Source organism: Azohydromonas caseinilytica (assembly GCF_012927045.1).
Lineage (GTDB): Bacteria > Pseudomonadota > Gammaproteobacteria > Burkholderiales > Burkholderiaceae_C > Azohydromonas > Azohydromonas caseinilytica.
Genome location: NZ_JABBFW010000008.1, coordinates 115,344 through 170,547, shown reverse-complemented (window position 1 = coordinate 170,547; position 55,204 = coordinate 115,344). Strand labels below are relative to the sequence as shown.

The window sequence follows — 55,204 nt, the reverse complement described above, 5'->3', positions numbered from 1 at the left end:
CCTCGGCGCGGCTGAACCTGACGCAGGCCTTCAACTCGCTGGGCACCACGCTGGCGCCCTTCTTCGGCTCGATGCTGATCCTGGCGGTGGCGGCCCGGCCGGTGGCGGACGCGGCCACCCTGAGCCCCGCGGAGCGCGCCGCCCAGGCGGCCGCGGAGGCCTCCGCCGTGCAGGGGCCGTACATCGGGCTGGCGGTAGTGCTGTTCCTGATCGCCGTGGTCATCGCGCTGTCGAGGCTGCCCGCCATCGAGGCGGCCGAGCAGCCCGCCGAGCTGCCGCCGGACACGGCGCAGGCCGTCTACCACACGCACGACAGCGTCTGGCAGTACCGGCACCTGGTGCTGGGCGCGCTGGGCATCTTCGTGTACGTGGGCGCCGAGGTGTCCATCGGCAGCTTCCTGGTGAACTTCATGGCCGATCCCGGCGTGGCCGGGCTGCCGGAGGAGACGGCGGCGAAGTACCTGTCGCTGTACTGGGGCGGCGCCATGGTGGGCCGCTTCATCGGCGCGGCGCTGCTCAAGAAGGTGCGGCCCGGCCACCTGCTGGCCTTCAACGCGCTGGTGGTGGTGGGGCTGCTGGTGCTGGCGATGCTGGTGTCCGGCAAGGCCGCGATGTGGGCGATGCTGGCCATCGGCCTGTTCAATTCCATCATGTTCCCGACCATCTTCAGCCTGGCCATCGAGGGGCTGGGCAAGCACACCGGCGAGGGCTCCGGCGTGGTGTGCATGGCCATCGTCGGCGGCGCGATCGTGCCGGTGATCATGGGCTTCTTCGCCGACCGCATCGGCCTGCTCCACGCCTTCTTCGTGCCGGCGCTGTGCTACCTGTACATCGCCTACTACGGGCTCAAGGGGCACTACGCGGACTTCGAGCCGGTGGCGGCGCGGCGCCAGGGATAGGGCCTGGCGGCCCCGCCGGCAGGCCACCGCGAGGGGAGCCGGCCTCCCGGCCGGCTTCCTCACGGCACGGGCCGGCTCAACGCACCCACACGTAGGCGTACATGCCGTCGCGGAAGTGCGGCAGCACGTTGCAGATCACGAGGTACGTGCCGCTCTTCGGGAAGCTCACCGACTCGACGCGGTTGACGGCGTTGGACGGGTTGACGCTGCCCTCGGGCGGCGCCGCCGGCGCGATGCCCAGGTAGAAGCGGCCGTTGGGGTCGTTGACGAACAGGCCGCTCGGGTCGGCCGGCACGATGTCCTCGTCCTTCTTGCCCGGGTTGTAGACCGTCACCTGGTGGAAACCGGCCACCACGAAGTTCACCACGCCCCCGCGCCGCAGCCTGATCCAGCGCGGCAGGATGTGGTGGTTGGCGCGATTGCCCGGCTGCGCCGTGTTGAGCCCGGCGCCGAAGGACACGGTCACGCTCACGGGCAGCGGCTCGCTGGCGCTGCTTTCTGCTTCTCCCTCATGGCCCTCGTGGGCCCAGGCCGATCGCGCGCCGGCACCGACGGCGGCGAGGAGCAGGAGACTGGAGAGCTCTCTGCGGTTCATGGCCTTCCTTTCAGCAGAAGTGCCCGGCAGCCCCAGGCCGGCGCCGGCGCTGGGCGCCGGCCTCGTCGCTTCTACTCCTCGGACTCGGGCCGCGAAACATGCGCCTTTCAGGCCGTCACGGCTGATGCATCTGCTGCGGGGATGTTCCTCATGCGTTTGCCAACACCGGGGGTCACGGCTCTCCTTCCGGCTGCCCGGCCCAGACCACGCTGTGGTCCACCGCGTACAGGCGGCAACCCTGGTGCGCCTTGCCGCAGGCTTCCAGCGCCATGGCCAGCGGGTCGGGGCCCAGTGCGGCGGCGCTCCAGGCGCCGTCCGGTGCAATCGCGAAGGCCTTGGGCCGGCGCATCGACAGGTACTTCAGGTAGCCCTGGCGGCCGGCCTGGTTGATGAAGGGAATGGCCGCCACGTCGTCGTGTGCCGCGAAGCCGCTGGCCGGCGGCGCCGGCGTGGGGCGCGACCACGCGACATGGTCGTCCACGGCGTAGACGAAGCAGTCGCGCGCGCGCAGCCGGCATTCCTTCAGGCCACGGCCCACGGGGTCGAAGCCGCCGTAGTAGGCGCCGGCGAAGCCGGAGCGCGAGAGGACGTACACGCGCGGCGCCGAACGGGCCAGGAACCTGCGGTAATGCTCCCGGCCCCGGTCGTCGAGGTAGGGCACGGCGTCCACGTCGTCGATGGCGGCGTAGCCCGAAGGCGGCGGAAAGTCCTGAGGCAGGTACTCGGGATGCACGATCCGGCCGGGCAGGCCGAGCTGGTGCAGAAAGGCGTCCAGCCGGGGCGCCCAGATCGGCAGCCCCTGGGGGAAGGCCAGCAGCTCGTGGGCGTCCTTCATGAAGGGGCCGAAGGCCACCAGCTCGGCCCGGCCGCCGGCAGCGGTGTAGCGCTCGTGCATGACCTGCGCGAGCGGCGGCCCAAAAAAGCTGTCGTTCTCGCCGTAGAACCAGATCGAGGGCACGCGGGTGGTGGCGCCGAAGCGCCCGGCCCCGCGCGGCAGCACGGCCGGGCTGTTCGGGCAGCTGGAGGCGTTCATGCCGCCGGCAAAGCTCACCAGCGCCTTGACGCGCGGGTCGCCCAGCGACCCGAAGGCCAGCGTGTTCCAGCCGCCGAAGCTCTGGCCGGCCATCACGGTGCGGCGGGCATCGACGGTGGGGTCCCGAGCCATGAAGTCGATGACGGCCTGGATATCGGCGGCATTGCCCAGGGCGACGCTCTCGTAGTTGCAGCCCGCCGGATGCAGCCGCCCCTCCGAGCCGGCGTAGCCGCGCAGCATGGGCAGCGCCACGGCGTAGCCGCGCGACAGGAAGTAGTAGGCGGCGAAGGTGTGGCGATGGCGCTCCATCCGCGCCGGCGGCTGCTTGCCCGAGGCGCCATGGTTGACCACGGCCAGCGGGAACGGCCCCGGCCCGTCGGGCTGCAGCACCGTCACCTGCAGCCGGATGTTGCGCTGGGCATCGACCGGCACCATTAGCACGCGCTCGTTCATCGAGGCCTCGGGCGCGGCGGTGGAGGCCTGGGCGCGGCCCGCGCCGGGGAGCAGCGCCAGCGTCCAGCACAGGGCCAGGGTGCCGAGCAGGCGATGTGTGATCTTCATGGCGCCGGATTCTTGTGCGGCGCCGGCCCGGGCTGGCGGCGCAGAGGGCGCGTGCACGGCCGCTATTTCACGGATCGGCCCGGGCCGCATGCGGGCAGGCGCCGCCTCGCGCCGCGGCTTAGGTGGGGCTTAAGCGGCCGGCATGGGGGTCAACGCCGCCGCGGCGGGTGCCGTTGCAGCCTCAAGTCCGGCGCATGAAGCCGGGCCAGCTCGATGACTCGGAGCGCATGCGAGTCGGGAAACAAGGATCGATCATGAGCACCACCACCAAGTCGCTGCTGGCAGCCACCCTGCTGTCCACCGTGGCCGCATTGAGCTTCGCCCAAACCCCGGCGACGCCCGCCACCCCGGCCACGCCCGCGGCGCCGGCCGCCGCCGCGTCGGCTGCGCCCGCAACCGGGCACAAGGCCGATGCCGGTGCGCAGAAGTCGGCCCACAAGTCCACGCACAAGACCGCCCACAAGAGCGAGCACAAGAAGACCCACGCGGCCAAGACGCATGCCTCGGCCGAGAAGGCCAGCGATACGGCTGCGAAGTCAACCGCGCAGTGAGGTAGACCCGGTCCCGGCTGCCGGCAGCCGGGACCTGGGCAAGTTGGAACGATGAGGCCGCAGCTTCCACCGCCGCGGCCGGAGCTCACACCGGCAACTCCGAGGTCTGCTTGACCTTCTGCATCGGGATGTCGGTCTTGACGCTCTGCACGCCGCGGATGCGGCTGAGGTGGTTGACCTGGAACTGGCGGTACTCGTCCAGGTCGGCCGCGACGATGCGCAGCAGGAAGTCGCAGTCCCCGGCCATCAGGTGGCACTCGACCACCTGGGGCAGCAACCGGACGGCCTCGGTGAAGTGATCGACCGTCTCGGCATCCTGGCCCTTGAGCCAGACGCGGGCGAACACCGTCAGGGGCTTGCCCACCTTGGCCGGATTGAGCACGGCCACGTAGCGCTCGATCACGCCCGCCTCCTCCAGCAGCCGCACCCGCCGCAGGCAGGGCGAGGGCGACAGGCCGACCTCCCGGGCCAGGTCCACGTTCTGCAGGCGGCCGTCGCGCTGCAGCGCCCGCAGGATGCGGCGGTCGAGGGCATCCAGCTCCATTGGCATCTCCGTTCAACGAGAACTTGTTTCGAGCAATTGTCTGCCAATATGAAAGCTTGGCCTGGCAACAACGGCACCAAATTTCACGCCGACCGGCACAAAATGCTGCAGTCTTATGAGCAGCATCACCGATTCCGCCGCCTTGGCCGCGGCTTCCTCCTCTCCTTCCTCCCCCACTTCTCCCACCGCCCGGCATGAGGCCTGGCGCGGCCTGCGCGCGTCGCTGCCGGTGATGCTGGGCTTCGTGCCCGTGGCGCTGGTGCTGGGCGCCCAGGCCGCACAGAAGGGCCTGGGCGCCGTCGAGGTGCCGCTGCTGACCGGGCTGAACTTCGCCGGCGGCTCGGAATTCACCGCCGTCCGGCTCTGGACCTCGCCACCGCATGTGCTGCTGATCGTGGCGATGTCCTTCCTGGTCAACAGCCGTCACATCCTGATGGGCGCGGCGCTGGCGCCCTACCTGCGCCACCTGCCGTGGCGGCGCGCCATGGCCGCGCTGTTCTTCATGTGCGACGAGAGCTGGGCCATGGCCCTGGCCGACGCGCAGCGCCGCGCCTCGCGGCGCATCAGCCTGGCCTACTACCTGGGCGCGTCGGCGGGGCTGTACGCCACCTGGGTGAGCTGCACGGCACTGGGCGCGGCGCTGGGCCCGGTCATCAGCGACGTGGAGCGCTACGGCTTCGACATGGCCTTCACCGCCGTGTTCCTGGTGCTGCTGCGCGGGATGTGGAAGGGGCTGCGTCCCTGCCGGCCCTGGCTGGTGAGCCTGGCGGTGGCGGCGCTGACCTACCGGCTCGTCCCCGGCGCCTGGTACGTCGCCGCCGGGGCGGTGGCGGGCCTGGTCGCCGCGGCCTGGTGGGCGCCCCGCTCATGATCGACGCCGCCACCCTCGCCACCATCGTGCTGATGGCCGCAAGTACGTACCTGACCCGGGTCGTCGGCTACCTGGCGCTGCGCAACCGGTGCCTCAGCCCGCGCATGCACTCCGTGCTGGAGAACGTGCCCGGGTGCGTGCTGGTTTCCGTGATCGCGCCGGCCTTCGTGTCGGACCGGCCCGCCGACCTGGCAGCGCTGGCCGTCACGCTGGCGGCGGCCACCCGGCTGCCGATCCTGCCGACCGTGCTCATCGGCATCGTTGCCACCGGCCTGCTGCGCCACCTGTCAAGCTTGTAAATATGAATGGCCTGACGACTTCCCACATCGACGTCCGCGACCGCTGGGTCGAGCATCCCCAGGGACGCCTCTTCACCCGCACCTGGGCTCCAGCGGACCCGCCCAACCCGGCACACCCGGCCAGCCCCATCGTCCTGTTCCACGACTCCCTGGGCTGCGTGGCGCTGTGGCGCGACTTCCCGGCGGCGCTGAGCGCGGCCACCGCGCGCCCCGTCATCGCCTACGACCGGCTGGGCTTCGGCCAATCCGACGCGCGCAGCGAGCGGCCCTCGCTGGACTTCGTGGCCGAGGAGACGGCCCGCTACTTCCCGGCGCTGCGCGAGCAGCTGGGGCTGCGCAAGTTCATCGCCCTGGGCCACAGCGTCGGCGGCGGCATGGCGATCCACGCCGCGGCCGAGTTCGCCGCGGACTGCGAGGCGCTGGTCACCATCGCGGCGCAGGTCTTCCCGGAGGACCGCACGCTCGAAGGCATCCGCGCGGCGCGGGACCAGTTCCAGGACCCGCAGCAGGTCGAGCGCCTGGCGAGGTACCACGGCGACAAGACCCGCTGGGTGCTGAACGCCTGGATCGAGAACTGGCTGCATCCGGGCTTCGCGTCCTGGTCGCTGGCCGAGGTGCTGCCGCGCGTCACTTGCCCCGTGCTGGCCATCCACGGCGAGCTCGACGAGTACGGTACGACCCGGCATCCCGAGCTGATCGGCACGCTCAACGGCGGTCCCGTGCGGGTCGAGATCCTGCCCGGCACGGGCCATGTGCCGCACCGGGAACGGCCCGAGACCGTGCTCGGGCTGGTGCGCGAGCTGGTCGCCGCCTGAGAACTGCGGCGGAGCCACCCGTCGGGCGCCCCCGCCGCGCGCGCCTCAGCGCCGCCCCGCCCCGGCCTTGGCCAGCACCTCGGCCTTCACCTCGCCGGTGGGCTGCGCGGTGTAGGCATAGCTGGCGCCGGGCACCCAGTAGCCGGCGTCCAGCAGGTTCACCGTGGCGTTGCTGCCGGTGCCCTTGAGCCTGGCCGCGGCCAGCAGCTCGCCCTCGTTGAGCACGGCACCGTTGAGCAGCGTGCCCGTCTCGAAGAAGTAGGTGGCGCAGTCCGCCGCGGAGTAGCCCACGGCCATGCACCTGGCCTGGTTGGAGACCGTGGAGGACACGCTGTCGCCGAAGGTCAGCTGCGCCGTCGTCTTCTTGTTGCCGTTCTGCGCGATTTCCAGCACGTTGTTCTCGACGTAGAGCTTGGAGGCCGTGCCGATGGTCCAGGCCACGGACCAGGCGTAGTCCGGCGCCGGCGCGCCGCTGCTGCCGGTGGGCTTGAGCGCGCCGCTGTAGTAGTTGTTGTAGACATGCACCTTGCCGAAGCGCACGCGCGGCTGGCGCTGCACGGTGTTCTCGTAGCGGTTGTGGTGCAGGGTCACGGCCAGCTTGTCGGGGCCGTAGCTCAGTTCGTTCTTGCCGTCGCTGTAGCGCCCGGCCGCGTCGGTGCCGCCGAGCAGGTGCGTCTTGTCGTGGTCCCTGAAATGGTTGTAGGAGAGCGTGACGTGGTTGCCGAACAGCGTCACGTCCACCAGGCCGTCGTGGTGCTGCACCTTCTGCTCGGCCACGTTGAAGGGCGCGGCCCAGGTCGGCACCGGCGGGTCCAGCTTGTCGTGGCGCTCGCCGTCGTCGAAGGTGTTGCCGTCGATCCAGACGTTGGTGGCATTGAGCACGGAGACCAGGTCGTACTCCGAATTCCAGCGCCCGCCCTTGCGGCTGGGGCACTGGTGCGGGCCCTGGTTGGTGGCGGCGTCAAAGGTGCGGCGGCACAGGCCGGTGCCGAACTCCGAGGCGCTGATGCTGAAGGAGTCCTTCGGGTCCCAGCCCGGGAACATGTCGTAGGCATCCGAGAAGTGGATGTTGCGGATGACGATGTTGCGCGCCTGGATGTTGTCGCTCACCAGCGTACGGCCCTGAGCGTCGGTGTCACCGCTGACCGTCACGTCGCCCAGGTGCAGGTTGCCGCCGACGAGGGCCGCGTCGCTGCCCAGGCCGATGATGGACGTGTTGGAGCCCACGCGCAGCACGATGCGCCGGGCCTGCTTCGAGGCGAAGCAGGCGCGCTGGCCTTCCAGCGTCAGCGCGCCGTCGGCCGCCTTCATCGGCAGCGCCGGCGGGCGGCCGTCGGACTCCAGCGACTGCCTGATCCACTGGTTCGGGTCGTAGGCGGCCTTGTAGGCGGCGTCGAACTCGGCATAGGTGGCGTAGGGCGTGACGGAGGCGCCGCACTGGCGCATGTAGTCCTCGGCCGTCATCGGCTCATGGTCGTCGTTGACGTTGAGATCGATGCGGCCCTGGATGTAGATGAGCTTCTTCTGGTGGTCGGGCTCCGCGGCCAGGGTGTCCTCCACCACGCGACCGTAGAGCGCGCGCACCAGCTGGGCGCGGTTCTTGACGACGTGGATGTGCGCCGTGGCGGCGCCCTCGCCGCCGGTGACCTGGAACGGGCCGCCGTCGGGCGACACGCTGGCCCAGCCGTCGGCGCCCAGCGACCCGAGCGCGCCGGACGGACGCAGCGTGGCGGCCTGCTCGCGCGCGGTGCCGTTCGCGGAGGCGGTAATTTCGTTGCCGCCCCCGCAGGCGGCCAGCAGCGCCGCGGCGCAGGACAGGGCAATGGTGGAGCGGACGGGCAGTGCGCGGCCCGCGGTCTTGAGCTTGATCATGGTGTGTAGGGCTGATGCGCTTCCCCGTTCGCCCTGAGCTTGTCGAAGGACTCAGCGCGAATGGAAAGCTTCGGGTTCGAAAGGAAATGGGATGCCGGCCCGCTCAGGGCGCCAGCACGGTGTTGCGGTGTTCGGCGAAGCGGTTGCCCTCGGCGCTCCAGGGGCGCCGGGAGGTGGAGGCGGTCCAGGGCGCCACGGGCTGGATGTGCGCGCCCAGGATGCTGTTGCGCACCAGCAGCTGGCCATTGGGCGAGACGCCGGGCACGTAGGGATTGGTAGTCGAGTTGACGCCCTCGTCCCAGGCGCGGCCGAGGTGGATGCTGCCGGGCAGCGTGCCCTCATCGGCGCTGAAGCTGCTGTGGATGAACAGCATCCCGTAGCGGTTGAGCGGCGAGGTGCTGGGCGCCAGCATGGCGGTGGACTGGCCCACCGGCAGACGGGTACTGAGGTAGCGGATCTCGCAGCGGTCGAACACGGCGGTGCCGCGCCCGAAGATGAAGTCCACGTCCCCTTCCACGTAGGACTTGCGGAAGTAGGCGCGCGACACCGTGGCGGTGTTGGCGGTCTTGACGTAGAGCGAGTCCTGGTGGCCCAGCACGCGCACGTTCTCGAACACGAGGCGGTCGCCCTGCGTCATCAGCGCCACCGCCTGCGCGCCGCTGCTGCCGTTGGCCCCGGCCGGGTAGCCCACGCCGTGCACCACGTTCTTCATGGCGTCGTTGGCGATGGTGACGTTCTTGGCGTGGAAGTCGTCGCTGTAGATCGCCACCGAGGCGCTGCCGCTGGTGCCGTAGGTGGCGGACGTCACGCTCGGGTTGCAGGGATTGGCCGGCGTGCCGACGGCCTTGGCCTCGCCGTTGTAGTGGCCGGCGACGACCACGACCTCGGCGGCGTCCCCGGCACCGTAGAGCGTGATGGGCGCCTTGCCGCTGGCGCAAACCACTTCGCGGTAGCTGCCGGGCTTGACCAGGATGTAGTGGCGCGAGCCGCTCTGCGTGGCGGCGGGCACGGCGTCGAGGGCGGCCTGCAGCGTGGTGTGCGTGCCGCTGCCGTCGGCCGCGACCACGAAGGTGGGCGTGAAGCGCTCCACCTCACCCACTTGCGGCGGCGTCCAGCCGTCCACCGTCAGGCTGCTGCCGTCAAGGCCCAGGCTGCCGGCCTGGGCCAGGTAGCGGCCCACGGTGTAGTGGGCGGCTTCCGCCAGGCTCAACTGCGGTCGCGTGGCCGTGCTGTCCACCACGCCTGCGGCAGCCGCGGTCTCGCGCACCGTCTCGGAGTTCTCGGAACCACCGCCGCAGGCGGCAAGCGCGCAGGCAGCGGCCACGGCCGCCGCCAGGGCGGGCCGGGGAAGGAAGTGCATTGGGGGGTCTCCTGTTCCAACGGGCGCGGTCCAGGCCATGCCGCCACGCTTCTTTCACTACGAGTTCAGACATCGTATGTCTTACAAGATCGTGAAGTATTGGTAAAAAACCTCAGTTTCAAAAGCTTCTCGGCTTCGCTAATGCTTCAGGCCACTGCGTCAGGGCGACGCATCACGGTTTCTCATCGCTTTCGGTATGACAACAAAACCAAGTTGTACGATCACATACCGAGCTGTCCCAGGCTCCTGACGGCTTGGAGCGCCGCGCATCTGAGAAACGACCGCGCCAGCCGGCTCGGGACCAAGGAGAGCCTTGGCACGGCCGGCTAACCTTGGCGCATCGCAACAGAAGGGCTCACTCCCATGCGCATCTGCATCTACGGCCTGGGCGCCATCGGCGGCCTGATCGCGGCGCGGCTGGCCGCCAGCGGCGCAACCGTCAGCGCGGTGGCGCGCGGCGCCACGCTGGAGGCGGTGCGCCGCGACGGGCTCGGGCTGGTCGAAGGCGAAAGCACCACGCGCGTACCGCTGGCCGCGGCCGGGCGGCCGGCCGAGCTGGGGCCTCAGGACCTGGTGGTGCTGGCGGTGAAGACCACCGGGCTGCCCACGGTGGCGCGCGAGATCGCCCCGCTGCTGGGCCCGGACACGGCGGTGCTCTCGGCCATGAACGGGGTGCCCTGGTGGTTCTGCCACGGCCTGGCGCCCAAGTTGGCCTCGCTGCGGCTGGACGCGGTGGACCCGGGCGGGGCGCTGTCGCAGGCCATCGTGCCCTCGCGCGTGATCGGCTGCGTCACGCATCTGTCGGCCGCGGTGGAGGCGCCGGCCACGGTGCGCCCGGTGGCGGGCAAGCGGCTGATCGTGGGCGAGCCCACCGGCGGCGCCGACACGCCGCGCGCCCGGGCCGCGATCCAGGCACTGAGCGACGCGGGCTTCGAGGTGCAGCCGGCCGCCTCCATCCAGCAGGAAATCTGGTTCAAGCTGTGGGGCAACATGACGGTCAACCCCATCTCCGCCCTCACCGGCGCGACGGGCGACCGCATCCTCGACGACGAGCTGGTGCGCGCCTTCATGTCGCGCTGCATGCGGGAGGCGGCGGCGCTGGGCGCGAAGCTGGGCCTGCCCATCGACGCCGACCCCGAGGCGCGCCACGCCGTCACGCGCCAGCTCGGCGCCTTCCGCACCTCGATGCTGCAGGACGTGGACGCCGGCCGCGCCGTGGAGCTGGACGCGCTGGTGGGCGCCGTGCTGCAGCTGGCGCGCCAGCTCGACGTGCCCACGCCCAACATCGACACCCTGTTCGGCCTGGCGCGGCTGCAGGCGCGGGTGCGCGGGCTGTATCCGAACTGAGGCCGGGCCCCGGCCTGCCCACACGCAGGTGACAAGCCCATGAAAGGTGCACGGCGCCACCACCGACTTCAGGGTTTCCCCCAGGATCTGTGGATAAGCCTGTGGGCAGCCTGCTGATAACGGCGCCAAGCCCCTGTCGGGCCTGGGTGTCGCTTTTTTTGCTCAAACAACGGGCAGCGCTGTCCGAAAGTGCACCAGGACAGTGCCCGGGACGCGGCGCCGGACCGGGTGCTGCGTCACTCCAGGCTGATGTTCTTGCGCTTGGCCAGTTCGCCGTAGATCTTCGACTTGGCGGCGGCCTGGCGGCCGATCTCGTCGGGCGACCAGCTCAGCGTCTCGAAGGCAAAGGTGTTGAAGCGGCCCTGCACGTCGGGCTCGGCTACGGCCTTGGCCACGTCGGCGTGGATCTTGTCGCGCACGGCGGCCGGCAGGCCCCGCGGCGCCACCAGCACGACGAAGGAGTTCACGTCCATGGCCGGGCCGCCGGCCTCCGCCATGGTCGGCACGTCGGGCAGCTGCGGGATGCGCTTGGGCGCCGCGATGGCGATGTAGCGCAGCTTGCCGGCCTTGAACGCGCCCTGGCTGGACGGCAGCGAGCCGAAGCTCCAGGACACGTCGCCCGCGCCCACCGAGGTGAAGAGCTGCGACACCTCGCGGTAGGGCACGTGCTGCATCTCGGTGCCGGTGCGCATCTGCAGCTCCTCGCCGCCCAGGTGGCCCGGGCTGCCCACGCCCCAGGAGCCGTAGCTGACCTTGCCCGGCGCCGCCTTGGCGGCGGCCACCACGTCGGCCACCGTCTTGAATTTCGAGTCCGCCGCCACGGCCAGCATGAAAGGCGTGCGGAACAGGATGGCGGCGGGCTCGAAGGTCTTGAGCGTCTCGAAGCCGCGCGACTTGTACAGGTGCGGCAGCGCGGCCAGGTGCTCGGAGTCGAGCTGCAGCAGCGTGTAGCCGTCGGCCGGCTTGGTCTTGACCGCGTCGATGGCGATGAAGCCGCCGCCGCCCGGGCGGTTCTCCACCAGCACGCGCTGGTTCCAGGTCTTGGACAGCTTCTCGCTCACCAGGCGCAGCACCGCGTCCGGGCCGCTGCCCGGAGCGAAGGCCGTGAAGATCGTCACCGGCTTGTTCGGGAAGGCGGCAGTTTGGGCCTGCGCCGTGCCGGCCAGCAGCGAGGCGGCGGCGGCAACCAGCAGCAGGTGGCGACGGCGAGCAGGGAAAGGAACTGTCATGGGGGTCTCCATCAGTGGAATGGCCGCCGGCGGGAATTCACCAATGCGGCTTTCGGTTGCACGCGGATAATCAGTGTGCTTACTTTCAGCATAGTTGATTCATTGACGTGGATCATTGCGGGTTTACGAGAAGCGATGCCATGAAGACCAACGACTTGCCCCTGCCCACGCTGGACGACCTGCCCGGCCATTTCATCCGTCGCCTGCAGCAGATCGCGGTGGCGCTGTTCATGGACGAGCTCAAGGACTGGAACCTTACGCCGGTGCAGTACGCCGCGCTCAACGCCGCGGCGCGCATGCCCGACATCGAGCAGGGCGCGCTGGCGCGGGCCATCGGTTTCGACACCTCCACCACCGGCGGCGTGGTGGATCGCCTGGAGCGCCAGGGCCTGCTGGTGCGCAATCCCTCGCCGCAGGACCGGCGCGTGCGGCTGCTCAGCACCACGGAAGCCGGCCGGGCCCTGCTGCGCGAGATCGGCCCGGGCGTGGAGCGGGTGCAGCAGCGCATCCTGGCTCCGCTGCCGCCGGAGGAGCGGCCGTTGTTCCTGCGCATGCTGCGCACGCTGGTGGAGGCCAACAACGAACTCAGCCGCGCGCCGCGCGGCACGCCCGAGGGCCGCTAGACGCGGCGCGGCTCCGCGTTGCGGGCGCACCGGCCCGCCATCGCGGGCTCCGGGTAAGTACCGATTTGATCCATCTTAATCAAACCTACACTAATCTTCAGTGTGCTGACTTTCAGCGTTCTTTGACAGGAGACAGGCATGGGCACGACGAACATGGAACTTCCGATCCTGGTGGCCGGCGGCGGCATCGGTGGCTTGGCGGCGGCGCTGGCGCTGGTGCGCCGGGGCTTCAAGGTCAAGGTGCTGGAGCAGGCTCCGGAGATCGGCGAGATCGGGGCGGGCATCCAGCTCGGCCCCAATGCGTTCCATGCCTTCGACGCGCTGGGCGTGGGCGAGAAGGCGCGCGGCCGCGCGGTCTACACCGACTACATGGTCATGCACGACGCCCTGGACGAGGTCCAGGTTGGCCAGATCCCCACCGGCGAGGCGTTCCGGCAGCGCTTCGGCAACCCCTACGCCGTGATCCACCGCGTGGACGTGCACCTGTCGCTGCTGGAAGGCGCGCAGGAAACCGGGCGGGTCGAGTTCCTGACCTCGACGCGCGTGGAGCGCATCGAGCAGGACGCCGAGGGCGTGACCGTCATCGACCAGAAGGGCAACGCGCACCGCGGCGTCGCGCTCATCGGCGCCGATGGCGTCAAGTCGGTGGCGCGCCAGCAGTACGTGGGCGACCCGGCGCGCGTCACCGGCCACGTGGTGTACCGCGCGGTGGTGGACAAGAAGGACTTCCCGAAGGATTTGCAGTGGAACGCCGCCAGCATCTGGGTCGGCCCCAACTGCCACCTGGTGCACTACCCGCTGCGCGGCGGCGAGCAGTACAACGTGGTGGTCACCTTCCACAGCCGCGAGCAGGAGGAGTGGGGCGTGCGCGAGGGCAGCAAGGAGGAGGTGCAGAGCTACTTCCAGGGCATCTGCCCCAAGGCGCGCCAGCTCATCGACCTGCCCAAGAGCTGGAAGCGCTGGGCCACCGCCGACCGCGAGCCCATCGGCCAGTGGACCCACGGCCGCGTCACGCTGCTGGGCGACGCCGCGCACCCGACCACGCAGTACATGGCGCAGGGCGCGTGCATGGCGATGGAGGACGCGGTGACGCTGGGCGAGGCGCTGCGCGTGCACGACAACGACCTCGACAAGGCCTTCGACCTGTACCAGCGCTCGCGCGTGGCGCGCACGGCCCGCATCGTGCTGTCCTCGCGCGAGATGGGGCGCATCTACCACGCCAAGGGCGTGGAGCGCCTGGTGCGCAACCAGCTGTGGAAGGGCCGCACGCCCGAGCGCTTCTACGACGCCATGGAATGGCTCTACGGCTGGAACGTGGGCAATTGCCTGGCGGACCAGCACTGAACACCGCACACAAGGAGAACGAGCGATGAACGAACTCGGCCGCCTCGAAGACCTGCCCGCCGACTACGTGCAGGCCTTGAGAGACCAGAACCTCGTGCCGCTGTGGCCGAGCCTGCGCGCGGTGCTGCCCCCGGGCAAGCCGCGCCCCAACACCCGGCCCACGCACTGGTCCTACCAGGCGCTGCGCCCGCTGCTGCTGCAGGCCGGCGAGCTCACGCCCATCGAGAAGGCCGAGCGCCGCGTGCTGGTGCTGGCCAACCCGGGCCACGGGCTGGAGAAGATGCAGGCCAGCGCCGCCATGTACCTGGGCATGCAGCTGCTGCTGCCCGGCGAGTGGGCGCCCTCGCACCGCCACACGCCCAACGCGGTGCGCATGGTGGTGGAAGGCGAAGGCGCCTGGACCACCGTGGACGGCGAGAAGTGCGTCATGCGCCGCGGCGACCTGATCCTCACGCCCACCGGGCTGTGGCACGAGCACGGCCATGACGGCAGCGAGCCCGTGGTCTGGCTCGACGTGCTGGACCTGCCGCTGGTCTATTACATGGAGGCCAGCTACCACATCGACGGCGCGCGCCAGGTGGTGAAGCAAGGCAACGGCGAGCGCGCCTGGACGCGCGGCGGCGTGGTGCCCATGCCGGTGTTCGAGCGCTCGGCCAAGGCCTACCCGATGCTGCGCTATCCCTGGACCGAGACGCGAAGCGCGCTGCAGGCGCTGGCCGCCGACCAGCCCGAGCTGGAGGCGGTGCAGGTGGGCTACGTGAACCCGGAGACCGGCGCCGCCGCCGAGAACATCCTGGGCTTCTACGCGCTGATGCTGCGCCCGGGCCAGACGCTGCGGCTGCCGGTGCGCTCGCCCGCTTGTGTGTTCCACCTCATCGAAGGCGCCGCCCAGGCGCGCATCGAGGGCGAGACCTTCAAGCTGGCCGAGGCCGACACCTGCTGCGCGCCGGGCTACAGCGAGGTCACCCTCGCCAATGCCTCGGCCACCGAGCCCGCCTTCCTCTTCATCGCCGACGAAACGCCGCTGCACCAGAAGCTGGGCGTGTTCGAGAACCGCGGCTGAAGCCGGCGCCTCACTCAAGCTCTCCACGGGCGCGCCGCGCGCCGGCCCGCTCGTTCCTCACCTTGGAAAGAACCGACATGACCCAAGCCAACTACCTCTGGACCCCGCCCGCCCTGCCCTCGCTGCCCGTGCGCGGCGAATCCGCGCGCCTGCCGGTGAACCGCCTGTTCTTCGTGGGCCGCAACTACCACGCGCATGCCGTCGAGATGGGCCGGCCGGTGGACAAGTCGGTCGAGCGCCCCTTCTACTTCACCAAGGCGCCGCAGACGCTGGTGGAGTCGGGCGCCACCATCGCCTACCCGCCCGAAACCAAGAACTTCCACTTCGAGATGGAGCTGGTGCTCGTCGTCGGCAAGCCGGGCTTCCGCGTGAAAGCCGAAGATGCGCACGAGATCATCTACGGCTACGCCTGCGGCCTGGACATGACCCGCCGCGACCTGCAGCTGGTGGCGCGCGACAAGGGCCGCCCCTGGGACCTGGGCAAGGACGTTGAGAACTCCTCGGTGTGCGGCGAGGTCGTGCCCATGCCCGGCGTGGTCATCGACAAGGGCGAGATCGCGCTGGCCGTCAACGGCCAGGTCAAGCAGGAGTCTGACGTGGACAAGCTGATCTGGAACATCCGCGAGCTCATTGCCGACCTCTCGCTCTTCTATCACCTGCAGCCCGGCGACCTGATCTACACCGGCACGCCCGAGGGCGTGGGCGCGGTGGTGCCCGGCGACCGCATCACCGGCCGCGTCGAGGGCGTGGGCGAGATCGCGCTGACCATCGGCGCGGCCGAGTGAGCCCGGGGTGGCCGAAGTCATGAAGCTCTACAGCTTCTTCCGCAGCGGCACCTCGCACCGGCTGCGCATCGCGCTCAACCTCAAGGGGCTGGACGCGGACTACGTGCCGGTGGACCTGCGCACCGAGGAGCACCTGCGGCCGGCCTTCAAGGCGCTGAACCCGCAGGGCTTGGTGCCGGCGCTGGAGCACGGCGGCCGGGTGCTGATCCAGTCGCCGGCCATCATCGAGTGGCTGGAGGAGACGCATCCCGAGCCGCCGCTGCTGCCGCGCGATCCGGACGAGTGCGCCCGCGTGCGCGCGCTGGCCGCGATCGTGGGCTGCGACATCCACCCCATCAACAACCGCCGCATCCTGGAGACGCTGCGCAGGCAGTTCGGGGCCGACGAGGCGGCGGTGAATGTCTGGTGCGCGAGCTGGATCGGCGCCGGCTTCGAGGCGATCGAAGCGCTGCTGGCGGCCGACAAGGCGCGCGGCGATTTCTGCTTCGGCCACGCGCCCACGCTGGCCGATGTGTACCTGGTGCCCCAGGTCGAGAGCGCGCGCCGCTTCAAGGTGGACCTGTCGCCCTACCCGCTGATCCGGGCCGTGGACGAGGCCTGCGCCCGGCTCGACGCCTTCCGCCGCGCCGCGCCGGCGCAACAGCCCGACGCGGGCTGATTCCTTTACCCCACCCAGCCGCCCGCGGGCGGTATGTTCCGGGCGTGGCCGGCGGTGCCGGCGCGCCCGCTTTTTCTTCTCGCGGGAGAAGTCGCATGGCCCGAGATTTCAGACAGGCGCTCGACGAGGGCGCCATGAGCCGTTTCCAGTGGGTCGCCGTGGCGATATGCGTCATGCTCAACGCACTCGACGGCTTCGACGTGCTGGTGATGGCCTTCACGGCCGCCAGCGTGTCGGCCGAGTGGCGGCTCAGCGGCGCCGAGCTCGGCGTGCTGTTCAGCGCCGGACTGCTGGGCATGGCGGCGGGCTCGCTGCTGCTGGCGCCCATGGCCGACCGCTGGGGCCGCCAGCCGGTGATCCTGCTGTGCCTGGTGCTCATCAGTGTGGGCATGCTGCTGTCGGCACTCAGCGGCAGCCATGTCGAGCTGGCCGCGATGCGCGCGCTCACCGGGCTGGGCATCGGCGGCATGCTCGCCAGCGTGACGGTCATCACCGCCGAGTACTCCTCGGCCAAGTACCGCAGCACCAACATCGCGCTGCAGTCGGCCGGCTATCCGCTGGGGGCCACCGTCGGCGGCGTGATCGCCGCGTGGCTGCTGTCGCACTACGGCTGGCGCTCGGTGTTCGTGTTCGGCGGCGTGGTCACCGCCGTCATGATTCCCGTGGTGCTGTGGCGCCTGCCGGAGTCGGTGGACTTCCTGGTGGCGCGGCGGCCGCGCAATGCGCTGCAGCGGCTCAACACCCAACTGCTCAAGATGGGGCAGCCCGCCCTGGCGGAGCTGCCGGTCGCGGCCACCGGCGCCGGCGCGGCGGCCAGCGGCAAGGTGAGCAGCCTCTTCAAGGGCGAGCTGGCGGGCGCCACGGCCGCGATCTGGGCCGCCTTCTTCCTGCTCATGTTCAGCTTCTATTTCGCGCTGAGCTGGACCCCGAAGCTGCTCGTGGCTGCGGGCCTGTCGGCGCAGCAGGGCATCACCGGCGGGGTGCTGCTCAACATCGGCGGCATGCTGGGCGGCTCGTTGCTGGGCGTGCTGGCCGTGCGCCTGCGCCTGGTTCCGCTGGTGGCGGGCAGCATGCTGCTGGCCGCGCTGAGCCTGGCCGCCTTCGCGGCCGTCACGGGTCACCTGAACCTGGCGTTCGCGGCGGCCTTTGCCATCGGGCTGTTCCTGTTCGCCTCCATGGCCGGCCTGTACGCCATCGCGCCGGTGGTCTACGGTGCCGCCGTGCGCACCACGGCCCTGGGCTGGGCCATCGCGGCGGGCCGCGTCGGCGCCATCGTTGCCCCGTTGACGGCCGGCATGCTGCTCGACGGCGGCTGGACGCCAGCGAAGCTGTACTACGTGTTCGCGCTGCCCATGGTGGGCGCGATGGTGGCCGTGCTGGCCCTGCGCCGGCGCACCGCCATGCATCCGCCGCCCCGCGTGGTGGGCGCGCATTGAGCGGCCGGGTCCTCCCGCGCCACTGGTGCCACTGGTGCCATGCTTGCGGCCGTGACGGCCGCCACCGCGGCCCAGGATGCCCAAGAGGACCCCATGCTTTTCACACCCGCCCACCACCCCCCCGGCCAGCCCAGCGCGCTGGGCTGGCACTTCGCCTTCGTCGGCAAGGAGCTGCTGCTGCCCGATGACGGCAGCGAAACGCCGGCACTGCCGCCGGGACCGGGCTTCGGTGCCCTGGCGGCCTCACGCCACTACCTGGGCCGCCTCGACGGCCTGGACTGCTGGGCCGCCAGCCTGCCGGACGTGCCCGCCGGCTGGCGCGCCGTGCCGCTGCGCGCGGCCATGATGCAGTTCCCGGCGCCGCTGATGGCGCTGGCCGGCCGCGCGGCGCAGGTGCTGGAGTGGGACCGCACGCACCGCCACTGCGGCGTGTGCGGCACGGCCACCGAGCGCAGCGCCAGCGAGCGCTCGCGCGTCTGCCCGGCCTGCGGCCACACCGCCTACCCGCGCATCAGCCCGGCCATGATGGCGCTGGTGTGGCGCCCGGGCGAGCTGCTGCTGGCGCGCGCGCCGCACTTCATGCCCGGCATGTACAGCGCGCTGGCCGGCTTCGTGGAGCCGGGCGAGACGCTGGAGGAATGCGTGGCGCGCGAAGTCGAGGAGGAGGTCGGCGTGCAGGTCAGGAACCTGCGCTACTTCGGCAGCCAGAGCTGGCCCTTCCCGCACAGCCTGATGGTGGCCTTCACCGCCGAGTGGGCCGGCGGCGAGATCGTGCCCCAGCCCGACGAGATCGAGGATGCGGGCTGGTACCCGCTGGACGCACTGCCCGGCATCCCGCCGCGCTTCAGCATCGCGGGGTTCCTCATCCGCGACACCGTCGAGCGCCTGTCCCAAGCCGGTTGAGCCGGCAACGGCGCTGCTGAGCCGCCGCTCAGCGCCCGTTCAGCAGGTTCGCCGGCGCGAACTTGTCGGTCAGCACCCGCGTGCCCTCGGGCCAGCGGGTGTCAGCGGCGAACAGCGGCAGCAGCCACTCGGGCGTCACGCCGAAGCGGCGCAGCGGGCCGTCGAGCTCGGCGGCGCGGGCCTTGACCTCGGCCAGCGGCGGCAGCCCGCCCTTGCGCGCCAGGATCACCCGGTTGTGCCGCTTGGGATTGACCAGGTTGAAGAACGGCCCGAACACGCTGAAGTGCGTGGCCGACTCGGCCGCGTACAGGCTGGACCAGGAGAAGGTATTGGTGGCGATCACGCCCCGCTCCGCCAGCACGCCGTGCAGCTCGGCGAAGTACTCCCTGGTGATCATGTGCTCGGGGATGTACGAGTGATCGAACACGTCGTGCACGATCAGGTCGTACTGCCGCCCCTGGCGCAGCGCGCGCTTGATGAAGACGCGGCCGTCCTCGGTGCTGATGCAGGTCTGCGGCCCGGGCACGAACTTGAAATGGCTGCCGGCCACGCGCACCACGGCCGGGTCGATCTCCACGGTGTCGATCTGGGCCTGCGGCAGCAGCTTCTGCAGCACCGACACCATCACGCCGCCGCCCAGGCCCATCACCAGCACGCGCCGCGGCGCCGGCCCCAGGTACAGCGCACCCAGCAGCATGCGGTAGTAGTCGAACTTGAGCTCGTCGGGGTTCGCCAGCGAGATGCAGGTCTGCGCCACGCGCGCGTCGCGGCCGAACTGCATGCAGCGCCGGTCCTCGCTGTCGTAGACCAGGATGTTGCGGTAGGCCGACTTCTCGGTGTGGATCACCTGCTCGGCCCAGGCGGCGCCGCCGCCCAGCAGTGCAAGCGCAACCAACCACGCTTCAGGCCGTCGCCACATCGCGCCCTCCTCTTGCCACCAGCAGCCCCGCGAGGCCGAACAGCGCCGAGGCCGCCAGCAGCCCGGCCATGATCTGGTCCAGATCGAAGATCAGCACCAGGTAGAAGGACGTGGCCAGCGTGCCCAGCGTGCTGCCCAGCGTCGAGACGAAGAACACCCAGCCCGCCACCTGGCCCGCCGAGCCCAGCCGGTCCACCAGCAGGCGCACGGCGTAAGGCGACACCGTGCCCGACACCGTGATGGGCAGGAAGAACAGCGCCACCGAGCCGGCCAGCGCGCCGTAGCGCGCATCCTCCACGCGTGCCGCGACGAATTCCAGGATCGCATCGGGCGCCAGCGCACAGGGCAGTGCCGCCGCCATGGCCAGCAGCACCAGCGCGCTCAGCCGTGCCAGGCTGGGATCGCGCGCCGACAGCGTGCCGCCGATGAGATAGCCCAGCGACAGCGACAGCATGAACAGCGTGATGACCGCGCCCCAGACGTAGATGCCCGAGCCGAAGAACGGGCTGAGCGCCCGCGCGCCCAGCAGCTCCAGCGCCATCACGAAGCAGCCGGACCAGAAGGCCAGCATGTAGACGCACACCCGCTCGCTCCTCAAGACACCTCTCCCTGGGCCACCGCGGGCCGCGCACCGAAACGGCACACCTTAGCAGCCGCGGCACGCTGCGCTTTTGATCAACCCCGGGTATGCCAAGGTGTGCATGGCTCCCTCCAACGTTTACCTTAGGGGGCTATGTATTTTCAGATTTCTGGAGACAACGGGATGAAGTGGACGACGGCATGCCGCGCCCTGCTGCTGGCCGCGGGCCTGGGCTGTGGGCTGGGCGCGGCGCAGGCCCAGGGCGACTGGCCCACCAAGCCGGTGACGGTGGTGGTGCCCTCCTCGCCCGGCGGCGGCACCGACACCTACGGCCGGCTGCTGGCGCAGGCGCTGACGGAGCAGCTCAAGCAGAGCTTCGTGGTGGACAACAAGCCCGGCGCGAGCGGCGCCATCGGCGCCACCTACGCGGCCAAGGCACCGCCCGACGGCTACACGTTGCTGGTGGCCTCCAACTCCTCGCTGGGCATCAACCCGGCGCTGTACAAGACGCTGAGCTACGACGTGTTCCGCGACTTCGCGCCGGTGACGCGCGGCGTGATCGCGCCCATGGTCATCGTCGCCAACCCCGGCGCCAACGTGAAGACGCTGCGCGAGCTGGTGGAGCGCGGCAAGCGCGAGCCCGGCACGCTGTTCTACGGCAGCGCCGGCGTGGGCAGCCCGCTCTACATCGGCGTGCGCATGATCGAGGCCGCCACCGGCGCGCAGTTCAACCACATTCCCTACAAGGGCGTGGCGCCGGCCTACCAGGACCTGCTCGGCGGCCGCGTGCAGTTCATGCTGACCGACCTGGCCAGCGTGCGCCAGTACATCGACGCGGGCAAGCTCACGGCGCTGGCCATCACCGACAAGAGCAAGCTGCTGCCCAACGTGCCCACGCTGGCCGAGGCCGGCGTGCCCGGCATCAAGGCCTTCACCGCCTTCTCGGTGATGGTGCCGGCCAAGACGCCGCCGGCGCTGGTCAAGCGCATCGCCGGCGAGATCCAGAAGGCGATGCAGGTGCCGGCCAACGCGCAGAAGCTGGAGCAGCAGGCGCTGGTGCCGGTGGTGGACACGCCGGAGCAGTTCGCGGCCTCGCTCAAGGAAGAGCAGCAGAGCTGGGCCGGCTTCATCCGCCAGCAAAACATCCAGCCGGAGTGAGCGCCATGCAGGACAAGGCTCCCCATCCCGAACTGATCGCCGACCTGGTCGATGCCAACCACATCCTCTTTCACCAGGGCATCGTGGACGCCTTCGGCCATGTCAGCGTGCGGCACGACCAGCGTCCCGACCGCTTCCTGCTGGCACGCAACATGGCGCCGGCGCAGGTCGCGGCCGAGGACATCGTCGAGTACGACGTCGCCACCGGCGAGGCCGTGGCGGCCGACGCGCCGCGCCCGTACCTGGAGCGCTACATCCACAGCGAGATCTACAAGGCGCGCCCGGACGTGATGGCGGTGGTGCACAACCACTCGCCGGCGGTGCTGCCCTTCGGCATCGTCCGGGGCGCGCGGCTGCGCCCGGCCTGCCACATGTGCGGCTTCCTGGGCGAGGGGCCGCCGGTGTTCGAGATCCGCGACCACGCCGGCGCCGCCACCGACCTGCTGATCCGCAACCGCGAATTGGGTACCGCGCTGGTGCGCGCGCTGGGCGAGGAGCGCGTGGTGCTCATGCGCGGCCATGGCTGCACGGTGGTGGCGCCCTCGCTGCGCCTGGCCGTCTACCGCGCGGTCTACACCGAGGTGAACGCGAAGCTGCTGCTGCAGTCGCTGCCGCTGGGCGAGGTCACGTACCTCACGCCGGAAGAGGCGGCGGCCGGGCATACCACCGAAGGCCAGGTGGACCGGCCATGGAACCTGTGGAAGCAGCTGGCGCGGGAGGCCCGCCTGCAGCAGCGTTGAGAGGCCCGGGGCGCCCCGCGCGCCCTACTCCCCGCCCGCCGCGTCCCGCGCCAGGTTGTCCAGCATGGTCAACAGCGCGCGCCGCGCCGCGGCGGCCTCGGCAGCCGGGATGCCCCGCAGCGCGATGGCGTTGACCTCCTCGGCCAGCGGCACCAGCACGCTCTTGAGCTTGCGGCCCTTGTCGGTAAGGAAGACGTAGACGTTCTTGCGGTTGTCGGGGCGCTGCTCCATCGACACGTAGCCCAGCGCCTCCATGGCCCGCAGCGCGATGAAGGTGGTGGGCTCGGCCACGCCGGCCTCGATGCTGAGCTCGCGCTTGGTCAGCCCGTCCCTCTCCCACAGGATGCGCAGGAAGGTCCAGTGCCCCATCTGCACCTCGTGCCGCGCCAGCCGCGCCTTGAGCGAGCGGTCGAAGGCGCGCATGGTGTCCTTGATGAGGTGCGCCATGCGGTCGTTGGGCACGGCTTCGTGCCAATGGCGCAGCACGCGGCGGGCAATCTCCTTTTCCCGTTCGAGATCGGCTTTGGAAGTGGACACGGCAGCAGGCGTAGTGGCGGGCCCGCGCATTTTCTCAAAGCCCGCCGCCCTCCCGGTTTCACCCGCATCGGGCCGGCCGCTGTTTTTCCGTTGCGTGCGCATGTGTCGCTCCTGCCCTCAGCGCAGGGCCAGCACCAGCGCCACCGCCGCCAGGAAGCCCAGCAGCACGCGCCGGAACCAGCGTTCGCCCAGCCGGCCGCGCAGCCGCTGCCCCAGCGCCAGCCCGGCGGCCATGGGCAGCAGCGCCAGCGCCGACAGCGCCAGGTCGGCCGCGCCCAGGCGCCCATGCGTCGCCATGGAGGCGTACAAGGGCAGCGCGCTGGCGAGATAGATCACGCTGATGCTGCCGATGAAGACCTCGCGCGGCAGCCGCAGCGACACCAGGTAGCTCACGATCACCGGCCCGGCCAGCGAGGACACGCCGCCCAGCACGCCCGACAGCGTACCCACGCCCACGCTCCACCAGCGCTCGCGCTCGGGCGGCACCTCCAGGCGCAGCGGCAGGCACAGCAGCACCAGCGCGCCCAGCACCACCGCCGCCAGCATCTGGTTCAGCGCCCGCGCCGAGAGCGCCAGCATCATCGGCACGGTCAGCAGCGTGGCCGCCATCGACGCGGCGATCAGCGGCAGGAAGCGCCGCACGCTGTGCCGCGACACGCCGCTGTCCCAGACCTGCCAAGCGTTGGACACCAGCACCGGCATGGCCATCACCGCCATGGCCTGCGTCGCCGGCATGCCCAGCGACAGCAGCGGCACCGCCACCAGCGGCATGCCGATGCCCAGCGTGCCCTTGACGAAGGCGCCCAGCAGCACGGCACCCAGTCCCGCCGCCCAGGCCCAGCCGTCGCCCGTGGCCATGGCACCCAGCTCCAGCATCGGCATCGGCGCGGGCCCGCGCGGGCTCAGACGACGTAGGACTCGCAGGTGGCCGGGTGGAACATCTCGTCCACCGCCACCAGCCGCGCCGACAGGCCCTGCGCATGGTGGTGCCGCGCGAAGGTCTCCAGCGTGGCGCGGTTGCCCGCGACGCCATAGGACCAGAAGTCCTCCCCCAGCGTCTCGCGCGCGGCCTTCAGCTGCTCCTCGACGAAGGGCAGCGTCACCTTGGTGGCCGAGGTGTCGGACAGCGCCTCCAGCGCCAGGGCCTTGGCCTGGCTGAAGGCCTTGAACACGGCCGCCGGCAGCCACGGATGCTGTGCCGCCAGCGTGTTGCGGACGCCCACCACATGCATGATCGGGAACACGCCCGTGCGCCGGTAGTAATCCTTGGCCGCCGCGGTCGGGTCGGCGAACAGCCAGCCGATGTCGGGGTTGCGCTTGAGGATGTGGGCGCTGGGCGGACGCGGCGCGATGAAGGCGTCGATCTCGCCGCTGTCGAGCAGCTCGGAGATGGTGCGCCCCTCGGGCGCGTTCTCCAGCCGCACCTGGGGCGGCAGCTGCAGCGCGATCTTCTCCGGCCGTCCGGCCATGTCGATGCCGCCGCGCACCCAGGTCACATCCTCGGGCCGCACGCCGAAGTCGTCCTGCAGGATGGACCGGGCCCACACGATGGCGGTGAGCTGGTACTCGGGCACGCCGACACGGCGGCCCTTGAGGTCCTCCGGGCGCTTGATGCGGTCCCTGCGCACGTAGATCGAGGTGTGGCGGAAGGCGCGCGACAGGAACACCGGTACCGCGATGTAGGGACACTCGCCCCGCGCCTGCTTGACCAGGTAGCTGGAAAGCGACAGCTCGGTGATGTCGAAGTCCTGGCTGCGCATGGCCCGGAAGAAGGTCTCCTCGGGGCTCAGCGTCATGTACACCGGGTCCACGCCGTCGATCAGCACGCGGCCGTCGATCAACGGGCGGGTGCGGTCGTAATCGCCCAGGGCAACCGAGAGTTGGAGCTTGGCCATGAGAAGAGCAGGTTCGAGGTTGGGCGGTCGTGCAGCCACCCGCTTCGGCAACGGTTTTACTTAGCGGGCTAAGTTGAGTGTACGGCAGCAGCCTCGCCGCCGCCAGCCGGTAGCGGTTCATTCCGATTCCACTTTGATCGTGAAATGACCCGTTCGTACTGAGGTATCGAAGCACGAATCCGACAGGCTGCGATGGCGGCGCCACGGTGAGGGCCGTTCATCCTTCGATACCTCAGGACGAACGGAATACCTCACTGGCGGGCGAGAGTGGCTCAGGCCGGGTCCACCAGCCGCGCCATCGCCTCGCTCACGCCCTCGCGGCGCAGGCCCTGCGCCACGCCCTGCCGGTCGGCGGTGGAGCGGTTCTGGCTGACCTTCCACTTGCCCTCGATGTGCCCGATCGGGATCTCCACCCCCACCAGGACCTTGAGCAGGCCGTCGATGAAGGCCCCGGGCGCGTCCGGCACCTGCCAGGGATCGGGGCGGCCCTGCTCCTGCTGCGCCGTCAGGGCCTCGATCTGCGCGCGCACCCAGGACGGGTCGTCGATGACCCGCGGCGTGCCGCGCACCTCCACCGCCGCGTAGTTCCAGGTCGGCACCACCTTGCCGTGCTCGGCCTTCGAGGGATACCAGGCCGGCGCCACGTAGGCCTGCGGCCCCTGGAACACCAGCAGCGCCGGTGCGCCCTCGCGCAGCGCCGCGACCTGATCGTTGGCCCGGGCCAGGTGGGCGCGAAGCACGCCCTTGCCGCCGTCCTCGGCCAGGCTGAAGGGCAGCAGGTTGACCCGCAGCCCGCCAGCCCCGGCCGTGACCAGCGTGGCCAATGGATGGGCACGCATCAGCGCGTGCATCACGTCCAGGCGTTCTTCCCTGAAGGCGGCGGGGCAGTACATGGCTCGTTCTCTCGGTGGTGGGTCGTTGGGTGCCGCCGGCGGGCGGACTCGGGTCCGGGTGGCGTCCGTGTTCAGCCGGCCGCCAGCACCGGCTCGCAGCGCACCCGGGTCAGCACGGAGTTGGCGATGAAGCATTCCGCGTGGGCCTCGTGGTGCATGGCCTGGAACTCCTCCAGCCCCGGCAGCCGCTCGCCGGAGAAGCTCACTTGCGGGCGCAGCGTGACCGCCGACATGTACAGCTTGCCCTGTGCGTTCTTCTCCATCACGCCCTCGGCCCGGTCGGCGTAGCGGTCGACGCGGAAGCCCCGGGCCGCGGCGATGGAGAGGAACCAGAGCATGTGGCAGCTGGACAGCGAGGCCACGAAGGTCTCCTCCGGGTCCACCGCGGACGGGTCCGACAGCGGCACCCGCACCACGTGCGGCGAGGAGGAGCCGGGCAGCACCGCGCCGCCGTCGAACTCGATCAGGTGCCGGCGGCTGTAGCGGTTGTCCAGGAAGTCCTGGTCGCCGCGGTTCCAGACGACGTGGGCGGTGTAGTGGTGCATGGCGGGCCTTTCGAATCACTGTCCTGGGCCCGCATTCTGCGAAGGCAGTGGCATAAAGTTGAGAGCCACTTTCACCTCTTCCGAGCAGGCCACTTTCATGTCCCGGACCCGCCGCAGCATCGAGATCCCGTCGCTGGGCGCCTTCGACCGCGAGGCCGGCGCCCTGGGGCGGCAGCTGGCCCAGGGCCTGCGCGCGGCCATCGCCCGCGGCGAGCTCAAGGCCGGCGAGCTGCTGCCGTCCACCCGCACGCTGGCGGCATCGCTGGGGCTGTCGCGCGGCACGGTCATGGAGGCCTTCGAGCAGCTGATCGCGGAGGGCTACCTGGAAGCCCAGGTCGGCGCCGGCACCCGGGTCGTCCTGCCCGTACAGGCCTGGGACTGCGCCGCGCCCGGTGACACGGCGGCCCGGCCGCCCGCCGCGCCCAAGCTCCCGCCCCAGGCGCTGCGCTACGCCGCCATGGCGCGCCAGCTCGCCGCGCTGCCGGCAGTGCCGTTCGCGATCGCGATCCCCGGCGGCGCCGCGGCGCCGGACGAGCAGTGGCGGCGTGTGGGCAACCGCGTGCGCGCCTCGCGCCTGGGTGCGCCCGCACCCTATGGCGACCCGCGCGGCGTGGCCGGGCTGCGCGAGGCAGTGGCCGACTACGTGCGCCGCGCCCGCGCGGTGCACTGCGAGCCGGAGCAGGTGCTCATCACCGGCGGCACCCAACAGGGCCTGTACCTGGCCGGCCGGGTGCTGCTGTCGCCGGGCGACGCGGTGTGGGTCGAGGACCCGGGCTATGCCGGGCTCACCGCGCTGGTGGAGGAGTTCGGCGTGCGCGCCCTGCGCGTGCCGGTGGACCGCCAGGGCATGGACGTCGCGCTGGCCGCGGCGGCCTGCCCGCAGGCGCGCGCCGCCTTCGTCACGCCCTCGCACCAGCACCCCCTGGGCATGCCGCTGAGCATGGCGCGGCGCCAAGCGCTGCTGGCCTGGGCCCAGCGGCAGGACGCCTGGATCGTCGAGGACGACTACGACAGCGAGCTGCGCTACGCCGGGCACCCCTTCCCCTCGCTGCAGAGCCTGGACCCGGCCCGCGTGATCTATCTGGGCACCTTCAGCAAGGTGCTGTTCCCCTCGCTGCGCCTGGGCTACGCCGTCATGCCGGAACCGCTGGTGGAAGCCTTTGCCGGATTGCGCGTGCTCATGGACCGGCATTCGCCGACGGCCGAGCAGCAGGCACTGGCGGCCTACATGCGCGAGGGCCATTTCGAGGCCCACATCCGGCGCATCCGCGGCGCCTACGCCCAGCGGCGCGCGGTGCTGATCGCGGCCATCGAGCAGTCGCTGTCCGAGTGGATCACGCTGGAGCCCTGCGACCAGGGCATGCACCTGGTGGGCTGGCTGCGCGAGGGCCTGGACGACGTGGCGGTGGCCGCGGCCGCGCTGGATGCCGGCATCGCGCTGCGCGCCGTCTCGCCCATGTACGCGACCGAGCGGCGCCGGCACGGGCTGATGTTCGGCTTCGGCGGCTTCTCGGCCGAGCAGCTGCGCGCGGCGGTGGCCGGGCTGCGCCGGGTGCTGGAGCAAGCGGAAGAAGCGACGGCCGCGGCGGCATAGCCGGCGGCCCCGGCGGCGCTACCCCGCGTCCGCCGTGCCCGTAGGGGGCCGCAGCGGGCGCAGCAGCGCCAGCAACTGCGCCGGGTCCACCGGCTTCACCAGGTGCTGGTCGAAGCCGGCCTCGCGCGTCTGCTGGCGGTCCTTGTCCTGGCCCCAGCCGGTGATGGCCACCAGCGTCACCGCCGCACCGGCCGGCCGCCGGCGGATCGTTCGCGCCACCTCCAGGCCGGAGATGTCGGGCAGCCCCAGGTCCAGCAGCAGCACCTGGGGCCGCAGCGCGTCGAAGGCCTGCAGTGCGGCGGCACCGTCGTAGACGGTGCTGGCGGTGAAGCCGTTGGCGCGCAGCAGCACGGCCAGGCTGTCGGCGGCATCGCGGTTGTCGTCCACGATCAGCGCCGCGGGGCCGCGCGGGAACAGGCTCACCACCTTGGCTGCCGGCGCCGGCTCGGCCGGCTCTTCCTGGCGCGGCGCCAGCGGCAGCCGCACCGTGAAGCAGCTGCCCCGACCGGCGCCCGCGCTGTGCAGCTCGATGCGCCCGCCATGCAGCTCCACCAGCTGCCTCACCACTGCCAGGCCGATGCCCAGCCCCGTGCCGCCGTGGCCGGGCGGGCGCACCTGGGAGAACAGCTCGAAGACCTGCGCCTGGTCGCGCGGCTCGATGCCCAGGCCGTTGTCGCTCACGCTCAGCAGCGCCTCGGCGCCCTGCAGGTCCAGGCGCACCGTGACCTCGCCGCCCGGCGGCGTGTACTTGGCGGCGTTGTCCAGCAGGTTGCCCAGCACCTGCTGCAGCCGGGTCGAGTCGCCATCCACCCACACCGGCTGCGGCGGCGACGACACCACCAGCCGGTGGCCGAGCTCGGCATAGGCCGGCCGGACGCCGTCCACCGCCTGCCCGATGACGCCGCGCAGGTCCAGCAGCTCGCGTTGCAGCTCGATGGCGTTGCGCGTGATGCGGCTCATGTCCAGCAGGTCATCCAGCAGCCGGGACATGTGCGCGGCCTGGCGGCCGATGATGGCGCGCGCCTGCTCGCGCACCGCCGCCGGCGTGTTCTCGCCCAGCATGGCCACGGCGTAGCGGATCGGTGCCATCGGGTTGCGCAACTCGTGGGCCAGCGTGGCCAGGAAGGCGTCCTTGCGCTGGCTCTCCCGGCGCAGCTGCGCCTGCGCCGCCGCCAGCTCGGTCACGTCCACCGAGGCGCCAATGACGCGCGTGACGCGGCCGGCCGCGTCCTTTTCGGCGCGCACCGAGCACAGCAGGTGGTAGGGCTGGCCCCGGAACTCGCCCTCGATCTGGAACTGCTGCGGCTCGCCGCCGGCGTAGACGCGGTCGATGGCCTGCCGGTGCGCCTCGTTCGGGATGACGTCGCCCAGGCGCCGGCCGACCACGTCCGCCGGCTTGAGACCGAGGCGCGTGTTGTGAATCCAGATGTAGCGGCGCTCGGCGTCGCACTCCCAGGCCGTGACCTTGCCGCTCTCCAGGGCCAGCTGAAGACGCGCCTCGGCCGCCTGGCTGGCCTCCAGGGCGCGCTGCCGCTCGGTCACGTCGGCCGTCACGCCCGAGACGCGCACGGCCCGGCCGTGCGCGTCGCGATGCACGTAGCCGGTGGTCTCGATCCAGCGCAGCTCCCGGGTGTCGGCCCGGATCATCCGGCTCGTGAAGCGGTAGTCCCGTCCCTCGCGCAGCGCCTGCTCGATGACGCCCCGGACCCGTTCCACGTCATCCGGATGGCCCAGCGGCCAGGCCTCGTCCACATGGCGCCACGTCATGCCGAACAGCGCCTCGGCGCCTTCGGAGAACTGCATCGCGCCCGTGCCGATGTGCCATTCCCAGGCCGCCATCCGCCCGGCCGTCAGCGCCATGTTCAGGCGCTGGCGGTTGTCGCGGTCCTGCCGCAGCAGCCGGCGCGCCCACGAGGCCACGCCGGCCACCATGCCGCCGGCGATCAGGAACAGCACGGGAATGATGAGGTCCGAGGGCTGGGCCATCGGCCACAGCACACCGGCCGGCTCGACCCAGAACACCACCACGCTCAGCACCGCGGCCACCAGCAGGGCGACGGCCGGGCCGGCGCCGGCATACAGGCCGGTGAGCACCAGCGCGGGAAAGTAAGGCAACAAGGGAATCCGGCCACCGGCCACGGGCTGCAGGACGAAATTCATGCCCGTGGCAGCGGCGTAGAGCAGCACGGCGAGCAACCACCGCTTCCATTGGCTTTTGAGAGTCACCGCGCGCTCCAGGTCAGGGACGCTCATTGTTGACGAGCTGCCGCGCTACCCTGGCCGCACCCGTGGCGTGCCCCCGCTGGCGGCGCGCTGCCACACACGAACACACCCGTTGAGGAGATCCGCCATGTCCATGCCCTGGTCCGTATCCAGCTGGCGCCAGCGCCCGGCGCGCCAGCTGCCGGCCTATTCCGACACCGCGGCGCTGCAGGAGACCGAGCGCCAGCTCGCCGGCCGGCCGCCGCTGATCTTTGCCGGCGAGATCGCCGCGCTGCGCCAGCGGCTGGCGGCGGTGGCGCGCGGCGATGCCTTCCTGCTGCAGGGCGGCGACTGCGCCGAGAGCTTCGACGAGCTCGGCGAAGCCAGCGTGCGCGACACCTTCCGCGTCATCCTGCAGATGGCCGTGGTGCTGACCTACGCCGCCAAGTGCCCGGTGGTGAAGGTCGGGCGCATCGCCGGGCAATTCGCCAAGCCGCGCTCCTCCGACACCGAGACCCAGGACGGCGTGACGCTGCCCTCCTACCGCGGCGACATCGTCAACGCCGGCGCCTTCACCGAGGCGGCGCGCCAGCCCGATCCGCAGCGGCTGCTGGCGGCCTACTCGCACTCGGCCGCGACGCTGAACCTGCTGCGCGCGCTCTCCCACGGCGGCTTCGCCGACCTGCACCAGGTGCACCGCTGGACGGCGGACTTCGTCAAGGCCAGTCCGCAAGGCGAGCGCTTCGAGGCCCTGGCCGACCGCATCACCGACTCGCTGGCCTTCATGGAGGCCTGCGGCTTCGACGCGGGCACGCCGCAGCTGCGCGAGGTGGAGTTCTACACCTCGCACGAGGCGCTGCACCTGCACTACGAGCAGGCGCTGGCGCGCCCGGCCGAAGGTGGCCGCTGGTACGGCGGCTCAGCGCACATGCTGTGGCTGGGCGAGCGCACGCGCGACCCGGCGGGCGCGCATGTGGAGTTCCTGCGCGGGCTGGACAACGCGCTGGGCGTGAAGCTGGGGCCCACGGCGCGCCCCGAGGACGTGCTGCGCCTGCTCGACGTGCTGGACCCGGGCAACGAGCCCGGCCGCATGGTGCTCATCAGCCGCATGGGCGCGGGCCAGGTGGCGCAGACGCTGCCGGCGCTGGTGCGCGCCGTGCGCCAGGCCGGCCGCAGCGTGGTGTGGTGCTGCGACCCGATGCACGGCAACACCGTCACCGCCTCCAACGGCCTCAAGACGCGCGACTTCGGCCGCATCCTGCAGGAGGTGCGCGAGTTCTTCGCCGTGCACGCCCAGGAGGGCAGCCATGCCGGCGGGGTGCATTTCGAGATGACGGGCCAGGACGTCACCGAGTGCCGCGGCGGCGCACAGGCGCTCACCGACGAGGGGCTGGCGGCGCGCTACCTGACCGCCTGCGATCCGCGGCTCAACGGCTCGCAGAGCCTGGAGCTGGCCTTCCTGATCGCGCAGATGCTGGGCCGGCGCTGAGGCCCCGGCGCCACGCCCGGACCGCGCCTGCGGCCCGACGCGAAAACGCCCGCCCTGCCGGCACGGGCAGGGCGGGCGTCATGTCAAGGGCGGTCGCGGGCCGGGCTCAGTCCGCGGCATCCCGGGCGGCCAGCAGCGCCGGCCCTTCCAGGGCGTTGAGCGTGGTGCCGGCGCTGCGGTCGAGCATGTCGGCGTAGTCGTAGCGCACCTGCAGCGCCAGCGGGCCGATCTGCGCGGCGGCCTTGTCCAGGGCCAGGGTGTAGCTGCAGCTGGCCGCGGAGGGCAGCGGCTCCGCGGTGCAGCCGTCGTGCAGCAGCTGCAGGTGCGAGGGCAGCGCCAGCGGCCGGATGTGGGTGGCGGTCTCGACGCCGTCGTTGCGCAGCGTCAGCGTGATGCGCTCGCGGCCGCCCACCTGGTCACGGGCCGAGGCCTCGGCCCGCAGCGACAGCCCCGGCCCGCGGCCCCGGGCCTCCTGGAACACGTTGCCTTCCTCGCCACCACGCAGCCCTCCGCAGGCCAGCAGCAGGGCGGTCAAACTGGCACCGGCCGTGACGTGAACCACAACGTTGCGCATGCAAGTTCCTCCCAGGTCATGTCGAGCCCGCACCGCCCCGGCTCCTGGCCCTGCGCCCGTCATCCAGGCGTTGCGGCGGGTTGCGAAGATGGTCCATGCGCCAGCGCAAGGCGACCAGGGAAACATCACGGGATCGTTCCAGGAGATTTGTACTGGCTTCACCAGGACAAAGCGCCTATGCAAGCTCGACTTGGCATCCAGGCCGCAATATTGATTCCGGGATGTTTCAAAACTTGCAGCCGGTCGTCCGCCCATTTAGGGGCGATGCTGTATCCGAATTTTGCAGAAGTAAATCGACCGCCTGTACAGGCCTGGGATGACCCATGTACGCGGCATATGTTCCGTCCCGGACGCTGCCTATGCTGCGGCTTTCCTGGGAGACAAGCCATGCCCTATCGAATTGCCGCAACGCTCGCCGCAGTCTTGGGGACGAGCCTGGGCGCGCAGGCCGCGCCCCAATATCGCGTTGAAATGCTCCCCGGCCTCGACGGCGGCGCCAGCTTCAATGCGGTAGGCATCAACAATCGCGGCGACGTCGCAGGGTATTCCGAAAACTCGGCAGGCTCCCGCTCATTCATCTACAACAAGGACGGCTTCAGCTTCCTGCCGCAAAGCGGCAATTCCAGTGTACCGGTGGCCATCAACAACCGCGGCCAGGTGCTCTACAACGCCAATACCGCCAGCGGCCAGACGCAACCCTTCTTATACGGCCCCAAGGGCGCGCTCAATATCAACCCCGACCCGGGCAACTGGGGCATGGGCCGGGCGCTGAGCAGTTCCGGGCAGGCCGTGGGCAATATCGGCGACAAGAATTTCTATTACGACGGCAAGATCAGCCGATATGTCGATTTCGATCTGGAAGGCGCGCGCGCGGCATTTGCCACCGGCGTCAACCGCAACGGCGTCATCGTGGGCCGGGCCATGGTCAGCGGCGAGGCGACGCAGGGCTTCATTTACCGCAATGGCCGCGCCTCGTTCCTGGACGGCCTGTCCGACGCCTATGCGGTCAACGACAACGGCCAGATCCTGAGCGTGGACGGAGGAGGCTACCTGCTGCGCAACAGCGACGGCAGCAAGAGCTACCTGGGCTTTTCCGCCGCCGGCTCCAACGCGCTCAACCAGCGCGGCTGGGTGGTGGGCAATACCGTGGTGGACGGCGCCCTGCATGCCTTTGTCTACCGCGACGGCCAGAGCACGGACCTCAACCGCCTCATTGCCGGCCCCGACGCCAGCCGCTGGACGCTGGTCAGCGCGGCCGATATCAACGAGCGCGGCCAGATCGTCGGCACCGGCCTGTTCGACGGCCAGCGCGTCTCGTTCGTCGCCTCGCCGGTGCCTGTGCCCGAGCCCGGCACCTGGGCGCTGATGCTGTGCGGGGTGGGCGTCATCGGCGCGGCGCTGCGGCGGCGAAACTCCATCGTGGCCGGCCGCTGAGTTTTCTTTCGGCTGGTTTTTTCAAATTCGATTCAAGGCTGAGAACACTGCCTCGATTTCCAGCCGCGTGACGGGCAAGAGCCGCACGCGGCATTTTTCTTTGTCCTGATCAAGGCCCGCCCATCCCTTCGCCATGCGTATGCAGGCGCACTGCTGTTCTGGAAAATCGGGAAAAAGCGGTTGCTTGGCTCATGGAGGCCTGCGCAAACACAGGCCCAGGAGAAACAACGCCATCCCGGCGAGAGCCAGGCCCCACGAATACCCCAATGCCTCTCTTGATGCACTGCATTGGTGTATATCGACATCGGCCAGACCACTGCCACGGTGCGTGTGAACCGCGGCCTGCGCCGGGATAACGACTTGGGGGCTGACGTCGCTGCGTAGCGCAGTCGCCAGCAAAACACCGATCTCAAATTCCCCGGACAGAATTTTGTGCTGGCGGACATTCACGCTGCCCGGGATGCCTCCCGTTATTCGTGGACACCCGCTCCCAGCCTGCGCGGGCACAGGCTTCGCGGGGGCAAAAAGCCTGCTTCACTGAAAAGGGCAGATTGGCATCAGGTCGCGGCGCCAAGCCCGTCCGCCCCCGGCAGTCGCCCATACAACGCCGCCATGCGCCGCAACCGTGCCGCGGTGTCGCCGGGGACCATGGTCCAGTCGAAGCGCCAGGCCCAGTTGCCCGTGGCCGTGCCGGGGCGGTTCATGCGGTGCGTGCCGTCCAGGCCCAGCGCGTCCTGCATCGGAAACAGCGCCAAGTCGGCCACGCTGGCGCAGGCGGCGCGGATCAGGTCCCAGTGGATGGTGCGCCCGTCGGTGGCCAGGTACTCGCGCAGGTGGTGGCGCAGCGCCTCGTCGGCGCTCGCCCACCAGCCGACCGTGGTGTCGTTGTCGTGCGTGCCGGTGTAGACCACCGCGTCACGCGCGTGCTGGTGCGGCAGGAAGCGCGGCTCGCCGCCCGCGGCCGGGTCGCCCCAGGCGAACTGCAGGACGCGCATGCCCGCAAAGCCCAGCCGCCGGCGCAGTGCCTCCACGTCCGGCGTGATCAGGCCCAGGTCCTCCGCGATCACGGGCAGTTGCCCCAGCGCGCGCGCCGCGGCCTCGAACAACGCCGCACCCGGGCCCGGGCGCCAGCGGCCGTGGATGGCCGAGGGCTCCGTGGCCGGGATCTCCCAGTAGCCGGCGAAGCCGCGGAAATGGTCGATGCGCACGATGTCCACCAGCGCCAGCGTGCGGCGCAGCCGCTCGGTCCACCAGGCGTAGCCCTCCTCGGCATGCGCGCTCCAGTGGTACAGCGGATTGCCCCAGCGCTGCCCTTCGGCGCTGAAGCAGTCCGGCGGCACGCCGGCCACCACCGTCGGACGGCCGTCGGCGCCCAGCTCGAACAGCTCCGGATGCGCCCACACATCGGCGCTCTGCAGCGCGATGAAGATGGGCATGTCGCCCACCAGCCGTACCCCGCGCTCGCCGGCGTAGCGGTGCAGGTACTCCCACTGGCGCCGGAAGCACCACTGCGCGAACTCCCAGAAGGCGATGCGCTCGCGCAGCGCCTCGCGCGCCGCGCGCAGCGCCGCCGGCTCGCGCCAGGCCAGGTCCGCCGGCCAGTCCATCCACGCGCGCCCCTCGTGCGCCTCGGCCAGCGCCATGAACAGCGCGTAGTCCGGCAGCCAGGTGGCCTCGGCGCCGCGGAAGGCCTGCAGCTCCTCGCGCTCCGCCGCCGTGGCCCGCTGCGCGAAGCGCTGCGCCGCGCGCGCCAGGCGCTCCATGCGCCAGGGGATGACGCGCTCGTAGTCCACGCGCCTGGACGGGAAGTCCGGCGGCGCCAGTTCCTCGGCCGTGAGCCAGCCACGGCGCTCCAGCTCGTACAGGTCCACCAGCAGCACGTTGCCGGCAAAGGCGGAGCTGCTCATGTAGGGCGAGTGTCCCAGCCCGATGCCGCCCAGCGGCAACATCTGCCACAGCGTCTGGCCCCCGGCCTCCAGCCAATCCACGAGGTGGTAGGCGCCGGCGCCGAAGTCGCCCGAACCGTGCGGGCCGGGCAGCGAGGTGGGATGCAGCACGAGGCCGCTGCCGCGGGACAGCGGCTGGGCAATAGGCATGGGAAGACGGTTGTTGGATCTCTTGGGTGGCCCGTCAGGCTGGGGCCGTCGCTTCCCCTCGCCCGCGCAGCGGGAGAGGGGCAGGGGTGAGGGCTGGCGGCGTTCAGGCTGCGGTTGCTGCTGCAACCGCACTCGCCCTGCTCTTCTCCCCGTTGCGCGGGGCAAAGAGATCATGCAGAGGCGTCAAGAGGGCTCAGCTCTCCGCCTTGAGCGGCAGCCGCACCGGCGTCGTGCGCCAGATCTCGCGCGCGTACTCGCCGATGGTGCGGTCCGAGGAGAACGGGCCCATGCCCGCGACGTTGAGGATGGCCTTGCGCGTCCAGGCCTCGCGGTCGCGGTAGAGCGCGTCCACGCGGTCCTGCGTCTCCACGTAGCTGTGGTAGTCGGCCAGCAGCAGGTAGTGGTCGCCCCAGTTCACCAGCGTGTCGAAGACCTGCCGGTAGCGGCCGGGTTCCTCGGGGCTGAAGGCGCCGTCGTGGATCGCATCCAGCGCGCGCTTGAGCCCGGCGTCGCGCTCGTAGAACTCGCGCGGGTGGTAGCCGTGGGCGCGCAGTGCCGCCACCTCGGCCGTGGTGTTGCCGAAGATGAAGATGTTGTCTTCGCCCACGTGCTGGCGGATCTCGATGTTGGCGCCGTCGAGCGTGCCGATGGTCAGCGCGCCGTTGAGGGCGAACTTCATGTTGCCCGTGCCCGAGGCCTCGGTGCCGGCGGTGGAGATCTGCTCGGAGAGGTCCGCGGCCGGGATCACGATCTCGGCCAGGCTCACCGAGTAGTTGGGCAGGAACACCACCTTGAGCCGCCCGCGCGTGCGCGGGTCGGCGTTGATGATGCGCGCCACGTCGTTGGCCAGGTGGATGATCTGCTTGGCCATGTGGTAGGCGCTGGCGGCCTTGCCGGCGAACACCACCACGCGCGGCACCCAGTCGCGCCCGGGCTCGTCCACCATGCGGTGGTAGCGCGTGATCACGTGCAGCAGGTTGAGCAGCTGGCGCTTGTACTCGTGGATGCGCTTGACCTGCACGTCGAACAGCGCGTCGGGGTCCAGCTCCAGCTTGTAGTGAGGCAGGTGCTCGCCGATCCAGCGCGCCAGCCGCTCCTTGTTGTGGCGCTTGGCCTGCGCGAAGGCCTGCACGAAGCCAGCGTCGTCGGCCAGCTCGCGCAGCTCCTGCAGCTGGTCGAGCTCGCGGCGCCAGCCGCGGCCGATGCGGGTATCCAGCAGCCCAGCCAGCCGCGGATTGGCCTGCGCCAGCCAGCGCCGCGGCGTGATGCCGTTGGTCTTGTTGTTGAAGCGTTGCGGCCACAACTTCGCAAACTCCGCGAAGATGCTCTGCTTCATCAGGTCCGAGTGCAGCTGCGACACGCCGTTGACGGAGTGGCTGGCCACCACCGCCAGGTAGGCCATGCGCACGCGGCGCTCGCCGTTCTCGTCGATGAGCGAGACGCGGCGCAGCAGCTCCACGTCGTGGCCGTGCGTCTCCGTCACGCGCTTGAGGAACTCGGCGTTGATGTCGAAGATGATCTGCAGGTGCCGCGGCAGCACGCGGCCGAGCATGGCCACCGGCCAGGTCTCCAGCGCCTCGTGCATCAGCGTGTGGTTGGTGTAGCTGAAGATGCGCTGCGTCAGGTCCCAGGCCGCGGCCCAGGGGATGCCGTGCTCGTCCACCAGCAGCCGCATCAGCTCCGGCACGGCCAGCACCGGGTGCGTGTCGTTGAGGTGGATGCTGACCTTGTCGGGCAGCTTGTTGAAATCCTTGTGCGTGCGCAGGAAGCGGTGGAGCAGGTCCTGCAGGCTGGCGCTGCAGAAGAAGTATTCCTGGCGCAGGCGCAGCTCGCGCCCGGAGGGCGTGCTGTCGTCGGGGTAGAGCACGCGCGAGACGTTCTCGCTGTGGTTCTTGCGCTCCACCGCGGCGAAGTAGTTGCCCTGGTTGAAGGCCGAGAGGTTCATCTCCTCGGTGGCCAGGGCGCGCCACAGCCGCAGCGTGTTGGTGGCCTGCGTGCCGTAGCCGGGGATGATGGTGTCGTAGGCCATGGCCTCGACGTCCTCGGCCGGCACCCAGCGCCGCTGGGCGCCCTGCCCTTCCACATGGCCGCCGAAGCACACCCTGAAGCGCACTTCGGGGCGCGGGAACTCCCAGGGGTTGCCGTGCGAGAGCCAGTAGTCGGGCACCTCCACTTGGCGGCCATCGACGATGGTCTGGCGGAACATGCCGTACTCGTAGCGGATGCCGTAGCCGAAGCCCGGCACGCCCAGCGTGGCCATGCTGTCCAGGAAGCATGCCGCCAGCCGGCCCAGGCCGCCGTTGCCCAGCGCCGCGTCGGGCTCCAGGTCGGCCAGCGTGTCGAAGTCCGCGCCCAGCTCGCTCAGCGCCTGCTTCACCGGCTCCATCACCTCCAGCGCCAGCAGCGCGTTGGTGAAGGTGCGGCCGATGAGGAACTCGGCCGACAGGTAGTAGGCGCGCTTGACGTCCTGCTGGTACTGCGCGCGCGTGGTGCGCATCCAGCGCTCCACGAGCTGGTCGCGCACGGCCAGGGCCACGGCGTGCAGCCAGTCCTCCTTGCGCGCCGCCACCGGGTCCTTGCCCACCGCGTAGATCAGCTTGTTGGCGATGGCCCGCTTGAAGAAGGCAACGTCGTGATCGGGGTGGTCGTAAGTGAATTCGTCAAGGCTCATCGCCTTTCTCCCGGCTATTGCGTTCTTTCCGTTCCAGATGAGGGGAACTAGGCGCCGAGAGCACGGTACAGGGCCAGATACTGCGCGGCCGCGTCGTCCCAGCCGAAGTGTTGCGCCATCGCGCGCCGCTGTACCGCTTTCCAGGCGTTCGGACGCGCAAATAGCGCGAACGCGCGGCGAAGTGCACGCTCCATATCCCCCGCATTGAAGGCATCGAAGACGAATCCGGTGGCCCGGTCCTCGGCCAGATCCTCCAGCGTGCAGTCCACCACCGTGTCGGCCAGGCCGCCCACGCGCCGCACCAGCGGCAGGCTGCCGTAGCGCAGCCCGTAGAGCTGCGTCAGGCCGCAGGGCTCGTACAGCGAGGGCACCAGGGTGACGTCGCTGCCGGCGAAGATGCGGTGCGCGAAGGCCTCGTCGTAGCCGATGCGGATCGCCACCGCCTCCGGATGCTCCGCCGCCGCCGCGCGCAGCGCCGCCTCGATGCGGCCGTCGCCCGCGCCTAGCGTGACCAGCTGCCCGCCGCGCGCCACCAGCTGTGGCAGCAGCTCGACCAGCAGCGGCAGCCCCTTTTGCTCCGCCAGCCGGCTCACCATGCCGAACAGCGGGCCCGGGCGCGGCTCCAGCCCCATCTCCTTCTGCAGCGCGGCGCGGTTGTGCGCCTTGCCGGCGAGCTTCACGGCGTCGTAGCGCCGCGCGATGTGGGCGTCGGCGGCCGGGTCCCACACCTGCTGGTCCACGCCGTTGAGGATGCCCGACAGGCGCCCCTCGGTGGCACGCCGCCGCAGCAGCCCCTGCAGCCCGCAGCCCTGCTCCGGCGTCTGGATCTCGCGCGCGTAGCTGGGACTGACCGTGGTGACGTGGTCGGCGTAGTACAGCCCCGCCTTCATGAACGAGACCTGGCCGTGGAACTCCAGCCCCTCCACCGCGAAGGCCGAGGCCGGCAGCCCCAGCTCGGCCAGGTGGTGCGGCGCGCACAGCCCCTGGTAGGCCAGGTTGTGCACGGTGTAGACCGTGCCCACCCGCCCCTGCCGCACGGGCTCGAAAGCCAGGTAGGCGTTGACCAGCGCGGCGTGCCAGTCGTGGCTGTGCACGATGCGCGGTGACCACCACGGGTCCAGCCCCAGCGCCAGCCGCGCCGCCGCCCAGCCCAGCAGGGCGAAGCGGCGGTGGTTGTCGCCATAGGGGTGGCCGTGCTCGTCCTGGTACGGGTTGCCCGGTCGCTGGTAGAGCGCCGGCGCGTCCACCACGTAGGCCGGCTGGCCACCCAGGGCGCCCAGGTGGCCGTAGAGCAGCGTGGCGCGCTCGCCCCAGGGCGCATGGAAGTCCGCCACCCGCACCGCGTCGCCCAGGCCGGCCACGATCGACGGGAAGCCCGGCAGCAGCACCCTGAGCTCGGCACCGGCGCGCGCCAGGGCGCCGGGCAGCGCGCCGGCGACATCCGCCAGCCCGCCGGTCTTGAGCAGGGGAAAAAGCTCGGCGCTGACCTGCAGGACCCGCATCACAGCCGCGCCAGCATCTCGCGCGTGACCAGCACCACGCCACCCTCGCTGCGCTCGAAGCGCGCCGCGTCCGCCTCGGCGTCCTCGCCGATCACCATGCCCTCGGGGATCACGCAGGCGCGGTCGATGACCACGCGCTTGAGCACGGCGTGCCGGTTCACGGTCACGCCGGGCAGGATCACTGCATCCTCCACATGGCAGAAGGAGTGGATGCGCACGTTGGAGAACAGCACCGAATTGCTGACATGCGAGCCGCTGACGATGCAGCCGCCCGACACCATGGTGTTCACCGCCAGGCCATGCTGGCCTTCATGGTCCGGGATGAACTTGGCCGGCGGCAGCTGGCGCTGGTAGGTCCAGATCGGCCAATCCTCGTCGTAGATGTCGAGCTCGGGCGAGATGCTGGCCAGGTCGAGGTTGGCGGCGAAGAAGGCGTCGATGGTGCCCACGTCGCGCCAGTAGGCCTGCCCGCCGGCCCGATTGCGCACGCAACTCATGGAGAACGGGTGCGCCACCGCGCGGCCTTCGCTGACCACGCGCGGAATGATGTCCTTGCCGAAGTCCAGGCTGGAGTCCGGGTTGGCCATCTCCTCCTCCAGCAGCCGGTACAGGTAGTCGGCGTTGAAGATGTAGATGCCCATGCTCGCCAGCGAGGTGTCGGTGCTGCCCGGCATGGGCGGCGGATCGGCGGGCTTTTCGAGGAAGCTGGTGACGAGCCGCTGCTCGTTGACCGCCATCACGCCGAAGGCGCTGGCCTCGCTGCGCGGCACCTCGATGCAGCCCACGGTGCAGCCCGCGCCGGTGGCCACGTGGTCCTTGAGCATGATGGAGTAGTCCATCTTGTACACATGGTCCCCGGCCAGCACCACGATGTACTCGGGCTTGCCCGAGGCGATGATGTCCAGGTTCTGGTAGACCGCGTCGGCGGTGCCGCGGTACCAGTGCTCCTCGTCGATGCGCTGCTGCGCGGGCAGCAGGTCCAGCATCTCGCTCATCTCGCCGCGCAGGAAGCTCCAGCCGCGCTGCAGGTGCCGCAGCAGCGAGTGCGACTTGTACTGCGTGATCACGCCGATGCGCCGGATGCCGGAGTTGATGCAGTTCGACAGCGCGAAATCGATGATGCGGAACTTGCCGCCGAAGTACACGGCCGGCTTGGCGCGCCGGTCGGTGAGCTGCTTCAGCCGCGAACCTCTGCCGCCGGCCAGCACCAGCGCAATGGTCTTGCGCACCAGCTGGGTGGAATGCACGGGCCGGTCCATGGAACTTGTCGCCTCGGTACTCATTGACTGCTGTGGTCTTGGTAGGACTGTGGGCCTGCCGCCGAGGCGGCAAAGGGCTGGCGCGGCTCGGGGCCCTGCGGTGCAAGCTTCGTGCCTTGGTTGCGCAGGCCAACGACAAGTCGCCGGGCCAGTATGCGTCATGTTGGGGCCCGATCCTGGTGCACCCCCGGCGGCAAGCCAACCAGCGCGCGGCGCCCTCAGCGCTCCGCCACCCACAGGCTGTGCGCCGGCAGCACCGCCTCGGTGCCCAGGTCGGGCGCCAGCAGGTCCATGTCGCTGCGCAGCACCAGGCGCCAGCCATGCGCCGCGCCCTCCCGCCCCGCCGGCAACGTGAAACGGTGCGGCTCCGCGTCCGGGTTGAACAGCAGCAGCAGCTCGCAGCCCGCGCCGCCGTCAGGCAGCCAGGCGGCGAAGGCGCGCCGGTCCACCCGCTCCCACTCGTGCCCGGCCAGCGCGTCGCCGTCCGGATGCAGCCAGCGCACCTCCTCGTCGCCCAGCCAGCGGTCGGCGCGCAGCCGCGCGTGGCGGCGGCGCAGCGCCAGGCACTGCGCCAGGTAGCCGGCCAGCCCGGCCTCGGCGCCGGCCCAGTCCAGCCAGGTGATCTCGTTGTCCTGGCAATAGGCGTTGTTGTTGCCTTGCTGGCTGTGGCCGATCTCGTCGCCGGCCAGGAGCATGGGCGTGCCCAGCGACAGCGCCAGCGTCGCCAGCAGCGCGCGGCGCAGGCGCAGGCGCAGCGCCACCACGGCCGGATCGTCGCTGGGCCCCTCCACGCCGGCGTTGGTGCTGAGGTTGTGGCCGTGGCCGTCGCGGTTGTGCTCGCCGTTGGCCTGGTTGTGGCGCTGGCGGTAGCTCACCAGGTCGCGCAAGTTGAAACCGTCGTGCGCGGTGACGAAGTTCACCCCCGCCAGCGGCCCGCGCGCCGTCGGCCGGAACGCCTCGCTGGAGCCGGCCAGCGCGTGCACGAAGCCGCCGCGCGACACGCCGCCCACCAGCCAGAAGGCGCGCAGCGTGTCGCGGTAGCGGTCGTTCCACTCCTGCCACGGCGCCGGAAAGCGGCCCAGCTGGTAGCCACCGGGGCCGATGTCCCAGGGCTCCGCAACGAGCTTTACCCGCGCCAGCACCGGGTCCTGCGCCACGGCGGCGAAGAAGGCGGCGCGCGCGGAAAAGCCCTGCGCGTCGCGCCCAAGGATGGGCGCCAGGTCGAACCTGAAACCGTCCACGCCGAGGTGCTGCACCCACCAGCGCAGCGCGTCCATCACCAGCCGCAGCGTCAGCGGCTCGGCCAGGTTGAGCACGTTGCCGCAGCCGCTCCAGTTCTCGTACTGCGCCGCGTGGCCCGGGCGCAAATGGTGGTAGTGGCGGTTGGCGATGCCGCGCAGGCTCAGCGTCGGGCCCAGCTCATCGAGCTCGGCGCTGTGGTTGAACACCACGTCCACCAGCACCTCGAAGCCCTGCGCATGCAGCGCATCAACCATGGTGCGGCACTCCATCAGCGCATTCGCGCCGGGCTCCCGGCTGGCGTAGCGCGCCTCGGGCGCGAACCAGGCGATGGGGCTGTAGCCCCAGTAGTTGGACAGGCCCAGCTTCAGCAGCCGCGCCTCGTCTGCGCGGTGCGCCAGCGGCATCAGGCTCAGCGTGGTGACGCCCAGGCGCCGCAGGTGCTCCAGGAACACCGGCTGCGCCACGCCCAGGTAGCTGCCGCGCAGCGCCTCCGCAATGCCGGGGTGCCGCATCGTCGCGCCGCGCACGTGCAGCTCGTACAGCACCGTGTCCGCCGCCGGCACATGCACATGCTCTTCGGGCGCCAACGCCGGCGGCTCCTCGGCCACGCGGGCCTTCAGCGCCACGGCAGCGTTGTCGCGCGCATCGGGCCGCTGCGGCTGCGCCGGGTCATGGCCGAGGAAGAGCTCGCTGCCGTCGTAGCGCCCCACCACCTCGCGCGCGTACGGGTCGAGCAGCACCTTGGCCGGATTGAAGCGATGCCCCTGCGCCGGCTGCCACGGCCCGTGCACGCGCCAGCCGTACACCAACCCCACGCCCGCCCCAGGCAGGAAGCCGTGCCAGATGCCGTGACTGCAGCACGGCAGCGCCAGGCGCCGCAGCTCGATGCGGCCCTCGGCGTCGAAGAGGCACAGCTCCACGCGCGTGGCGTCGGGCGCGGCCAGCGCGAAGTTCAGACCCTCGGCCTGCACGCTGGCGCCCAACGGCCAGGGCCGGCCCGGGCCGAGTGCCGCTGCTTCCGCGCTGCTCACTCCACCGGCGCCCACAGCAGCGTCGCCAGCGGCGCGATGTCGATGACGATGGACTGCGCGTGCCCGTCGCAGGGCACGGGCTCGGCGTGGCGCGGGCCGTTGGCCACGCCGCTGCCGCCGTAGACGGCCAGGTCGGTGTTGATCAGCTCGCGCCAGGCGCCGGCCCTGGGCACGCCGATGCGCCAGCCGTGGCGCACCACCGGCGTGAAGTTCGCGACCGCCACCACCACGCCGCCCTGCGCGTCGCGGCGCTGGAAGGCGAACACGGCATGCGCCTGGTCGTCGTGGCGAATCCACTCGAAGCCCGCCGGGTCCACGTCCAGCCGGTGCAGGGCGCCGAAGTGGCGGTACACGGCATTGAGGTCGCGCACCAGGCGCTGCACGCCGCGGTGCCGCTCGACGTTGGGGCCGTGCTCCAGCAGGTGCCAGTCCAGGCTGGCCTCGTGGTTCCACTCGCGCTCCTGCGCGAACTCGCCACCCATGAACAGCAGCTTCTTGCCCGGATGCGCCCACATCCAGCCGTAGCCCGCGCGCAGGTTGGCGAAGCGCTGCCAGTCGTCGCCCGGCATGCGTCCGATCAGGGAGCGCTTGCCGTGCACGACTTCGTCGTGCGAGAGCGGGAGCACGTAGTTTTCGCTCCAGGCGTACATGAAGCCGAAGCGCAGCTGGTCGTGGTGCCAGGGCCGGTATGCCGGATCACGGCTGAGGTAGCCCAGCGTGTCGTGCATCCAGCCCATGTTCCACTTGTAGTGGAAGCCCAGGCCCTGCAGCCCCTGTGGCGCCGGCGGCCGGCTCACGCCGGGCCAGGAGGTGGACTCCTCGGCAATCGTCACCGCTCCCGGCCGCTCGGTGCCCACCACGTGGTTCATGCGGCGCAGGAAGTCCACGGCCTCCAGGTTCTCGCGTCCGCCCTGCCGGTTCGGCAGCCACTGCCCTTCGGCGCGGCTGTAGTCGCGGTACAGCATGGAGGCCACGGCATCGACGCGCAGCCCGTCCACCTCGAAGCGCTCCAGCCAGTACAGCGCGTTGCCGGTGAGGAAGTTGCGCACCTCGGCGCGGCCGAAGTTGTAGACAAGCGTGTTCCAGTCGGGGTGGAAGCCTTCGCGCGGGTCGGCGTGCTCGTAGAGGTGCGTGCCGTCGAAGCGGGCCAGCGCGAAGGCGTCGGTCGGGAAGTGGCCCGGCACCCAGTCCAGGATCACGCCCAGCCCGGCCGCGTGCGCGGCGTCGATGAAGGCCTTGAAATCCTCCGGCGTGCCGAAGCGCGAGGTCGGCGCGTACAGCCCGGTGGGCTGGTAGCCCCAGGAGCCGTCGAAGGGGTGCTCGTGCACCGGCAGCAGCTCCAGGTGCGTGAAACCCAGCTCGCGCGCGTAGGGCACGAGCTGCTCAGCCAGCTCGCGGTACGTGAGCCAGCGCCAGCCGTCGTTGCGGCGCCAGGAGCCCAGGTGCACCTCGTAGATGCTCACCGGCGCATCGAAGGCGTTGGCCGCGGCGCGCTCCGCCGCCATCGGCCGCGCCGGCGGCAGCGCCGCCACGCGCGAGGCCGTGCCCGGGCGCAACTCGGCGGCGAAGGCGTAGGGGTCGGCGCGCAGCGTCACCTGCCCGTCCGCGCCCAGCAGCTCGAACTTGTAGAGCGCGCCGGGAGCAACGCCCGGAATGAACAGCTCCCACACCCCGGCCTCGCGCCGTAGCCGCATCGGATGGCGCCGGCCGTCCCACTGGTTGATCTCGCCCACCACCGACACCCGCCGCGCATTCGGCGCCCACACCGCGAAGCGCACGCCCTCGATGCCGTCCACCGTCGCGGGATGCGCGCCCAGCGCCTGGAACGGCCGCTGGTGCGTACCCTCGGCCAGCAGCCATAGGTCCAGCTCGCCCAGCAGCGGCGGGAAGCGGTACGGGTCCTCCAGCTCGCTCTCGTGCGTGCCCCAGTCCACGCGCCAGCGGTAGGCGAAGCGCTCTTGCGGGCCCGACAGCGAGGCCTCGAACACGTCGCTGTGCGGGATGCGCTGCAGCTGCGCCAGCACCGCGCCGTCGCTGTCCCGCGCCCACACCCGCCAGGCGCCGGGCAGCAGCGCGCGCAGGGTCCAGGCGCCGTCCACGGGACCGTGCAGCCCCAGCACGGCAAAGGGATCGCCATGGTCGGCGCGCATCAGGGACTGGACGGTGGCGGCATCAAGCATCGGGACGACTCGGTTTGTTCTTGGAAGGCAGCCCTGGGGCCGTCCTGACTGTAGCGGCCCGGCACAGGCCGCCCGCCGCGCCCGCTGCTCAGCGGTAGAACAGGTACGCCACCACGATGGCCCCGGCCACGCCCACCGCGTCGGCGATGAGCCCGCAGGCCAGCGCGTAGCGCGTCCGGGTGATGTTGACGCTGCCGAAGTACACGGCCAGCACGTAGAAGGTGGTCTCCGTGGAGCCCTGGATGATGGAAGCGAGCCGGCCCTGGAAGGAATCGACGCCGTAGGTCTTGAGCACGTCCACCATCAGCCCGCGCGCGCCGCTGCCCGAGAGCGTCTTCATCAGCCCGACCGGCAGCGCCGGCACGAAGTCGGTGTCCAGCCCCAGCGCCGCGACGCCGCGGGCGATCAGGCCGATGAGTGCATCCATGCCGCCGGTGCTGCGGAACACCGAGATCGCCACCAGGATGGCGATCAGGTACGGAATGATCCGCACCGCCACGTCAAACCCTTCCTTGGCGCCCTCGACGAAGGCCTCATACACGTTGATGCGCCGCCACGCGCCCACGGCCACGAACAGCGCGATCACCGACACCACCGCGAAGCTGCCCAGCAGGCCCACCAGCTCGGCCATGCGCGCCGGCGGGTAGCTGCTCAGCCACATGTAAAGCCCGCCGGTGAGCGTGATGAAGCCGGCGAAGAAGGCCAGCACCGGCCAGCAGAACAGGTTGATGCGCTGCCACAGCGCCACCGCCACCAGCCCGGCGCTGAAGGAGATGAAGGTGGCAATGAGCGTGGGCAGGAAGATGTCGGCGCCGTTGAAGCCGGTGAGCCCCTGCTCCACGGCGATGGCCTGGCGCAGCGCGATGACGGAAGTGGGAATGAGCGTGATGCCCGCGGTGTTGAGCACCAGGAACATCACCATGGCGTCGCTGGCGGTGTCCGGGCGCGGATTGAGCTCCTGCAGCTCGCGCATGGCCTTGAGGCCCAGCGGCGTGGCGGCGTTGTCCAGCCCCAGCATGTTGGCGCTGAAGTTCATGACGATGCTGCCGCCGGCCGGGTGGCCGCGCGGGATCTCCGGGAACAGCCGCGCGAAGAAAGGCCCCAGGGCGCGCGCGAACAGCTGGATCACGCCGGCCTGCTCGCCGATGCGCATCACGCCCAGCCACAGGCTCATCACGCCCACCAGGCCCAGCGAGATGTCGAAGCCGGTCTTGGCGGTGTCGAAGATGCCGCCCATGACGCGGCCGAACACGCCCAGGTCGCCCTGCAGCAGCTGCACCAGCGCCGCGCCGAAGCCCAAGAGGATGAAGGCAACCCAGACGTGGTTCAGGATCATCGAAGGCAGGCGGCAGCGGCGTGGACGGGGCGGCGCAGCATAAGCGAGCGCCCATGCCGTCCCGCCGTCCCCCATCTGCCGCCACGCGGCGGCCTGCCACGCGCCCGCGCCTGCCGGGTCCTTCGGCGCCACCCTGCCCGGGCCGCCCCCGCGCACCGCCGCCCTCGGCCGGCGCCGCCTGGCTCAGCGCCGCCGCGCCCGCCTGGCCACGCCGGCCACCACGCCCAGCCCGCACAGCATCAGCGCCGCGCTAGCCGGCTCGGGCACGGGCGCCGCCGGCGCGGAACTTCCAACGTTGAGCCGGCGGAATATCTCTCCCTCGGAGCCGACCTGGATGGAGATATAACCGCTCCCCGGCCGGCCGGAGGCATTCTCATAAACGAAGGTTTCGCGCCCGGACCAGCTTTTGTGCGTGTCCGGCTCGTACACCAACTCCAGGCCGTATTCGAGATAAGCCACCTCATTGTTGGGCGACAGGGAATGCTCCACGACCATGCGCGTGCGGGCAATCTGCAAGAATTTGTCCGTATTGGGCAGGTTGCGCCTCACATCCATATCCAGGAAGCCGGAGAAAATCACCTTGGTATAAGGCGTGACCTCGTACCAGCGATCGCTCTGGCCGGCCGGCGAGGCGCCGGCCTGGAATGAGCGGGATTCCTGGACACTGGCGTCATTGAGAATGGAGCCGCGGGTGGCGATATTGAAGGTGCTCCCGGCGCCCAATTGGCCGCTCATGCGCGCCATGGCCTGGACGGACGGCGTCTGCGCCGTGACCCCCATGGGCTTGAAGCCGACGTACCCGTCATATCGGGATTCGCCGTCCACCAGGTTGAACGGCTTTTCCTCTTCCGAAGCTACCGCGGAAACGTATGAATCACCGCCGCGGGTGAAGGTGATGCCGGGTGCGATGCCGTCGTTCGGCCGCAGATCGACCAGCCGGTAGCGCAAATTGCCCAGCCGGGCATGAGCTGAAATGTCGGCCCGGGCCGGCGTGGCGATGACCAGGACCAGCACCGCCAGCGCCGGGCCCATGAACGGGTATTGCATGGCCGCTCTCCAAAATGCCGCAACGGGTGGGCGATGAATCGGTGCGCTTATTTGATGGCGCGCCGGCGCAGGCCCGCCGTGCCGGCCAGCACCCCGACGCCGCACAGCATCAGCCAGGGTGTGCCGGGCTCGGGCACGGGGAAGAAGGATTTGCCTTCCCCGCTCATGAACGTGTAGAGAAGGATTTGCCGCGGCGCTGCGCTGAGATTGGAAAACGACATGTCGATGTCCTGAACACTGCGTCGGCTGTCCACGGCGCCCGGATTGATCCTGACCGAATTGACGGCCGCGTCCAGGTATTCGCCCTCCGGGCTCTTCAAATAGGCGCCACCCTCGATCCAGCCTTCCTCATAGCGCGCCCCATGCCGGCCCAGGGTTTGGGCGGCTTCGACCGTGATTTTCCCGCTCCAGGTCACCTGGGTATAAGGCGCCAAGGTCATCGCCAGATGAAAAGCCGGATGACTGTAGAGCAGCAGCCAGCTGGACTGTTGCGGGCTGCTGCGCACGTTACCGGCCTTGCCGCCCACGAACATATTCAGGCCGCCGTCCTGGAACGAGCCCGACAAGCCGAATGAAGCCTGATTGCGAGCCCCGCTCACCTCCCTGTAAAGGGCCATCCCGTCCTGGAATACACCGCTTTTGTCCACATACGCACTGCGTGGCGCGCCGCCGCCGGGCCGGGATGGGCCATCGGCGACTTCAGCGCGCAGCGAATAGATATTGCCGTCCAGGCTCATCGCCGCCGCGCTGCCGTCGTCCGGTCGCAGGTCGGTCAGGCGGTAATCCAGTCCCGAGAAGTTCGCGCCGAGCAGCACGTCGGCCCGGGCGGCCGCAGGGCCCAGGCCTGCCGCGGCGGCCAGGGCCAGCAACATGAATCCGCTGCGCATTGCCGTACTCCCGCAATGCCGAAAGCTTTTCGGCGCAGCAAATGCTAGGGCGCGCCGGTGTGAATATGAGAAACCCTTTTTCCGCCAAGACCCGGATCAAGGGCCGCAATCAGCGAAGGTATTTTCTGTTTCACCGGAGATACGGTTTTGCCGCCGTTTCTCCGATAGGCGCGCCGCGCGGCAGCGGGCGTTCAGCCCAGCCGCCACAGCTCGCCGTAGCCCGGCGCGGCCGGCCACTCGTGCACTCGCGGCAACGTGCCGCGGGTGGTGCTCCAGCGCCGCGCCAGCATCCAGCCGCCATGGGCCACCACCACCGCCGGCGCCACCGGCCAGGCCGCGGCGCGCTCCAGCATGCGCGCCAGGCTTTCGCCGCCGCCGGGCCGGCCGTGGCTGAAGTCGGCGCACCAGGCGTCCACCTCGGCGCGGGCGATGGCGTCCCAGCTCAAGCCGTCCCAGGCGCCGAAGTCCATTTCCAGCAGCGCCGGGTCGATGCGGTGCGTCCAGCCCAGGCGCCGCAGCCAGCGGCCCACCGCCGCGCAGCGCCGCAGCGGCGAGGTCCAGACCATGCGCGGCAGGCCCGCGCGCCGCGCCGCGCGGTCGATGCGCCGCGCCAGCCGCCGCGCGCGGCGCGGGTCCACGCGCAGGTCGGTGCGGCCGATGCAGCGGCCCTGCGCGCCTTCCGGGCGCGGATGGCGCCAGGCCCAGATCAGGGACGAAGCGCTCTCATCAGCCCTGCTGGCGCCGCGCTCAGCCATGGGCCGCCTCCATCACCGCCAGCCACGCCAGCAGCGCCGCCAGCTCGGAGAACTGCTGCGAAGCGCCCAGCGTGTCGCCGGTGAAACCGCCCAGGCGGCGGCGCAGCCAGCGCGTCATCCACAGCACCACGGCGGCGATGGCGCCCAGCGCCCAGGGCAGGCCGCGGGCCAGTTCCGGGCCGCCCAGCGCCACCGCCAGCACCCCGGCCGCCAGCACGTGTGCCAGCGCCACCGCCACGCCGCCGGGCCCGATGTGCGTGGCCAGCGGCTTGGCCTTGGCATGCTCGGGATCGCCGCCGTAGGGCAGCAGCCGCATCAGCAGCACCGGCGCGCCGCGCGAGGCGGCATGGCCCCAGGCCAGCACCAGCCCGGCCAGCAGCGGCGAATGCCCGGCCAGCGCCGCCAGCGCCGCTGCCTTGAGGCCCAGCACCAGCACCAGCCCCAGCGCGCCGTAGCTGCCCAGGCGCGAGTCCTTCATGATCTCCAGCGCCCGCTCGCGCCGCACCGCGCCGCCCAGGCCGTCGCAGGTGTCGGCCAGCCCGTCCTCGTGGAAGCCGCCGGTGAGCCAGACCGTGGCGGCCAGGCTCAGCCCCGCCGCCACCAGCGGCGGCCACACCCACAGCGCGGCCCACAGCACCGCCGCGCCGAACACCCCCACCACCAGCCCCACCAGCGGGAAATGCCGTGCGCAGGCCTGCAGCCAGGCCGGCTCGAAGCCCACCCAGCCCGGGATCGGCACCCGCGTGAAGAATTGCAGCGCGACCAGGAACAGCCGCGTCTCGTGCAGCAGCATCGCCGGCCCGCCTTCAGTCGGCGTTGCGGCTCACGCCGGCGACCTCGAAGCTGGCCATCTCGGCCAGGATGCGGCAGGCCGACTCCAGCAGCGGCCAGGCCAGTGCCGCGCCCGAGCCCTCGCCCAGGCGCAAGTCCAGCGCCAGCAGCGGCTGCACGCCCAGGTGCTCCAGCATCAGCGCGTGGCCGCTTTCCTGCGACTGGTGCGCGAACACGCAGCACTCCAGCACCGCCGGGCGCAGCGCCGCCGCCACCAGCACCGCGCTGCCGCAGATGAAACCGTCCACCACGATCACGCGCCGCTCGGCCGCGGCCTGCAGCACCGCGCCCACCATCGTTGCGATCTCGAAGCCGCCGAGGGCCGCCAGCGCCTGCAGCGGCTCCACCGCGTGGGCATGCAGCGCCAGCACGCCGGAGAGCACCCGCACCTTGTGCGCCAGCGCCGCGTCACCCAGGCCGGTGCCGCGCCCGGTGCAGCGCTCGATGGGCAGCCCCGCCAGCCGCGACAGCAGCAGCGCGGCGCTGGAGGTGTTGCCGATGCCCATCTCGCCCAGCAGCAGCGCGTTGCCCGGCAGGCCGCGCACCACGTCGCGCCCGGCCTCCAGCGCGGTGGCGCACTGGTCCGCGCTCATGGCCGGGCCCTGCGAGGCGTCGGCGGTACCGGGTGCCACCTTGCGCAGCAGCAGCCCCGGCTGGGGCTCGAAATCGCAGCGCACGCCGGCGTCCACCACCGAGAGCTGCAGCCCATGCTGGCGCGCCAGCACGCTCACCGCGGCGCCGCCGGCCAGGAAGTTCATGACCATCTGCCAGGTGACGTCGCCCGGGTAGGCCGACACGCCCTGCGCCGTGAGGCCATGGTCGCCGGCGAAGACGACCAGCTGCGGCTGCTCCAGCCGCGGCGTCTCGCTGCCCAGCACCCGGCCGAGCTGCAGCATCAGCGCCTCCAGCCGCCCCAGCGCGCCCAGCGGTTTCGTCTTGTTGTCGATGCAGTGCCGCAAGGCGGCTTCGAGTGCGGGTTGGTGCAAGGAGGGGATGTCGGGGAGGTTCATGGTGTTGCGGCCCGCCCGGCGGCCGGGGTCGGGCGTGATGGGGTCAATGGGAATTCGTCGGCTGATCGGCCGGGGCAGGCGCGGGTTGAGGACGGTGCAAGCGGAATTGCAACAGGCGGGGCTTACGCCTCCCCCCAGGCCTCCGCCAGCGCCCGCTGCGCCTGCGGCGGCTGCACGCTCACCCGCACCCAGCCCGGCAGGCCGAAGGAGGTGGCGTCGCGCAGCTTCACGCCGCGCTCGCGCAGCGCAAGAAGCTGGCGCTGCTTGTCGCTGAACCCGGGCGCCGCCAGCCAGAACGGCACCACCGAGGGCTGCTGCTTCCAGCCCAGCGCCTGCAGCGCGGCCCACTGCTGGCGTTTCCAGACTTTCAATTGCTCCCGGGCCGCCGCCAGCACCTGCTGCGTCTGCGGCAGCGTCCAGGCTTTCAAGAACTCCACGCCCTCGGCCGACAGCACCCAGCTCGGCGCCAGCGCCAGCAGCGCCGCCCCAAGCTCGCCGTCGCCGGGCGCCACGATCCAGCCCGCGCGCACCCCCGTCAGGCCCAGCGCCTTGTTGGGCGAGCCCAGCTGCCAGGCCGACTGCGCCACCGCGTCCGGCACCGGGTCCTGCCCCCACAGCCGCAGCGGCTCGTAGGCCCGGTCCAGCGCCAGCCAGGCGCCGCGCGCCTGGGCCATCTCCTGCAGCGCCGGCCAGAACGCCGCCGGCAGCGTCGCGCCGGTCGGGTTGCAGGGCTCGCACAGCCACACCAGCGCGCGCCCGGCGCCGCGCTGTAGACCGTCGAGCAGCGCCCCCGCGCTGGTATAGCCACGCACCTCCAGCCCCAGCGCCTGGGCGGCGGCGCGGTAGTCGCCATAGCCCGGCTGCGGCACCCAGACCACGCTCACCCCCTGTAGCCGCGCCGCCAGCGTCAGGCGCCGGATGCCCTCGCTGCTGCCGGCCGTGGGCAGCACGCGCCCCGGCGCCACGCCCAGGAAGGCACCCAGCCCCTGGCGCAGCGCGCCGTACTGCGGATCGGGATAGCGCCCGCGGTCGGCGTCCCGCAGCGCCCGCAGCACCGGCGCCGGCGGTGGCAGCGGGTTGGCGTTGGTGGAGAAGTCCCAGCGCACCGGTGCGCCGCCGTCCGGCCCGCCGTGTTCGACGTGGACGACGGGCACGGCCAGCGGCTCGCCCATCAGCCCCATGCCCGGCTCCCCAGCCACAGCCCGGCCGCCGCCAGCAGCGCCGCGCCGGCCGCCACGGCCTGGCCCGACCAGGCCAGCGCCGCGCGGGTGTGGTCCGCCCGCGGCACGGCGCCGCTGGCGTGCAGCGCGTACACGCCCGGCTTGGACAGGCGCACGCCCAGCAGCAGCGCCATCGCGCCCATCGGCCAGCCGCCATTGGGCGAGGGCGTGACGCGTGCCTCGCGCGCCAGCCCAGCCGGCCAGCGCCGCGCCGCCAGGCACAGCAGCAGCGCGGTGAGCCGCGCCGGCAGCCACGACAGCGCGTCATCGGCGCGCGCCGCGAATTTGCCTACCCACTCCCAGCGCCCGCGGTAGCCCCACATCGCGTCCGCCGTGTTGGCCCAGCGGTACAGCGCCGCGCCGGGCAGCCCGGCCACGGTGAACCAGAACAGGGGCGCCACCACCGAGTCGTTGAGGTTCTCGGCCAGCGTCTCGATCGCCGCCTCGCGCACCTCGTGCGGCTGCAGTTGGGAGGTGTCGCGGCTCACCAGCCGGCTCAGTTGCGCGCGCCCGGCCTCCAGCGACTGCGCCAGCGCCGCCTCCACCGCCCGCACCTCGTCGCGCAACATGCGCCAGGCCAGCAGCGGTTTCAGCAGCAACCCCAGCAGCGGCCCGGCCGCCCACCAGGGCAGCGCGCGCAGCCCCAGCTCCAAGGCCCAGGCGATGGCGGCCACGCCAGCGGCGCCCAGCAGCCAGGCCAGTGCCCCGCCGAGGAACGCCGCCACCGGCCGCCACTTCAGCAGCGCCGGCCCGACCGCGCCCAAGGCCTTGCCCATGTAAACCACCGGATGCGCGCGCGCCGGCGGTTCGCCCCAGAGGCGATCCACCGCCAGTGCGATCACGACCGCCAGTGCCGCCACCGCGTCCATCAGTCCTCGATCCCCCGCTGCGCCGGCACACCGGCCTTGAAGTGGTGTTTCAGCATGCGCATCTCGGTCACGGTGTCGGCCAGGTCCATCAATTCCTGAGGCGCCTGGCGTCCGGTCAGCACCACGTGCACCTGCGCCGGGCGCTCGCGCAGTGCCTGCAGCACCGCGTCCAGCGCGATCCAGCCGTAGCGCAGCGGGTACATGATTTCGTCGAGCACCACCATGAAATGCTCGCCGGCGCGGATCAGGGCCTCGGCCCTGGCCCAGCCTTCGCGGGCCAGTTGCGCCGAGTGCTCCAGGTCGCGGCTCTTCCAGCTGAAGCCGTCGCCCAGGCCCTCGATGGGGATGCCCAGCTGCTCGAAGACGCGGTGCTCGCCGAAGCGGGCGCTGGGCACCTTCATGAACTGGAACACGTGCACGCGCTTGCCGCGCCCGTGGGCGCGCAGCGCCAGGCCGAATGCGGCCGTGCTCTTGCCCTTGCCGTCGCCGGTATGCACCAGGATCAGCCCGCGGCGCTCGCCGTCGGGGCGCTGGTAGCGCGCTTCGGAAGGTGGGGTCTCGATGTCCATGGATGCAATCACTCCGGCCAGCGGTCGGTATGGATGAATTCGTCCAGCGGCCGGCCCTGGCGCCAGCCCTCGGCCTGCAGCATCGGCTCGTCGTAGAAGCGCGCCACCGGGCCCAGGCACAGCACCGCCATGGGCCGCGCGCCCGGCGGCAGGTGCAGCAGCGCGCCCAGTGCCTCGGGGTCGAACAGCGACACCCAGCCCAGCCCCAGGTTCTCCGCGCGCGCGGCCAGCCACAGGTTCTGGACGGCGCAGGCCAGCGAGCACAGCGCCATCTCCTGCGGCAACGTGCGGCGGCCGAACACCGTGCCGTCGTCGGGCGCCAGCACCGCGACCAGCAGCTCCGCACACTCGCGCACGCCTTCCACCTTCAAGCGCATGAAATCCGCGCCGCGCTCGCCCAAGGCCTCGGCCGTGGCGCGGCGCTCGACCTCCACCAGCGCCGCGATGCCCTCGCGCAGGGCCGGGTCGGCGATGCGGATGAAACGCCAGGGCTGCATCAGCCCCACGGACGGGCCCTGGTGCGCCGCCTGCAGCAGCCGCCGCAGCACTTGCGGGTCCACGCTCGCGCCGGGCAGGAAGTGGCGCATGTCGCGCCGCGCCGTGATAACGCGGTACAGCGCCTCGCGCTCGGCGGTGTCGAAGTGCTCACTCATTCCGTTTCTTGTTCGCCAGCAAGGTATTCCGTTCGTCCTGATGCTTCGATACCTCAGCACAGGGCACGCCCTGCGGGCGCGTCGAAGGATGAACGGCCCCAGCTGTGCGGCCGCCATCGCAGCCTTGCGGATTCGCCCTTCGATACCTCAGGGCGAACGGGTCAATTCATCAACAAAACCGAGATCAGATCCGTATGAAGTTTCTTGCTCAACCGGCCGCGCCCGGACCCTGGTGGAACACCAGGTCCTCGACCACCTCGCCCTTGCACAGGTGGCTGTCGATGATGCGGTCCATATTCTCGGGCGTGACGTTGTAGTACCAGGTGCCGTCGGGCTGCACGCACATGACCGGGCCGCCCTTGCAGGCGGCGAAGCAGCTGACGCGGCTGCGCTTGACGCGCAGGTCGCCCTGGTCCAGCCCGGCGGCCTTGAACTTGTCGCCCAGGCTGTCGAACAGCGCCTGCGACTCGCCGTCCTGCGTGCAGCGCGGGCCGGTACACACCAGCAGGTGGCGTCGGTAGGCGCCGATCTTGGGTTTGACGACGGTGGGGGTGACGGGGGTGTCGTTCGCGTCCATGTCAGCCCTCCCCTTCCGCTTCGCCCACCGCAGCCACGGCCCCCACCTCCACCGGCTCCGCCAGCGTCGCCGCGATGTACTCCACCGGCAGCCGGTGCAGGCGCGCCAGGTCGGCCACGGT

51 protein-coding genes (2 of these 51 only partly in view) are annotated in these 55,204 nt (G+C 71.0%); 18 read left to right on the top strand and 33 right to left on the bottom strand.

Going from position 1 to position 55,204, the window contains the following annotated elements; translation table 11 throughout:
* Window positions 1–899, top strand: partial view of an L-fucose:H+ symporter permease gene (fucP, locus tag HHL10_RS13850; RefSeq protein WP_169160957.1) — the 3' portion only. 442 nt of this gene lie to the left of the window's left edge; the window shows 899 of its 1,341 coding nt (coding positions 443–1,341); its start codon lies off the left edge, out of view; its stop codon occupies window positions 897–899.
* A 76-nt stretch (window positions 900–975) separates the two neighbouring features.
* Here fucP and HHL10_RS13845 read toward each other — a convergent pair whose 3' ends face one another.
* Window positions 976–1,494: a hypothetical protein gene (locus HHL10_RS13845; protein ID WP_169160956.1), complete on the bottom strand. Its 519-nt coding sequence runs from the start codon at window positions 1,492–1,494 to the stop codon at window positions 976–978.
* 172 nt (window positions 1,495–1,666) lie between these two features.
* Window positions 1,667–3,088: a dienelactone hydrolase family protein gene (locus HHL10_RS13840; protein WP_169160955.1), complete on the bottom strand. Its 1,422-nt coding sequence runs from the start codon at window positions 3,086–3,088 to the stop codon at window positions 1,667–1,669.
* A gap of 254 nt (window positions 3,089–3,342) precedes the next feature.
* Between HHL10_RS13840 and HHL10_RS13835 the strand changes: the two genes are divergently transcribed.
* On the top strand, window positions 3,343–3,639 hold the full coding sequence (locus HHL10_RS13835) for a hypothetical protein (protein WP_169160954.1): 297 nt from the start codon (window positions 3,343–3,345) through the stop codon (window positions 3,637–3,639).
* An 85-nt stretch (window positions 3,640–3,724) separates the two neighbouring features.
* Here the strand turns inward: HHL10_RS13835 and HHL10_RS13830 are convergent, their stop codons facing one another.
* On the bottom strand, window positions 3,725–4,183 hold the full coding sequence (locus HHL10_RS13830; RefSeq protein WP_169160953.1) for an Lrp/AsnC family transcriptional regulator: 459 nt from the start codon (window positions 4,181–4,183) through the stop codon (window positions 3,725–3,727).
* A 115-nt stretch (window positions 4,184–4,298) separates the two neighbouring features.
* Between HHL10_RS13830 and HHL10_RS13825 the strand changes: the two genes are divergently transcribed.
* From HHL10_RS13825 to HHL10_RS13815, 3 genes are read left to right on the top strand one after another with little or no spacing between them, the layout of a single operon-like run.
* On the top strand, window positions 4,299–5,054 hold the full coding sequence (locus HHL10_RS13825) for an AzlC family ABC transporter permease (RefSeq protein WP_169160952.1): 756 nt from the start codon (window positions 4,299–4,301) through the stop codon (window positions 5,052–5,054).
* Window positions 5,051–5,353: a branched-chain amino acid transport AzlD family protein gene (locus HHL10_RS13820; protein WP_169160951.1), complete on the top strand. Its 303-nt coding sequence runs from the start codon at window positions 5,051–5,053 to the stop codon at window positions 5,351–5,353. The genes HHL10_RS13825 and HHL10_RS13820 overlap by 4 nt, the downstream gene beginning before the upstream one ends.
* Window positions 5,354–5,355: 2 nt before the next feature.
* Window positions 5,356–6,168: an alpha/beta fold hydrolase gene (locus HHL10_RS13815; protein WP_169160950.1), complete on the top strand. Its 813-nt coding sequence runs from the start codon at window positions 5,356–5,358 to the stop codon at window positions 6,166–6,168.
* A 45-nt stretch (window positions 6,169–6,213) separates the two neighbouring features.
* On the opposite strand, the gene HHL10_RS13810 is transcribed toward HHL10_RS13815, so the two are convergent.
* Together HHL10_RS13810 and HHL10_RS13805 are read right to left on the bottom strand one after the other, a co-directional pair.
* Window positions 6,214–8,040, bottom strand: coding sequence for a pectate lyase family protein (locus HHL10_RS13810; protein WP_169160949.1), 1,827 nt, complete (start codon window positions 8,038–8,040; stop codon window positions 6,214–6,216).
* 103 nt (window positions 8,041–8,143) lie between these two features.
* Window positions 8,144–9,400, bottom strand: coding sequence for a pectinesterase family protein (locus HHL10_RS13805; RefSeq protein ID WP_169160948.1), 1,257 nt, complete (start codon window positions 9,398–9,400; stop codon window positions 8,144–8,146).
* Window positions 9,401–9,763: 363 nt separating this feature from the next.
* On the opposite strand from HHL10_RS13805, the gene HHL10_RS13800 reads away from it, so the two are divergent.
* Window positions 9,764–10,747, top strand: a complete 984-nt coding sequence (locus HHL10_RS13800) for a 2-dehydropantoate 2-reductase (RefSeq protein ID WP_169160947.1) — start codon at window positions 9,764–9,766, stop codon at window positions 10,745–10,747.
* A 236-nt stretch (window positions 10,748–10,983) separates the two neighbouring features.
* On the opposite strand, the gene HHL10_RS13795 is transcribed toward HHL10_RS13800, so the two are convergent.
* Complete coding sequence (locus tag HHL10_RS13795) at window positions 10,984–11,976, bottom strand: Bug family tripartite tricarboxylate transporter substrate binding protein (protein ID WP_169160946.1); 993 nt, start codon at window positions 11,974–11,976, stop codon at window positions 10,984–10,986.
* Window positions 11,977–12,116: 140 nt separating this feature from the next.
* Here HHL10_RS13795 and HHL10_RS13790 point away from each other — a divergent pair, with 140 nt between their 5' ends.
* The 7 genes from HHL10_RS13790 to nudC all read left to right on the top strand — a co-directional run bounded on the left by HHL10_RS13790 (window position 12,117) and on the right by nudC (window position 18,788).
* On the top strand, window positions 12,117–12,599 hold the full coding sequence (locus tag HHL10_RS13790) for a MarR family winged helix-turn-helix transcriptional regulator (protein ID WP_169160945.1): 483 nt from the start codon (window positions 12,117–12,119) through the stop codon (window positions 12,597–12,599).
* Between the two features lie 138 nt (window positions 12,600–12,737).
* A complete protein-coding gene (locus HHL10_RS13785) occupies window positions 12,738–13,943 on the top strand; it encodes a 3-hydroxybenzoate 6-monooxygenase (protein ID WP_205833034.1) in 1,206 nt (401 codons plus the stop codon).
* A gap of 25 nt (window positions 13,944–13,968) precedes the next feature.
* Window positions 13,969–15,006: a cupin domain-containing protein gene (locus HHL10_RS13780; RefSeq protein ID WP_169160944.1), complete on the top strand. Its 1,038-nt coding sequence runs from the start codon at window positions 13,969–13,971 to the stop codon at window positions 15,004–15,006.
* A gap of 77 nt (window positions 15,007–15,083) precedes the next feature.
* Window positions 15,084–15,791 (top strand): fumarylacetoacetate hydrolase family protein, encoded by a 708-nt coding sequence (locus tag HHL10_RS13775; protein WP_169160943.1) that lies wholly within the window; start codon window positions 15,084–15,086, stop codon window positions 15,789–15,791.
* A gap of 19 nt (window positions 15,792–15,810) precedes the next feature.
* Complete coding sequence (gene maiA, locus HHL10_RS13770; RefSeq protein ID WP_169161086.1) at window positions 15,811–16,449, top strand: maleylacetoacetate isomerase; 639 nt, start codon at window positions 15,811–15,813, stop codon at window positions 16,447–16,449.
* Window positions 16,450–16,544: 95 nt separating this feature from the next.
* Window positions 16,545–17,885, top strand: coding sequence for an MFS transporter (locus HHL10_RS13765; RefSeq protein ID WP_169160942.1), 1,341 nt, complete (start codon window positions 16,545–16,547; stop codon window positions 17,883–17,885).
* Between the two features lie 93 nt (window positions 17,886–17,978).
* Window positions 17,979–18,788: an NAD(+) diphosphatase gene (nudC, locus tag HHL10_RS13760; RefSeq protein ID WP_205833033.1), complete on the top strand. Its 810-nt coding sequence runs from the start codon at window positions 17,979–17,981 to the stop codon at window positions 18,786–18,788.
* A gap of 28 nt (window positions 18,789–18,816) precedes the next feature.
* Here nudC and HHL10_RS13755 read toward each other — a convergent pair whose 3' ends face one another.
* Window positions 18,817–19,683, bottom strand: a complete 867-nt coding sequence (locus HHL10_RS13755) for a spermidine synthase (RefSeq protein ID WP_169160940.1) — start codon at window positions 19,681–19,683, stop codon at window positions 18,817–18,819.
* A 7-nt stretch (window positions 19,684–19,690) separates the two neighbouring features.
* On the bottom strand, window positions 19,691–20,305 hold the full coding sequence (locus tag HHL10_RS13750; protein WP_169160939.1) for a fused MFS/spermidine synthase: 615 nt from the start codon (window positions 20,303–20,305) through the stop codon (window positions 19,691–19,693).
* Window positions 20,306–20,470: 165 nt separating this feature from the next.
* Between HHL10_RS13750 and HHL10_RS13745 the strand changes: the two genes are divergently transcribed.
* Both HHL10_RS13745 and HHL10_RS13740 read left to right on the top strand, forming a co-directional pair.
* Window positions 20,471–21,445: a Bug family tripartite tricarboxylate transporter substrate binding protein gene (locus HHL10_RS13745; protein WP_169160938.1), complete on the top strand. Its 975-nt coding sequence runs from the start codon at window positions 20,471–20,473 to the stop codon at window positions 21,443–21,445.
* A gap of 5 nt (window positions 21,446–21,450) precedes the next feature.
* A complete protein-coding gene (locus tag HHL10_RS13740) occupies window positions 21,451–22,185 on the top strand; it encodes a class II aldolase/adducin family protein (RefSeq protein WP_169160937.1) in 735 nt (244 codons plus the stop codon).
* Window positions 22,186–22,209: 24 nt separating this feature from the next.
* Here the strand turns inward: HHL10_RS13740 and HHL10_RS13735 are convergent, their stop codons facing one another.
* The 5 genes from HHL10_RS13735 to HHL10_RS13715 all read right to left on the bottom strand — a co-directional run bounded on the left by HHL10_RS13735 (window position 22,210) and on the right by HHL10_RS13715 (window position 26,055).
* Window positions 22,210–22,632, bottom strand: a complete 423-nt coding sequence (locus HHL10_RS13735; protein ID WP_235971468.1) for a MarR family winged helix-turn-helix transcriptional regulator — start codon at window positions 22,630–22,632, stop codon at window positions 22,210–22,212.
* A gap of 207 nt (window positions 22,633–22,839) precedes the next feature.
* Window positions 22,840–23,580, bottom strand: a complete 741-nt coding sequence (locus tag HHL10_RS13730) for a sulfite exporter TauE/SafE family protein (RefSeq protein WP_169160935.1) — start codon at window positions 23,578–23,580, stop codon at window positions 22,840–22,842.
* A gap of 44 nt (window positions 23,581–23,624) precedes the next feature.
* Window positions 23,625–24,617: a substrate-binding domain-containing protein gene (locus HHL10_RS13725; protein WP_169160934.1), complete on the bottom strand. Its 993-nt coding sequence runs from the start codon at window positions 24,615–24,617 to the stop codon at window positions 23,625–23,627.
* 272 nt (window positions 24,618–24,889) lie between these two features.
* A complete protein-coding gene (locus HHL10_RS13720) occupies window positions 24,890–25,510 on the bottom strand; it encodes an FMN-binding negative transcriptional regulator (protein WP_169160933.1) in 621 nt (206 codons plus the stop codon).
* 71 nt (window positions 25,511–25,581) lie between these two features.
* Entirely contained in the window at window positions 25,582–26,055 is a 474-nt protein-coding gene (locus HHL10_RS13715) for an OsmC family protein (RefSeq protein WP_169160932.1), read from the bottom strand.
* 97 nt (window positions 26,056–26,152) lie between these two features.
* Between HHL10_RS13715 and pdxR the strand changes: the two genes are divergently transcribed.
* The gene (gene pdxR / locus HHL10_RS13710) at window positions 26,153–27,649 is read left to right on the top strand and encodes a MocR-like pyridoxine biosynthesis transcription factor PdxR (RefSeq protein ID WP_169160931.1); all 1,497 of its coding nucleotides are present in this window, start codon (window positions 26,153–26,155) and stop codon (window positions 27,647–27,649) included.
* 18 nt (window positions 27,650–27,667) lie between these two features.
* Here pdxR and HHL10_RS13705 read toward each other — a convergent pair whose 3' ends face one another.
* Window positions 27,668–29,836 (bottom strand): ATP-binding protein, encoded by a 2,169-nt coding sequence (locus HHL10_RS13705; protein ID WP_310734598.1) that lies wholly within the window; start codon window positions 29,834–29,836, stop codon window positions 27,668–27,670.
* 163 nt (window positions 29,837–29,999) lie between these two features.
* Between HHL10_RS13705 and HHL10_RS13700 the strand changes: the two genes are divergently transcribed.
* Window positions 30,000–31,340 carry a class II 3-deoxy-7-phosphoheptulonate synthase gene (locus HHL10_RS13700; RefSeq protein WP_169160929.1) on the top strand — a complete coding sequence of 447 codons (1,341 nt, stop codon included), beginning with the start codon at window positions 30,000–30,002 and terminating at the stop codon, window positions 31,338–31,340.
* A 106-nt stretch (window positions 31,341–31,446) separates the two neighbouring features.
* On the opposite strand, the gene HHL10_RS13695 is transcribed toward HHL10_RS13700, so the two are convergent.
* A complete protein-coding gene (locus HHL10_RS13695) occupies window positions 31,447–31,914 on the bottom strand; it encodes a hypothetical protein (RefSeq protein ID WP_169160928.1) in 468 nt (155 codons plus the stop codon).
* Between the two features lie 177 nt (window positions 31,915–32,091).
* Here HHL10_RS13695 and HHL10_RS13690 point away from each other — a divergent pair, with 177 nt between their 5' ends.
* The gene (locus tag HHL10_RS13690; RefSeq protein ID WP_169160927.1) at window positions 32,092–33,348 is read left to right on the top strand and encodes a PEPxxWA-CTERM sorting domain-containing protein; all 1,257 of its coding nucleotides are present in this window, start codon (window positions 32,092–32,094) and stop codon (window positions 33,346–33,348) included.
* A gap of 557 nt (window positions 33,349–33,905) precedes the next feature.
* On the opposite strand, the gene malQ is transcribed toward HHL10_RS13690, so the two are convergent.
* The 18 genes from malQ to cobJ form a co-directional block, all read right to left on the bottom strand.
* Window positions 33,906–35,444 (bottom strand): 4-alpha-glucanotransferase, encoded by a 1,539-nt coding sequence (malQ, locus tag HHL10_RS13685; protein WP_169160926.1) that lies wholly within the window; start codon window positions 35,442–35,444, stop codon window positions 33,906–33,908.
* 193 nt (window positions 35,445–35,637) lie between these two features.
* Window positions 35,638–38,115 carry a glycogen/starch/alpha-glucan phosphorylase gene (locus HHL10_RS13680; RefSeq protein WP_169160925.1) on the bottom strand — a complete coding sequence of 826 codons (2,478 nt, stop codon included), beginning with the start codon at window positions 38,113–38,115 and terminating at the stop codon, window positions 35,638–35,640.
* A gap of 47 nt (window positions 38,116–38,162) precedes the next feature.
* Window positions 38,163–39,617, bottom strand: a complete 1,455-nt coding sequence (gene glgA / locus HHL10_RS13675) for a glycogen synthase GlgA (RefSeq protein ID WP_169160924.1) — start codon at window positions 39,615–39,617, stop codon at window positions 38,163–38,165.
* Entirely contained in the window at window positions 39,617–40,876 is a 1,260-nt protein-coding gene (gene glgC, locus HHL10_RS13670) for a glucose-1-phosphate adenylyltransferase (protein ID WP_169160923.1), read from the bottom strand. The genes glgA and glgC overlap by 1 nt, the downstream gene beginning before the upstream one ends.
* A 218-nt stretch (window positions 40,877–41,094) precedes the next feature.
* Window positions 41,095–43,149 (bottom strand): glycogen debranching protein GlgX, encoded by a 2,055-nt coding sequence (gene glgX, locus HHL10_RS13665; RefSeq protein WP_169160922.1) that lies wholly within the window; start codon window positions 43,147–43,149, stop codon window positions 41,095–41,097.
* On the bottom strand, window positions 43,146–45,329 hold the full coding sequence (gene glgB / locus HHL10_RS13660) for a 1,4-alpha-glucan branching protein GlgB (protein ID WP_169160921.1): 2,184 nt from the start codon (window positions 45,327–45,329) through the stop codon (window positions 43,146–43,148). Before glgB ends, glgX begins: the two co-directional genes overlap by 4 nt.
* Window positions 45,330–45,417: 88 nt before the next feature.
* Entirely contained in the window at window positions 45,418–46,665 is a 1,248-nt protein-coding gene (locus tag HHL10_RS13655; protein ID WP_169160920.1) for a spore maturation protein, read from the bottom strand.
* A 183-nt stretch (window positions 46,666–46,848) separates the two neighbouring features.
* Window positions 46,849–47,712, bottom strand: a complete 864-nt coding sequence (locus HHL10_RS13650) for a PEP-CTERM sorting domain-containing protein (RefSeq protein ID WP_205833032.1) — start codon at window positions 47,710–47,712, stop codon at window positions 46,849–46,851.
* 47 nt (window positions 47,713–47,759) lie between these two features.
* Window positions 47,760–48,584, bottom strand: coding sequence for a PEP-CTERM sorting domain-containing protein (locus tag HHL10_RS13645; RefSeq protein ID WP_169160919.1), 825 nt, complete (start codon window positions 48,582–48,584; stop codon window positions 47,760–47,762).
* 206 nt (window positions 48,585–48,790) lie between these two features.
* Entirely contained in the window at window positions 48,791–49,354 is a 564-nt protein-coding gene (locus HHL10_RS13640; RefSeq protein WP_169160918.1) for a histidine phosphatase family protein, read from the bottom strand.
* Window positions 49,347–50,147, bottom strand: coding sequence for an adenosylcobinamide-GDP ribazoletransferase (gene cobS, locus HHL10_RS13635; RefSeq protein ID WP_205833031.1), 801 nt, complete (start codon window positions 50,145–50,147; stop codon window positions 49,347–49,349). The genes HHL10_RS13640 and cobS overlap by 8 nt, the downstream gene beginning before the upstream one ends.
* A 13-nt stretch (window positions 50,148–50,160) precedes the next feature.
* Window positions 50,161–51,195 (bottom strand): nicotinate-nucleotide--dimethylbenzimidazole phosphoribosyltransferase, encoded by a 1,035-nt coding sequence (cobT, locus tag HHL10_RS13630; RefSeq protein ID WP_169160917.1) that lies wholly within the window; start codon window positions 51,193–51,195, stop codon window positions 50,161–50,163.
* A gap of 122 nt (window positions 51,196–51,317) precedes the next feature.
* Window positions 51,318–52,376 carry an aminotransferase class I/II-fold pyridoxal phosphate-dependent enzyme gene (locus HHL10_RS13625; protein ID WP_235971444.1) on the bottom strand — a complete coding sequence of 353 codons (1,059 nt, stop codon included), beginning with the start codon at window positions 52,374–52,376 and terminating at the stop codon, window positions 51,318–51,320.
* Window positions 52,367–53,284 carry an adenosylcobinamide-phosphate synthase CbiB gene (gene cbiB / locus HHL10_RS13620; RefSeq protein ID WP_169160916.1) on the bottom strand — a complete coding sequence of 306 codons (918 nt, stop codon included), beginning with the start codon at window positions 53,282–53,284 and terminating at the stop codon, window positions 52,367–52,369. The genes HHL10_RS13625 and cbiB overlap by 10 nt, the downstream gene beginning before the upstream one ends.
* The gene (gene cobO / locus HHL10_RS13615) at window positions 53,284–53,853 is read right to left on the bottom strand and encodes a cob(I)yrinic acid a,c-diamide adenosyltransferase (protein ID WP_169160915.1); all 570 of its coding nucleotides are present in this window, start codon (window positions 53,851–53,853) and stop codon (window positions 53,284–53,286) included. The genes cbiB and cobO overlap by 1 nt, the downstream gene beginning before the upstream one ends.
* 8 nt (window positions 53,854–53,861) lie before the next feature.
* Window positions 53,862–54,506: a 5,6-dimethylbenzimidazole synthase gene (bluB, locus tag HHL10_RS13610; protein WP_169160914.1), complete on the bottom strand. Its 645-nt coding sequence runs from the start codon at window positions 54,504–54,506 to the stop codon at window positions 53,862–53,864.
* Between the two features lie 208 nt (window positions 54,507–54,714).
* Window positions 54,715–55,083 (bottom strand): (2Fe-2S) ferredoxin domain-containing protein, encoded by a 369-nt coding sequence (locus HHL10_RS13605; protein WP_169160913.1) that lies wholly within the window; start codon window positions 55,081–55,083, stop codon window positions 54,715–54,717.
* 1 nt (window position 55,084) lies between these two features.
* Window positions 55,085–55,204 carry the 3' end of a precorrin-3B C(17)-methyltransferase gene (gene cobJ, locus HHL10_RS13600; RefSeq protein ID WP_169160912.1) on the bottom strand. The gene runs 909 nt beyond the window's last position, so only the last 120 of its 1,029 coding nucleotides appear in the window; its start codon lies off the right edge, out of view — the gene reads right to left on this strand; it ends in the stop codon at window positions 55,085–55,087.

What these genes read in the sequence shown, in the direction of transcription:
- HHL10_RS13845 (WP_169160956.1), bottom strand. Translation starts at nt 1,494, where the DNA reads ATGAACCGCAGAGAGCTCTCCAGTCTCCTGCTCCTCGCCGCCGTCGGT.
- HHL10_RS13840 (WP_169160955.1), bottom strand. Translation starts at nt 3,088, where the DNA reads ATGAAGATCACACATCGCCTGCTCGGCACCCTGGCCCTGTGCTGGACG.
- HHL10_RS13835 (WP_169160954.1), top strand. Translation starts at nt 3,343, where the DNA reads ATGAGCACCACCACCAAGTCGCTGCTGGCAGCCACCCTGCTGTCCACC.
- HHL10_RS13830 (WP_169160953.1), bottom strand. Translation starts at nt 4,183, where the DNA reads ATGGAGCTGGATGCCCTCGACCGCCGCATCCTGCGGGCGCTGCAGCGC.
- HHL10_RS13825 (WP_169160952.1), top strand. Translation starts at nt 4,299, where the DNA reads ATGAGCAGCATCACCGATTCCGCCGCCTTGGCCGCGGCTTCCTCCTCT.
- HHL10_RS13820 (WP_169160951.1), top strand. Translation starts at nt 5,051, where the DNA reads ATGATCGACGCCGCCACCCTCGCCACCATCGTGCTGATGGCCGCAAGT.
- HHL10_RS13815 (WP_169160950.1), top strand. Translation starts at nt 5,356, where the DNA reads ATGAATGGCCTGACGACTTCCCACATCGACGTCCGCGACCGCTGGGTC.
- HHL10_RS13810 (WP_169160949.1), bottom strand. Translation starts at nt 8,040, where the DNA reads ATGATCAAGCTCAAGACCGCGGGCCGCGCACTGCCCGTCCGCTCCACC.
- HHL10_RS13805 (WP_169160948.1), bottom strand. Translation starts at nt 9,400, where the DNA reads ATGCACTTCCTTCCCCGGCCCGCCCTGGCGGCGGCCGTGGCCGCTGCC.
- HHL10_RS13800 (WP_169160947.1), top strand. Translation starts at nt 9,764, where the DNA reads ATGCGCATCTGCATCTACGGCCTGGGCGCCATCGGCGGCCTGATCGCG.
- HHL10_RS13795 (WP_169160946.1), bottom strand. Translation starts at nt 11,976, where the DNA reads ATGACAGTTCCTTTCCCTGCTCGCCGTCGCCACCTGCTGCTGGTTGCC.
- HHL10_RS13790 (WP_169160945.1), top strand. Translation starts at nt 12,117, where the DNA reads ATGAAGACCAACGACTTGCCCCTGCCCACGCTGGACGACCTGCCCGGC.
- HHL10_RS13785 (WP_205833034.1), top strand. Translation starts at nt 12,738, where the DNA reads ATGGGCACGACGAACATGGAACTTCCGATCCTGGTGGCCGGCGGCGGC.
- HHL10_RS13780 (WP_169160944.1), top strand. Translation starts at nt 13,969, where the DNA reads ATGAACGAACTCGGCCGCCTCGAAGACCTGCCCGCCGACTACGTGCAG.
- HHL10_RS13775 (WP_169160943.1), top strand. Translation starts at nt 15,084, where the DNA reads ATGACCCAAGCCAACTACCTCTGGACCCCGCCCGCCCTGCCCTCGCTG.
- maiA (WP_169161086.1), top strand. Translation starts at nt 15,811, where the DNA reads ATGAAGCTCTACAGCTTCTTCCGCAGCGGCACCTCGCACCGGCTGCGC.
- HHL10_RS13765 (WP_169160942.1), top strand. Translation starts at nt 16,545, where the DNA reads ATGGCCCGAGATTTCAGACAGGCGCTCGACGAGGGCGCCATGAGCCGT.
- nudC (WP_205833033.1), top strand. Translation starts at nt 17,979, where the DNA reads ATGCTTTTCACACCCGCCCACCACCCCCCCGGCCAGCCCAGCGCGCTG.
- HHL10_RS13745 (WP_169160938.1), top strand. Translation starts at nt 20,471, where the DNA reads ATGAAGTGGACGACGGCATGCCGCGCCCTGCTGCTGGCCGCGGGCCTG.
- HHL10_RS13740 (WP_169160937.1), top strand. Translation starts at nt 21,451, where the DNA reads ATGCAGGACAAGGCTCCCCATCCCGAACTGATCGCCGACCTGGTCGAT.
- HHL10_RS13735 (WP_235971468.1), bottom strand. Translation starts at nt 22,632, where the DNA reads ATGGCGCACCTCATCAAGGACACCATGCGCGCCTTCGACCGCTCGCTC.
- HHL10_RS13730 (WP_169160935.1), bottom strand. Translation starts at nt 23,580, where the DNA reads ATGGCCACGGGCGACGGCTGGGCCTGGGCGGCGGGACTGGGTGCCGTG.
- HHL10_RS13725 (WP_169160934.1), bottom strand. Translation starts at nt 24,617, where the DNA reads ATGGCCAAGCTCCAACTCTCGGTTGCCCTGGGCGATTACGACCGCACC.
- HHL10_RS13720 (WP_169160933.1), bottom strand. Translation starts at nt 25,510, where the DNA reads ATGTACTGCCCCGCCGCCTTCAGGGAAGAACGCCTGGACGTGATGCAC.
- HHL10_RS13715 (WP_169160932.1), bottom strand. Translation starts at nt 26,055, where the DNA reads ATGCACCACTACACCGCCCACGTCGTCTGGAACCGCGGCGACCAGGAC.
- pdxR (WP_169160931.1), top strand. Translation starts at nt 26,153, where the DNA reads ATGTCCCGGACCCGCCGCAGCATCGAGATCCCGTCGCTGGGCGCCTTC.
- HHL10_RS13700 (WP_169160929.1), top strand. Translation starts at nt 30,000, where the DNA reads ATGTCCATGCCCTGGTCCGTATCCAGCTGGCGCCAGCGCCCGGCGCGC.
- HHL10_RS13695 (WP_169160928.1), bottom strand. Translation starts at nt 31,914, where the DNA reads ATGCGCAACGTTGTGGTTCACGTCACGGCCGGTGCCAGTTTGACCGCC.
- HHL10_RS13690 (WP_169160927.1), top strand. Translation starts at nt 32,092, where the DNA reads ATGCAAGCTCGACTTGGCATCCAGGCCGCAATATTGATTCCGGGATGT.
- malQ (WP_169160926.1), bottom strand. Translation starts at nt 35,444, where the DNA reads ATGCCTATTGCCCAGCCGCTGTCCCGCGGCAGCGGCCTCGTGCTGCAT.
- HHL10_RS13680 (WP_169160925.1), bottom strand. Translation starts at nt 38,115, where the DNA reads ATGAGCCTTGACGAATTCACTTACGACCACCCCGATCACGACGTTGCC.
- glgA (WP_169160924.1), bottom strand. Translation starts at nt 39,617, where the DNA reads ATGCGGGTCCTGCAGGTCAGCGCCGAGCTTTTTCCCCTGCTCAAGACC.
- glgC (WP_169160923.1), bottom strand. Translation starts at nt 40,876, where the DNA reads ATGGACCGGCCCGTGCATTCCACCCAGCTGGTGCGCAAGACCATTGCG.
- glgB (WP_169160921.1), bottom strand. Translation starts at nt 45,329, where the DNA reads ATGCTTGATGCCGCCACCGTCCAGTCCCTGATGCGCGCCGACCATGGC.
- HHL10_RS13655 (WP_169160920.1), bottom strand. Translation starts at nt 46,665, where the DNA reads ATGATCCTGAACCACGTCTGGGTTGCCTTCATCCTCTTGGGCTTCGGC.
- HHL10_RS13650 (WP_205833032.1), bottom strand. Translation starts at nt 47,712, where the DNA reads ATGCAATACCCGTTCATGGGCCCGGCGCTGGCGGTGCTGGTCCTGGTC.
- HHL10_RS13645 (WP_169160919.1), bottom strand. Translation starts at nt 48,584, where the DNA reads ATGTTGCTGGCCCTGGCCGCCGCGGCAGGCCTGGGCCCTGCGGCCGCC.
- HHL10_RS13640 (WP_169160918.1), bottom strand. Translation starts at nt 49,354, where the DNA reads ATGGCTGAGCGCGGCGCCAGCAGGGCTGATGAGAGCGCTTCGTCCCTG.
- cobS (WP_205833031.1), bottom strand. Translation starts at nt 50,147, where the DNA reads ATGCTGCTGCACGAGACGCGGCTGTTCCTGGTCGCGCTGCAATTCTTC.
- cobT (WP_169160917.1), bottom strand. Translation starts at nt 51,195, where the DNA reads ATGAACCTCCCCGACATCCCCTCCTTGCACCAACCCGCACTCGAAGCC.
- HHL10_RS13625 (WP_235971444.1), bottom strand. Translation starts at nt 52,376, where the DNA reads ATGGGGCTGATGGGCGAGCCGCTGGCCGTGCCCGTCGTCCACGTCGAA.
- cbiB (WP_169160916.1), bottom strand. Translation starts at nt 53,284, where the DNA reads ATGGACGCGGTGGCGGCACTGGCGGTCGTGATCGCACTGGCGGTGGAT.
- cobO (WP_169160915.1), bottom strand. Translation starts at nt 53,853, where the DNA reads ATGGACATCGAGACCCCACCTTCCGAAGCGCGCTACCAGCGCCCCGAC.
- bluB (WP_169160914.1), bottom strand. Translation starts at nt 54,506, where the DNA reads ATGAGTGAGCACTTCGACACCGCCGAGCGCGAGGCGCTGTACCGCGTT.
- HHL10_RS13605 (WP_169160913.1), bottom strand. Translation starts at nt 55,083, where the DNA reads ATGGACGCGAACGACACCCCCGTCACCCCCACCGTCGTCAAACCCAAG.